45 protein-coding genes and 10 tRNA genes (1 of these 55 running past the window's edge) are annotated in these 57,671 nt (G+C 26.6%); 44 read left to right on the top strand and 11 right to left on the bottom strand.

Going from position 1 to position 57,671, the window contains the following annotated elements:
* The first annotated feature begins 215 nt into the window (after positions 1-215).
* From D3Z07_RS00005 to D3Z07_RS00070, 15 genes are all read left to right on the top strand, one after another.
* The gene (locus D3Z07_RS00005) at positions 216-473 is read left to right on the top strand and encodes a hypothetical protein (RefSeq protein WP_122892733.1); all 258 of its coding nucleotides are present in this window, start codon (positions 216-218) and stop codon (positions 471-473) included.
* A 99-nt stretch (positions 474-572) separates the two neighbouring features.
* On the top strand, positions 573-746 hold the full coding sequence (locus D3Z07_RS13810) for a hypothetical protein (protein ID WP_164707176.1): 174 nt from the start codon (positions 573-575) through the stop codon (positions 744-746).
* A complete protein-coding gene (locus tag D3Z07_RS00010; protein ID WP_122892734.1) occupies positions 721-6,744 on the top strand; it encodes an S-layer family protein in 6,024 nt (2,007 codons plus the stop codon). The genes D3Z07_RS13810 and D3Z07_RS00010 overlap by 26 nt, the downstream gene beginning before the upstream one ends.
* Before the next feature lie 119 nt (positions 6,745-6,863).
* A complete protein-coding gene (locus D3Z07_RS00015) occupies positions 6,864-8,651 on the top strand; it encodes a tetratricopeptide repeat protein (RefSeq protein WP_076087683.1) in 1,788 nt (595 codons plus the stop codon).
* A gap of 9 nt (positions 8,652-8,660) precedes the next feature.
* Positions 8,661-10,775: a type I secretion system permease/ATPase gene (locus D3Z07_RS00020; RefSeq protein ID WP_122892735.1), complete on the top strand. Its 2,115-nt coding sequence runs from the start codon at positions 8,661-8,663 to the stop codon at positions 10,773-10,775.
* A gap of 1 nt (position 10,776) precedes the next feature.
* Positions 10,777-12,054 carry an HlyD family type I secretion periplasmic adaptor subunit gene (locus D3Z07_RS00025; RefSeq protein ID WP_076087677.1) on the top strand — a complete coding sequence of 426 codons (1,278 nt, stop codon included), beginning with the start codon at positions 10,777-10,779 and terminating at the stop codon, positions 12,052-12,054.
* Positions 12,055-12,155: 101 nt separating this feature from the next.
* A complete protein-coding gene (locus D3Z07_RS00030) occupies positions 12,156-13,106 on the top strand; it encodes a hypothetical protein (RefSeq protein WP_122892736.1) in 951 nt (316 codons plus the stop codon).
* A gap of 9 nt (positions 13,107-13,115) precedes the next feature.
* Positions 13,116-14,261: a CFAP97 domain-containing protein gene (locus D3Z07_RS00035; RefSeq protein WP_122892737.1), complete on the top strand. Its 1,146-nt coding sequence runs from the start codon at positions 13,116-13,118 to the stop codon at positions 14,259-14,261.
* A gap of 3 nt (positions 14,262-14,264) precedes the next feature.
* Entirely contained in the window at positions 14,265-15,026 is a 762-nt protein-coding gene (locus tag D3Z07_RS00040) for a hypothetical protein (RefSeq protein ID WP_122892738.1), read from the top strand.
* Between the two features lie 6 nt (positions 15,027-15,032).
* Positions 15,033-19,193, top strand: a complete 4,161-nt coding sequence (locus D3Z07_RS00045) for a TolC family protein (RefSeq protein WP_122892739.1) — start codon at positions 15,033-15,035, stop codon at positions 19,191-19,193.
* Positions 19,193-21,370, top strand: coding sequence for an EAL domain-containing protein (locus tag D3Z07_RS00050; protein ID WP_122892740.1), 2,178 nt, complete (start codon positions 19,193-19,195; stop codon positions 21,368-21,370). The genes D3Z07_RS00045 and D3Z07_RS00050 overlap by 1 nt, the downstream gene beginning before the upstream one ends.
* An 11-nt stretch (positions 21,371-21,381) precedes the next feature.
* The gene (locus D3Z07_RS00055; RefSeq protein WP_122892741.1) at positions 21,382-22,299 is read left to right on the top strand and encodes a hypothetical protein; all 918 of its coding nucleotides are present in this window, start codon (positions 21,382-21,384) and stop codon (positions 22,297-22,299) included.
* A gap of 22 nt (positions 22,300-22,321) precedes the next feature.
* On the top strand, positions 22,322-23,254 hold the full coding sequence (locus tag D3Z07_RS00060) for a tetratricopeptide repeat protein (protein WP_076087663.1): 933 nt from the start codon (positions 22,322-22,324) through the stop codon (positions 23,252-23,254).
* Positions 23,255-23,261: 7 nt separating this feature from the next.
* Positions 23,262-23,834: a YigZ family protein gene (locus D3Z07_RS00065; RefSeq protein ID WP_122892742.1), complete on the top strand. Its 573-nt coding sequence runs from the start codon at positions 23,262-23,264 to the stop codon at positions 23,832-23,834.
* A gap of 54 nt (positions 23,835-23,888) precedes the next feature.
* On the top strand, positions 23,889-25,844 hold the full coding sequence (locus D3Z07_RS00070; RefSeq protein WP_206423287.1) for a secretin N-terminal domain-containing protein: 1,956 nt from the start codon (positions 23,889-23,891) through the stop codon (positions 25,842-25,844).
* A gap of 12 nt (positions 25,845-25,856) precedes the next feature.
* On the opposite strand, the gene D3Z07_RS00075 is transcribed toward D3Z07_RS00070, so the two are convergent.
* The 3 genes from D3Z07_RS00075 to murA form a co-directional block, all read right to left on the bottom strand.
* A complete protein-coding gene (locus tag D3Z07_RS00075; protein WP_122892743.1) occupies positions 25,857-26,471 on the bottom strand; it encodes an HNH endonuclease in 615 nt (204 codons plus the stop codon).
* A 10-nt stretch (positions 26,472-26,481) separates the two neighbouring features.
* On the bottom strand, positions 26,482-27,576 hold the full coding sequence (locus D3Z07_RS00080; protein ID WP_122892744.1) for a hypothetical protein: 1,095 nt from the start codon (positions 27,574-27,576) through the stop codon (positions 26,482-26,484).
* Positions 27,577-27,678: 102 nt separating this feature from the next.
* Positions 27,679-28,944: a UDP-N-acetylglucosamine 1-carboxyvinyltransferase gene (gene murA / locus D3Z07_RS00085; RefSeq protein ID WP_122892745.1), complete on the bottom strand. Its 1,266-nt coding sequence runs from the start codon at positions 28,942-28,944 to the stop codon at positions 27,679-27,681.
* 137 nt (positions 28,945-29,081) lie between these two features.
* Here murA and D3Z07_RS00090 point away from each other — a divergent pair, with 137 nt between their 5' ends.
* From D3Z07_RS00090 to pyrF, 8 genes are all read left to right on the top strand, one after another.
* The gene (locus D3Z07_RS00090) at positions 29,082-29,966 is read left to right on the top strand and encodes a DMT family transporter (RefSeq protein ID WP_076087655.1); all 885 of its coding nucleotides are present in this window, start codon (positions 29,082-29,084) and stop codon (positions 29,964-29,966) included.
* A 12-nt stretch (positions 29,967-29,978) separates the two neighbouring features.
* The gene (locus D3Z07_RS00095) at positions 29,979-31,715 is read left to right on the top strand and encodes an FMN-binding glutamate synthase family protein (RefSeq protein WP_076087653.1); all 1,737 of its coding nucleotides are present in this window, start codon (positions 29,979-29,981) and stop codon (positions 31,713-31,715) included.
* A complete protein-coding gene (locus D3Z07_RS00100; RefSeq protein WP_076087651.1) occupies positions 31,702-32,079 on the top strand; it encodes a DUF6394 family protein in 378 nt (125 codons plus the stop codon). The genes D3Z07_RS00095 and D3Z07_RS00100 overlap by 14 nt, the downstream gene beginning before the upstream one ends.
* Positions 32,080-32,092: 13 nt before the next feature.
* On the top strand, positions 32,093-33,784 hold the full coding sequence (locus tag D3Z07_RS00105; protein WP_076087649.1) for a potassium channel family protein: 1,692 nt from the start codon (positions 32,093-32,095) through the stop codon (positions 33,782-33,784).
* On the top strand, positions 33,781-34,581 hold the full coding sequence (gene kdsA / locus D3Z07_RS00110) for a 3-deoxy-8-phosphooctulonate synthase (protein ID WP_076087647.1): 801 nt from the start codon (positions 33,781-33,783) through the stop codon (positions 34,579-34,581). Before D3Z07_RS00105 ends, kdsA begins: the two co-directional genes overlap by 4 nt.
* A 152-nt stretch (positions 34,582-34,733) precedes the next feature.
* Positions 34,734-35,204 (top strand): 6,7-dimethyl-8-ribityllumazine synthase, encoded by a 471-nt coding sequence (ribH, locus tag D3Z07_RS00115; RefSeq protein WP_076087645.1) that lies wholly within the window; start codon positions 34,734-34,736, stop codon positions 35,202-35,204.
* A gap of 1 nt (position 35,205) precedes the next feature.
* Positions 35,206-35,601, top strand: coding sequence for a transcription antitermination factor NusB (gene nusB, locus D3Z07_RS00120; protein WP_076087643.1), 396 nt, complete (start codon positions 35,206-35,208; stop codon positions 35,599-35,601).
* A 2-nt stretch (positions 35,602-35,603) separates the two neighbouring features.
* Positions 35,604-36,302: an orotidine-5'-phosphate decarboxylase gene (gene pyrF, locus D3Z07_RS00125; protein WP_122892746.1), complete on the top strand. Its 699-nt coding sequence runs from the start codon at positions 35,604-35,606 to the stop codon at positions 36,300-36,302.
* A 12-nt stretch (positions 36,303-36,314) separates the two neighbouring features.
* Here pyrF and D3Z07_RS00130 read toward each other — a convergent pair whose 3' ends face one another.
* On the bottom strand, positions 36,315-37,787 hold the full coding sequence (locus D3Z07_RS00130; RefSeq protein WP_122892747.1) for a sensor domain-containing diguanylate cyclase: 1,473 nt from the start codon (positions 37,785-37,787) through the stop codon (positions 36,315-36,317).
* A 168-nt stretch (positions 37,788-37,955) separates the two neighbouring features.
* On the opposite strand from D3Z07_RS00130, the gene D3Z07_RS00135 reads away from it, so the two are divergent.
* The 14 genes from D3Z07_RS00135 (at position 37,956) to D3Z07_RS00200 (ending at position 43,067) form a co-directional block, all read left to right on the top strand.
* A tRNA-Ser gene (locus tag D3Z07_RS00135) sits at positions 37,956-38,045 on the top strand.
* A gap of 9 nt (positions 38,046-38,054) precedes the next feature.
* Positions 38,055-38,131: transfer RNA gene (locus D3Z07_RS00140), tRNA-Ile, on the top strand.
* Positions 38,132-38,144: 13 nt separating this feature from the next.
* Positions 38,145-38,221 (top strand) — tRNA-Gly (locus D3Z07_RS00145).
* Positions 38,222-38,276: 55 nt separating this feature from the next.
* Positions 38,277-38,353 (top strand) — tRNA-Gly (locus tag D3Z07_RS00150).
* Between the two features lie 17 nt (positions 38,354-38,370).
* A tRNA-Met gene (locus D3Z07_RS00155) sits at positions 38,371-38,447 on the top strand.
* 15 nt (positions 38,448-38,462) lie between these two features.
* Positions 38,463-38,539, top strand: a tRNA-Met gene (locus D3Z07_RS00160).
* A gap of 47 nt (positions 38,540-38,586) precedes the next feature.
* Positions 38,587-38,664: transfer RNA gene (locus D3Z07_RS00165), tRNA-Thr, on the top strand.
* Between the two features lie 36 nt (positions 38,665-38,700).
* Positions 38,701-38,775 (top strand) — tRNA-Gln (locus tag D3Z07_RS00170).
* Between the two features lie 72 nt (positions 38,776-38,847).
* A tRNA-Met gene (locus D3Z07_RS00175) sits at positions 38,848-38,924 on the top strand.
* Positions 38,925-39,001: 77 nt separating this feature from the next.
* Positions 39,002-39,085 (top strand) — tRNA-Leu (locus tag D3Z07_RS00180).
* A 153-nt stretch (positions 39,086-39,238) separates the two neighbouring features.
* Positions 39,239-39,982 (top strand): sulfite exporter TauE/SafE family protein, encoded by a 744-nt coding sequence (locus D3Z07_RS00185; protein WP_076087637.1) that lies wholly within the window; start codon positions 39,239-39,241, stop codon positions 39,980-39,982.
* A gap of 10 nt (positions 39,983-39,992) precedes the next feature.
* A complete protein-coding gene (locus tag D3Z07_RS00190; RefSeq protein ID WP_122892748.1) occupies positions 39,993-40,814 on the top strand; it encodes a LysR family transcriptional regulator in 822 nt (273 codons plus the stop codon).
* Between the two features lie 78 nt (positions 40,815-40,892).
* On the top strand, positions 40,893-42,104 hold the full coding sequence (locus tag D3Z07_RS00195; RefSeq protein WP_122892749.1) for a response regulator: 1,212 nt from the start codon (positions 40,893-40,895) through the stop codon (positions 42,102-42,104).
* Positions 42,105-43,067, top strand: coding sequence for a DMT family transporter (locus tag D3Z07_RS00200; RefSeq protein ID WP_122892750.1), 963 nt, complete (start codon positions 42,105-42,107; stop codon positions 43,065-43,067).
* A gap of 20 nt (positions 43,068-43,087) precedes the next feature.
* Here the strand turns inward: D3Z07_RS00200 and D3Z07_RS00205 are convergent, their stop codons facing one another.
* Both D3Z07_RS00205 and D3Z07_RS00210 read right to left on the bottom strand, forming a co-directional pair.
* Complete coding sequence (locus tag D3Z07_RS00205) at positions 43,088-44,131, bottom strand: hypothetical protein (protein ID WP_122892751.1); 1,044 nt, start codon at positions 44,129-44,131, stop codon at positions 43,088-43,090.
* A 32-nt stretch (positions 44,132-44,163) separates the two neighbouring features.
* The gene (locus D3Z07_RS00210; RefSeq protein WP_164707177.1) at positions 44,164-45,288 is read right to left on the bottom strand and encodes a GGDEF domain-containing protein; all 1,125 of its coding nucleotides are present in this window, start codon (positions 45,286-45,288) and stop codon (positions 44,164-44,166) included.
* 563 nt (positions 45,289-45,851) lie between these two features.
* On the opposite strand from D3Z07_RS00210, the gene D3Z07_RS00215 reads away from it, so the two are divergent.
* The 4 genes from D3Z07_RS00215 (at position 45,852) to D3Z07_RS00230 (ending at position 50,436) form a co-directional block, all read left to right on the top strand.
* A complete protein-coding gene (locus D3Z07_RS00215; RefSeq protein WP_122892753.1) occupies positions 45,852-48,227 on the top strand; it encodes a PAS domain S-box protein in 2,376 nt (791 codons plus the stop codon).
* Between the two features lie 22 nt (positions 48,228-48,249).
* The gene (locus D3Z07_RS00220; protein WP_076087623.1) at positions 48,250-49,119 is read left to right on the top strand and encodes an AraC family transcriptional regulator; all 870 of its coding nucleotides are present in this window, start codon (positions 48,250-48,252) and stop codon (positions 49,117-49,119) included.
* Between the two features lie 39 nt (positions 49,120-49,158).
* Positions 49,159-49,695: a hypothetical protein gene (locus tag D3Z07_RS00225; RefSeq protein ID WP_122892754.1), complete on the top strand. Its 537-nt coding sequence runs from the start codon at positions 49,159-49,161 to the stop codon at positions 49,693-49,695.
* A gap of 210 nt (positions 49,696-49,905) precedes the next feature.
* A complete protein-coding gene (locus tag D3Z07_RS00230) occupies positions 49,906-50,436 on the top strand; it encodes a hypothetical protein (RefSeq protein WP_164707178.1) in 531 nt (176 codons plus the stop codon).
* Between the two features lie 22 nt (positions 50,437-50,458).
* Here D3Z07_RS00230 and D3Z07_RS00235 read toward each other — a convergent pair whose 3' ends face one another.
* Positions 50,459-50,782 (bottom strand): hypothetical protein, encoded by a 324-nt coding sequence (locus D3Z07_RS00235; protein WP_122892756.1) that lies wholly within the window; start codon positions 50,780-50,782, stop codon positions 50,459-50,461.
* Between the two features lie 162 nt (positions 50,783-50,944).
* Here D3Z07_RS00235 and D3Z07_RS00240 point away from each other — a divergent pair, with 162 nt between their 5' ends.
* Positions 50,945-51,808, top strand: a complete 864-nt coding sequence (locus tag D3Z07_RS00240) for a radical SAM/SPASM domain-containing protein (protein WP_265936473.1) — start codon at positions 50,945-50,947, stop codon at positions 51,806-51,808.
* Complete coding sequence (locus D3Z07_RS00245) at positions 51,805-52,638, top strand: EI24 domain-containing protein (protein ID WP_122892758.1); 834 nt, start codon at positions 51,805-51,807, stop codon at positions 52,636-52,638. The genes D3Z07_RS00240 and D3Z07_RS00245 overlap by 4 nt, the downstream gene beginning before the upstream one ends.
* On the opposite strand, the gene D3Z07_RS00250 is transcribed toward D3Z07_RS00245, so the two are convergent.
* A complete protein-coding gene (locus D3Z07_RS00250; protein ID WP_076087611.1) occupies positions 52,628-53,314 on the bottom strand; it encodes a response regulator transcription factor in 687 nt (228 codons plus the stop codon). The genes D3Z07_RS00245 and D3Z07_RS00250 overlap by 11 nt on opposite strands.
* 66 nt (positions 53,315-53,380) lie before the next feature.
* Here D3Z07_RS00250 and D3Z07_RS00255 point away from each other — a divergent pair, with 66 nt between their 5' ends.
* Entirely contained in the window at positions 53,381-54,943 is a 1,563-nt protein-coding gene (locus D3Z07_RS00255) for a cache domain-containing protein (RefSeq protein ID WP_076087609.1), read from the top strand.
* A gap of 33 nt (positions 54,944-54,976) precedes the next feature.
* On the opposite strand, the gene D3Z07_RS14435 is transcribed toward D3Z07_RS00255, so the two are convergent.
* The 3 genes from D3Z07_RS14435 to D3Z07_RS00270 form a co-directional block, all read right to left on the bottom strand.
* Positions 54,977-57,040, bottom strand: coding sequence for a methyl-accepting chemotaxis protein (locus tag D3Z07_RS14435; protein ID WP_122892759.1), 2,064 nt, complete (start codon positions 57,038-57,040; stop codon positions 54,977-54,979).
* Between the two features lie 209 nt (positions 57,041-57,249).
* The gene (locus D3Z07_RS00265) at positions 57,250-57,441 is read right to left on the bottom strand and encodes a DUF6726 family protein (protein ID WP_122892760.1); all 192 of its coding nucleotides are present in this window, start codon (positions 57,439-57,441) and stop codon (positions 57,250-57,252) included.
* Positions 57,442-57,505: 64 nt separating this feature from the next.
* Positions 57,506-57,671, bottom strand: the final stretch of a protein-coding gene (locus D3Z07_RS00270) for a hypothetical protein (protein ID WP_122892761.1). The gene runs 341 nt beyond the window's last position; 166 of the gene's 507 nt are visible here — the last part of the coding sequence; the start codon falls outside the window, past its right edge — the gene reads right to left on this strand; the stop codon is at positions 57,506-57,508.

Raw genomic sequence — 57,671 nt, forward strand, 5'->3', positions numbered from 1 at the left:
ACAATCACAGCAGGAGCAGTAAAAGCAACATTAGATGCAATTACAGATGTAGATGTAGGCGTAGATGATGTAATAACATTTACAACAACAGATACAAGTGTAAATGCGAGTGATTTAGTTAATTTAAATGCAAAAGTTAATAACTTTACAGTATCAACAATTGAAGAGTAACACAAGATGATGGAACAATTACAGATGTAGTAACAGGTTTAGTATTGTTAGATGGAGATGAAGATGTAACAATAACAGGTGGAGATATTTCAGTAACAGATATAAATACAATATCTTCAACAAGTGGAGTAGTAACTGCAACAGCAAATACAGGGGTTGCTGGAACATTAACTGGATTATCAACAGATGATAATGATGACATCACAGTAAATATGGCAGCGGCAGATACATCAGCATCAGATTTAAAAACAATCGATTCAAAAACAGGAATAGCAATAAATGCAACAGTAATTACAAATTAACTGGTAATGCAACAGATGTAAAAGAATGTACTAGCAACAGATTCAAAATCACAACAGTAACAGATGGAAGTTTAGCAGTAGATGTAAGTGGAAGTGTAAGTGTTGCAGATATATACAATAAATGCAGACTCTGCAACAGGTGTAGTAACAGTAGGAACAGTAGATACAGGAAATGCAACAACGTTAGCAGGATTAACAACAAGTAATACAGATATGATTACAGTTGAATTAGAAGCAGCAAGTACAGATGCTGCAAAATATAAATATAATTAACGGTGCAACAGGTGTTGCAGTAGATGCAGGCAGTATTACTGAATTAACAGGAACAGCAACATCTATACAGACAGCACTAGCTGCAAATACAGCAGGAACAATAACAGGACTTGGAACAAAAGCAATAAATGTAGATGATACAGTAGCAGCTTCAGTAATAAATGATATAGCTGGAGATACAAGTGGAGTAGTAACAGCAACAATCACAGCAGGAGCAGTAAAAGCAACATTAGATGCAATTACAGATGTAGATGTAGGCGTAGATGATGTAATAACATTTACAACAACAGATACAAGTGTAAATGCGAGTGATTTAGTTAATTTAAATGCAAAAGTTAATAACTTTACAGTATCAACAATTGAAGAAGTAACACAAGATGATGGAACAATTACAGATGTAGTAACAGGTTTAGTATTGTTAGATGGAGATGAAGATGTAACAATAACAGGTGGAGATATTTCAGTAACAGATATAAATACAATATCTTCAACAAGTGGAGTAGTAACTGCAACAGCAAATACAGGGGTTGCTGGAACATTAACTGGATTATCAACAGATGATAATGATGACATCACAGTAAATATGGCAGCGGCAGATACATCAGCATCAGATTTAAAAACAATCGATTCAAAAACAGGAATAGCAATAAATGCAACAGTAATTACAAAATTAACTGGTAATGCAACAGATGTAAAAGATGTACTAGCAACAGATTCAACAATCACAACAGTAACAGATGGAAGTTTAGCAGTAGATGTAAGTGGAAGTGTAAGTGTTGCAGATATAAATACAATAAATGCAGACTCTGCAACAGGTGTAGTAACAGTAGGAACAGTAGATACAGGAAATGCAACAACGTTAGCAGGATTAACAACAAGTAATACAGATATGATTACAGTTGAATTAGAAGCAGCAAGTACAGATGCTGCAAATATAAATATAATTAACGGTGCAACAGGTGTTGCAGTAGATGCAGGCAGTATTACTGAATTAACAGGAACAGCAACATCTATACAGACAGCACTAGCTGCAAATACAGCAGGAACAATAACAGGACTTGGAACAAAAGCAATAAATGTAGATGATACAGTAGCAGCTTCAGTAATAAATGATATAGCTGGAGATACAAGTGGAGTAGTAACAGCAACAATCACAGCAGGAGCAGTAAAAGCAACATTAGATGCAATTACAGATGTAGATGTAGGCGTAGATGATGTAATAACATTTACAACAACAGATACAAGTGTAAATGCGAGTGATTTAGTTAATTTAAATGCAAAAGTTAATAACTTTACAGTATCAACAATTGAAGAAGTAACACAAGATGATGGAACAATTACAGATGTAGTAACAGGTTTAGTATTGTTAGATGGAGATGAAGATGTAACAATAACAGGTGGAGATATTTCAGTAACAGATATAAATACAATATCTTCAACAAGTGGAGTAGTAACTGCAACAGCAAATACAGGGGTTGCTGGAACATTAACTGGATTATCAACAGATGATAATGATGACATCACAGTAAATATGGCAGCGGCAGATACATCAGCATCAGATTTAAAAACAATCGATTCAAAAACAGGAATAGCAATAAATGCAACAGTAATTACAAAATTAACTGGTAATGCAACAGATGTAAAAGATGTACTAGCAACAGATTCAACAATCACAACAGTAACAGATGGAAGTTTAGCAGTAGATGTAAGTGGAAGTGTAAGTGTTGCAGATATAAATACAATAAATGCAGACTCTGCAACAGGTGTAGTAACAGTAGGAACAGTAGATACAGGAAATGCAACAACGTTAGCAGGATTAACAACAAGTAATACAGATATGATTACAGTTGAATTAGAAGCAGCAAGTACAGATGCTGCAAATATAAATATAATTAACGGTGCAACAGGTGTTGCAGTAGATGCAGGCAGTATTACTGAATTAACAGGAACAGCAACATCTATACAGACAGCACTAGCTGCAAATACAGCAGGAACAATAACAGGACTTGGAACAAAAGCAATAAATGTAGATGATACAGTAGCAGCTTCAGTAATAAATGATATAGCTGGAGATACAAGTGGAGTAGTAACAGCAACAATCACAGCAGGAGCAGTAAAAGCAACATTAGATGCAATTACAGATGTAGATGTAGGCGTAGATGATGTAATAACATTTACAACAACAGATACAAGTGTAAATGCGAGTGATTTAGTTAATTTAAATGCAAAAGTTAATAACTTTACAGTATCAACAATTGAAGAAGTAACACAAGATGATGGAACAATTACAGATGTAGTAACAGGTTTAGTATTGTTAGATGGAGATGAAGATGTAACAATAACAGGTGGAGATATTTCAGTAACAGATATAAATACAATATCTTCAACAAGTGGAGTAGTAACTGCAACAGCAAATACAGGGGTTGCTGGAACATTAACTGGATTATCAACAGATGATAATGATGACATCACAGTAAATATGGCAGCGGCAGATACATCAGCATCAGATTTAAAAACAATCGATTCAAAAACAGGAATAGCAATAAATGCAACAGTAATTACAAAATTAACTGGTAATGCAACAGATGTAAAAGATGTACTAGCAACAGATTCAACAATCACAACAGTAACAGATGGAAGTTTAGCAGTAGATGTAAGTGGAAGTGTAAGTGTTGCAGATATAAATACAATAAATGCAGACTCTGCAACAGGTGTAGTAACAGTAGGAACAGTAGATACAGGAAATGCAACAACGTTAGCAGGATTAACAACAAGTAATACAGATATGATTACAGTTGAATTAGAAGCAGCAAGTACAGATGCTGCAAATATAAATATAATTAACGGTGCAACAGGTGTTGCAGTAGATGCAGGCAGTATTACTGAATTAACAGGAACAGCAACATCTATACAGACAGCACTAGCTGCAAATACAGCAGGAACAATAACAGGACTTGGAACAAAAGCAATAAATGTAGATGATACAGTAGCAGCTTCAGTAATAAATGATATAGCTGGAGATACAAGTGGAGTAGTAACAGCAACAATCACAGCAGGAGCAGTAAAAGCAACATTAGATGCAATTACAGATGTAGATGTAGGCGTAGATGATGTAATAACATTTACAACAACAGATACAAGTGTAAATGCGAGTGATTTAGTTAATTTAAATGCAAAAGTTAATAACTTTACAGTATCAACAATTGAAGAAGTAACACAAGATGATGGAACAATTACAGATGTAGTAACAGGTTTAGTATTGTTAGATGGAGATGAAGATGTAACAATAACAGGTGGAGATATTTCAGTAACAGATATAAATACAATATCTTCAACAAGTGGAGTAGTAACTGCAACAGCAAATACAGGGGTTGCTGGAACATTAACTGGATTATCAACAGATGATAATGATGACATCACAGTAAATATGGCAGCGGCAGATACATCAGCATCAGATTTAAAAACAATCGATTCAAAAACAGGAATAGCAATAAATGCAACAGTAATTACAAAATTAACTGGTAATGCAACAGATGTAAAAGATGTACTAGCAACAGATTCAACAATCACAACAGTAACAGATGGAAGTTTAGCAGTAGATGTAAGTGGAAGTGTAAGTGTTGCAGATATAAATACAATAAATGCAGACTCTGCAACAGGTGTAGTAACAGTAGGAACAGTAGATACAGGAAATGCAACAACGTTAGCAGGATTAACAACAAGTAATACAGATATGATTACAGTTGAATTAGAAGCAGCAAGTACAGATGCTGCAAATATAAATATAATTAACGGTGCAACAGGTGTTGCAGTAGATGCAGGCAGTATTACTGAATTAACAGGAACAGCAACATCTATACAGACAGCACTAGCTGCAAATACAGCAGGAACAATAACAGGACTTGGAACAAAAGCAATAAATGTAGATGATACAGTAGCAGCTTCAGTAATAAATGATATAGCTGGAGATACAAGTGGAGTAGTAACAGCAACAATCACAGCAGGAGCAGTAAAAGCAACATTAGATGCAATTACAGATGTAGATGTAGGCGTAGATGATGTAATAACATTTACAACAACAGATACAAGTGTAAATGCGAGTGATTTAGTTAATTTAAATGCAAAAGTTAATAACTTTACAGTATCAACAATTGAAGAAGTAACACAAGATGATGGAACAATTACAGATGTAGTAACAGGTTTAGTATTGTTAGATGGAGATGAAGATGTAACAATAACAGGTGGAGATATTTCAGTAACAGATATAAATACAATATCTTCAACAAGTGGAGTAGTAACTGCAACAGCAAATACAGGGGTTGCTGGAACATTAACTGGATTATCAACAGATGATAATGATGACATCACAGTAAATATGGCAGCGGCAGATACATCAGCATCAGATTTAAAAACAATCGATTCAAAAACAGGAATAGCAATAAATGCAACAGTAATTACAAAATTAACTGGTAATGCAACAGATGTAAAAGATGTACTAGCAACAGATTCAACAATCACAACAGTAACAGATGGAAGTTTAGCAGTAGATGTAAGTGGAAGTGTAAGTGTTGCAGATATAAATACAATAAATGCAGACTCTGCAACAGGTGTAGTAACAGCAACTGCGACATCAAATGATGCTTCAATTTTAAATGGATTGACTACAGCTTCAACTGATGAGATTACTATAACCGTAACTGCTGGTAATCAAGATGCTGCTGATTTGGTTGCTCTAAATGGTAAAACAAACCAACAAATTGATGTAAGTGCATTAACATCTATACATACTATTAACGGTACAGCAGCAGAATTAACTAATATTTATGATACAAATGTTAGTGAATATAATGGTCTTGGAAATGAGAATATTACAATAGATGATACTGTAAGTATTTCTGAAGCTACTACAATAGCTGGTTATACAAGTGAAGATACAAATATTACACTTAGCGCAGCTTCTGTTGATGCTACAGATATAACAACATTAAATACGGCTAATGGAAACGGTACAATTGATGGCTCAAACTTAACTGCAATTAATGGAAGTGTGTCAGAAATTAATGCAGCGTTAAGTGATCTTGATACGAATCCAGCAAATTTTGATTCAACATTAAGTGCTGGAACTGAAACAGCAAATGCAATTACTACACTTAATACTACAAATGGAACAGGTACAGTAGATGCATCAGGTATTACAGGTGTTACAGGAACAAGTACTGAAATTGAAGCACTTCAGGATGCAGGTATTACTATGGATGCTGATTATAATGCAACAATTACAGGAACAGCTGCAACAAATGATGTAGAGTCTATTTTTGCAGATACAAGTGGAGTTATAGATGCAACATTTGGAATAAGCGATGATACTCTAAATATTAATTTTGATGAACTAGATAGTAGTGATATCTTAGATTTTGGTAATGGTGATGACACTTTAGCATTTGATACAGCTGTTTCTGGAGATTTAGATTTTAGCAACATTTCAAATCTTGAAAATTTAAATCTTTCAAGTGGAAATGATAATATCACGTTAAGTGGAGATGAACCTACTAATGTAAATGGTGAAGCAGGCGATGATACTTTTGCTTTAAACTTTAGTAATATTGATAACTTTAATATTGATGGTGGATCGAATACAGATAATGTTGAGTTAACAGGTAATTCTAATTCAATAAGTAGTGATACTGAATTTGGACATGCATCATCTTTTACAAATATAGAAAAACTAGATATAAGAACTTTAAACTTGGATACTGCAGATACAGGTACAGAATTTGAATTCACTGATGCATTAATTCAATCATGGACAGGAAGTTCAACTGGTAATTTAACTTTATCTTTAACATCAACACAAGCAGATTTAATTAAATTTACTGATACTTCAAGTTCAACAGAAAGAAATAGTTATAATTCTGGAAATACGAATAGTGATATAAGTGATAATACAACTTATAATTTAGGAAATACAACACTTACGATTGATTTAACTGATGTGTAAAAGAATACAAGTATTTAAGTTCTAAGTACTTGTATAAAAATTATTTTTAATAATTATTTATTAAAAACAAAAAAATTAGATATAATTCAAAAATTATATAATTAGAAGGTAGAAATAAAATGATAGAAAAACAAAAATTACTTTTTGGTGAAGCTATAGAGTTTTATAAGAAAAAAGATCTTACAAATGCTCAATTAAAATATGAAGAGATTATAAAAATAAACCCAAAGAATTCAGAAGCCTATGGAAACCTTGGTGTGATATATAAATCAAAAGGTGACGTGAATACTGCTATTAAGTGTTATCTTCAGGCTATAAAATTAAATCCAAAAAATAAATCTGTTTACAATAATATTGGAAATGCCTTTAAAGAAATTAAAAATTATAAAATGGCTATACGTGCTTACAGTGATTCTATAAAATTAAATCCAAATGATTTTAATGCTTTTAATAATCTTGGAATTATTTATGAAACAATTGGAGATAATAATAAAGCAATTGCAGCTTATAAAGAAGCAGTTAAAATTAATCCAAAACATGCAAAATCTGTAAATAATATAGGTGTTGTTTTATATAAACAAAAAGAATATAAAAAAGCAGCAGAAATTTTTGAAATTGCACTTAAAACTGATCCAAATTATAATGAGGTTTATAGTAATAAAGGTGCTGCTTATAATAAAGCTAAAGATTATGATAAAGCAATTGAGTCTTTAGAAAAAGCTATTGAAAAAATGCCAAATCATAGTGGTGCTTATACAAATCTTGGAAATGTTTACAATAAAATATTTGATTATAAGAAAGCTTCAAAGTTACATGAAAAATCAATTGAACTAGACCCTAAGGGTGAAAATGCATATAGTAATGTTGGGACTTCATATAAATATTTAGGTTTTTCTAAAAAATCAATTGAAGCTTATAAAAAAGCAATTGAATTGAATCCAAAGTTTGTAAATGCACATTTTGATTTATCAACAATGTATCTTGCTAATCAAGATTTTAAAAATGGTTGGAAAGAATATGAGTGGAGATTTAGAAAAGAGGAAATGATTCCTCATATTATAAAAAATAAAGATGTTTTTTCAAAACCATTATTCACAGGGAAAGAAGATATTAAAGGTAAAACTTTACTTCTTCATTCAGAACAAGGATATGGAGATAGTATTCAATTTATTAGGTTCTTGCCACAATTAAAAGAAAAGTATGGATGTAAAATTGCTGTTAAATGTAGAGAAGGATTAAAAGAATTATTCTCTAGAATTGAAGAAATAGATACTATTGTTGATAGAAGTGAAAAAACACCAAATTTTGACTATCAACTTTCAATAATGAGTATGCCATATATTTTAGAAATGAAAAACATTAGTGACTTACCAATTAAGAACCCATACTTAATAGTAAAAGATGATGATTCTTTTGATATTAAAAAAACAAAAGGTAAAATTAATATTGGTATTTGCTGGAGTGCATCCTTAACTGGTGAAAGTTATGATGGAAAAGTATTTGATTTAAAATATTTAGAACCATTAATTAAAAATCCAAAAATAAATGTTTATTCATTACAAGTAGGTGATGGAAGTGAAGATATTAAAAAATATGGATATGAAAAAAATATTATTGATTTAACAGACAAATTAGTTAATTTTGATAAAACAGCTTCATTAATTAATAAATTAGATTTTGTTATTTCTTCTGATACTTCAGTTGCACATTTAGCGGGAGCTATAAATAAACAAGTATTTATTCCATTACAAAAAATACCTGATTGGAGATGGACAAACAAAGGTGAAACAACAAAGTGGTATCCAAGTGCAAAACTAATTAGACAGAAAACAAATAGATCTTGGGACAGTGTTTTTCAATCACTAATTGCAAAAATCTCAAAACAATATAAAATCAAAATAAGCTAAAGGTATTTTTTGGAAAATCAAGAAAATGTAGAAATCGAAAATAGTGGTCTAAGTAGAGAAGAGTTTCCTTTACTCTTCTCTTTAAAATATTTATTAGACTTTTATTTTGGAGATATTTCTATTGAAACAATTGTTAATTTTAGTGCAAAGTCTGATAAAGGTTTTACAGAAGAATTAGCAATTGATGTAGCAAAAGAAGTTGGCTTAACTGCTGTTTCTAGAAATATGAAAGCTATTGATATTCCAAATCATTTTTTACCTTGTATTATTTTTGATAGTAAAAACAAACCTTTTATTTTACAAAAGAAAGGAAAAGAGTGCTTTCTTTTTAATCCTTTAAGTAAAGAAGAAATAAAAAAAGACCTAAGTTATTTAAAAAAATTTAAAAAAGCAATATTAGTATTTAGAGATCCTCAAAAAGAAAAAGTTCTTGATGAAGTAAAGGGAAAAGAATGGTTCTGGAATCCTGTTAAGAAATTCTGGCGTTCATATATTGAAATAGGTTTTCTAACATTTTTTATAAATATTTTTGCACTAGCTGTACCATTATTTACAATGAGTGTTTATGATAGAGTAGTACCTAATAATGCAACTGAAACACTATTTGTTTTAGCTATTGGTGTAGTTATTATTTTACTTTTTGATGTATATTTTAAAAGTGTTAGAAATCATATTATTGAAAAAGTTGGAAAAGAATTAGGTGTTTATTTAGAAGAAGAATTATTAAAAAGAGTATTAAGTTTACAAGCTCAATATGATAATATGCTAGTAGGTACAAAAGCAAATTTATTTAGAGAATTAGCCCAAATAAAAGACTTCTTTGCAACAAAATCAGTTGTCCAAGTAATTGATTTACCTTTCTTCTTTTTAGCAATTACTGTAATTTTTATCATTTCTCCGATGGTTGCTTTAGTTCCTTTTATAACTGCCATATTAATTCTTTTATTTAATATATTTATGCAAATACCTATTTCTAATTTAAGTAAAAAGAATATTGAAAATGTACAAGCAAAACATGCATACTTAGTTGAAACTATTCAAGGAAGTGAAATTATTAAACTTTCAAATGCACGTTCAACTAAACTTTTTAATTGGAGAAATATTATTGCAGTTACAGATTCAATAGCATTAAAAATTCAATCTTTAAATGTTTTTTCATTAAACCTATCACAAACTGTAATTCAGTTTGTAACAATGTTAGTTATAGTTGTAGGAGTATTTGAAATAGCAAATAAAAACCTTACAGTTGGGGGATTAATTGCTGTTACTATTCTTTCAAGTAGAGCAATGATACCAATAATTCAAACCTCAATGATGGCAATAAAATTTAAAGAAATAAAAGAATCTTTAAATAATATCAATGATTTCTGGCACCTACCTTTAGAAAATGATAAAAATATAGAAATAGGATTGGGTAAAATAAAAGGAAATATTGAATTTTCAAATGTAGATTTTTATTATAAAAATAGTAAATATCCTTCTTTAGAAAACTGTAATATTAAAATTCAAGAGGGTGAAAAAGTAGGTATTATTGGACAAACAGGAGCTGGAAAAAGTACATTTTTACGTATTTTAACGGGTTTAGATAGCCCTACAAAAGGTTCTGTTTATATAGATGGGCATGAAATATCAACAGTTCATCCTATCGAAATACGTCAAAATATTGGTGTTATGCCTCAAGAACCATTTTTATTTTCTGGAACTTTAAAAGAAAATATTGAACTTTCAACTCCTGTTAGTAAAGAAAGATTAATGCAATTAATTAAAATAACAGGATTAGAAGATTTAGTTAAAAAGTCAGGTCAAGGTGATGGATTACAAGTAGGGGAGAGAGGTTGTAATTTATCTGTTGGTCAAAGACATTTAGTTGCACTTGCAAGGGCTTTATTAAAAGACCCTTCAATTTTACTTTTAGATGAACCAACAACTGGTTTAGATGTGGGGTTAGAGAAATCATTAATCTCTCATATGAAACAAATATTACAGAAAAAAACATTGATTGTAATTACTCATAGATTTGCAGCACTAGAACTAGTTGATAGAGTTATTGTGTTAAATCAAGGAAAAGTAGTAGCAGATGGACCAAGAGATACTGTATTAAAAGCTTTACAAGAAAAGAAGTAAGATGAAAAATAATAGATTATTTGAAGAAAAAGATTGGAATTATTATACTACTGTAATTCCAATAATGTTGTTTTTTATATGTTTCCTTTCATGGGCATATTTTAGTCAAGTTGACGAAGTTGTAAGAGGTTCTGGAAAAGTAGTACCTTCAGGTCAAACTAAAATTTTACAAAACCTTGAAGGTGGAATAGTTTCAAGTATTTTATTAAAAGAGGGTGATAGTGTAAAAAAAGGTGATATTATTTATACACTTTCAAACGAGTTTTTTAAAGCAGATTCTGTATCAAAAGAGCTAGACTTATTAACATTCCAAGCTGTATTAATTAGATTAGAATCTTTAATTGATAATAAGAAAAAAATCAAATTTTCAGATGAATTAAAATCAAAAATCCCTGATATTATAAGAAATGAAACAAATATTTTTTATGAAGAATTAGAAAATAACAAAAGAAAAATTGATATTGCAAGAGATCAAGCAAGACAAAAAGAGTATAAATTAAGAGAAACAAAAATCAAATATAATAACCTAACAATAGAATTAAATTTAGCTATTGAAAACATGAAAATTTTAGATGAATTATTAAGAAAAAAAGTTACATCTAAAAAAGAATATATTTCAGAATTATCAAAAAAACAAAATATTGTTACAAAAATAGAAGAAACTAGAAATAATATTCCAATTTTACAACAAGAAATAGAAGAAGCAAATAGAAAAATAAATAGTGTTAAGTCTGAAGTTAGAAGTAAATTATTAGGAAAGTATTCTGAAGTTAAAAATGAGATTAATAAATTAATTGAAAAGAACAAAGCAAATGACGATAGAGAACTTAGAAAATCAGTTATTTCACCTGTAAATGGAATAATAAATAAACTATATTTCTATACAGAAGGTGGTATTGTAAAGCCTGGAGATAAGATGGCAGAAATTACTCCTATTGAAGATACATTGACAATTGAAGCAAAAATAAAGAGTTCAGATAGAGCCTTTATATGGGAAGGTCAAGATGTATCAGTTGAAATAACAGCTTATGATTTTTCTAAATATGGATTACTAAATGGTAAATTGATTTTAATATCTTCTGATAGTTTTGAGGATAGAACAGGAAATATTTATTATATTGCAAAAATTAGAGCTGATGTAAATCAATTTGCACCTGATCTTCCAATTCTACCTGGAATGGTTGCAAATGTAAATATTTTAACTGGTAAAAAAACAGTACTAGAATATATTTTAAAACCACTAAAAAATATTAGAAAAAATGCATTAAGTGAACAATAAATAATAATATTAAACCCTAATTAGCTCTAAAATAGGCATCTTTAATAATTAAGTAAGCAAAATATAAATATAATAGCGACTATTATACGAAAAGGATGTGGGTGTTTAGTTTTATTAAAGCGTTACAAAATTTACTTAGTGAATTAAAAAAGAAGAAAGGCCTTTGGTTTACTCTTTTAACTCTACTCGCAATAACTGGTATTTTTTTGTCAATGTATATCCTTACAAGTATGACAAAAAGCGTAGGGAATGAAGTATATTTAAATATGTCTAATGTTTACAAATCAAGTTTAGAACATAAACTAGAAGATAAACAAAAAGGTTTTAGTAAATTAGTTTTAGGACTAAAAATAAACGACACTTTTAAAAATAACCTAAATAACAAAGCTTTAATAGACCCTATAATTACAAATTACAATAATAGTTTAGTAGAAGCTGGATTTGGCTCTACTTCTTTAGTATTTTATTCTACTGTAAATCAAACTAATCAATTTAGAAATAGTATTAATACAACAATAAATAGAAAGACTGCATTATATGGTATTGAAGTACTTCCATCTGGACCAAATATAGTCTATTTAGAACCTATCTTAGATGGTGAAAACGTTTTAGGTGTTATTGAAGTTAAGGAAAGTATTCTTACACTTAAAAAAGATATAGAACGAAACAGACAAGGTATATTTCTATTTTTACTAGAAGAAAGAATGCTTGCAAATGTAAGTATTGATACGAAAAATGGAAGTTACAGAACAATTGTTAATGATTTAAAAGTTGAAGAACGAAATTATGATGGACAATTCTTCTCAAACATATTAACAGAAGGTAAAGAAGCCTTTTCTAATTTTAAAATAGATGGATATAGTGTAAATGAAGAATATTTTAAAACATATAAAGAAGTAGCCGATATTAATGGAGTAATCATTGGTTATATCATTTTAGGTGAAAAAGTTGAAGGTAGTGGAGCTTTTGTAAATATTGTTGATAATATGACAAAAACTGTTACTACAGTAGCCCTTGGTTTAGTGATATCTATATTACTATTCATGTTTTAAGGATAGATGATGAGACGTATAAAAATATTAAAAATATTTTTTGTAGTAATGCTTTTTATCGTTTTTACTATTTATGCTAACTTTTCTTTAGTATATACATTCTTTATGTCAACATTAACATTTAATGTTGCTATTACAACAATGTTCTTAATTGGTTTATTAGTTGTTTATCAATCTGCAATTAGACTTACAATGCTTGCTGGTACCTTCGGTATCTTAGCTTATAAAACAGGTAAAAGTTTAGAGTTTTACTTAGAAGGTATTACTGGGTTAATGCCTGCAACTATTGCGCATATGTTCCAAAGAAGAGCTAAGAAAGGTGTTTTATATTTTACTCAACAAGAAGCTCATGAAGTTATCGATTGGTTAGAAGGACAATTCTTCCAACAAAAAGGATATACAGCTTTCTTCGTTGGTACTTCATTAATGCTAGGACTTTTTGGTACATTTACAGGACTTCTTGTAGCAATTGATGAAATGGGAGGTATTATTTTATCTTTTGGTGGAGATAATATTGATATTGGAGAAATCATGACAGGTTTCTCTGGACCTCTTGGTGGTATGGCTATTGGGTTTGCCTCTTCTTTATTCGGTGTTGCTTCTGCAATTATTCTAAATGTAATGCAATATATTTTAACTAGAAATCAGTCTGCGTTTGTCGAAGATGTACAAGATTGGATGAAAGGTAAAATTGTTGAATCAAATAATACAAGTATTGATTCACTGTCTAGCACAGATGATATTGGAAATATTAATTTAGTTTCTAATTCAGATAATTCATCTCCTATGAGTGCTGGATTTATTGATATTTTTGTTGACACAATGGGAGATTTTACAGATAAAATGGAAAGATCAAATCAAGTGTCTCAAGAGATGTTTATGAAAATTGCTGATAAGCTAGACCATAATATCCATAAAACAGATAACGAATCTATATTATTGAAAAACATGATAGAAATTATGAAAGAATCTAATGTAAATCAATACTCAAATTCAAAACTTATTGAAGAGTCATTACAAGAGATATCAAGTGTAATTTTATCAGAACATAAGACAATCAAAAAAAGTTTACAGTTACAAGAAGAAAATAATAAATTACTTGTGCAGTTAGTGGAATCTTTACAAAATAAAAACAATCAAGAGAATAAAAGATAGTATATGGCGTCTAGATGTGAAGATGAGTTCAACCCTTGGCCATCATTTGTTGATATTTTTTCTTCAGTAATTTTAGTATTACTATTATTCTTATTAGTAGTTTTTGTAAATCTAGGTTATTACGCACAATTTAAATATAAAGTTTCTTATACAGGCTCAATTTCCAATGATGATATTATTTTAAATAATAATAGGTCAAGTGAGGAAAATGAACTTAATACAAAAAAAGTTACAGACCCTAGTGCTGGATCAAATTCAAATTCAGATATTAATATTAAAATTATTAACGAACAAAAGCAAAGAATTTTAACTTTACAAAATCAAATTGAAGTAAATGAAAATCAAAATAGTGCTGAAAAAAGTAATAAAATTGAATCAGCAGGTATTGATATAGCAGATAAAAACGAAACAAATGATGAAAATCAAAAAATTATTGAAAATAAAGATTACTTAATCGTTACATATAAAAGTAATGAGATATTTGTAGATGATGGAATTACAAGAAAAATAAAACAGTTTTTAAGTTCGGCAAAAGAAAGAAGTGGAAAACATGAAATTCATATATATACTAAAGATATGAAAAAACAGTTAAGTGCAACTATTTCAAAACAGATATCACTTGCAAGAACAATAAGTACAAGAAATTTAATAAGAAAGTTTGGTTATGAAAAGAAAGACGTTAAAATTGATTTAACAAAAGAACCAAATATAAAAGAAAAAATTGATGATACTAATGGATATTTAGTAATCACAATTAAAAAGTAGAGATAAATGAAGAAACAATTGCTATCTTTAATAATCTTATCATTATGTGCAAATGCGGATAATGATAAATTAATTAATAAAGATGATAAAAATTTTATTATTGAAGAGAAAGAAGATAAATTAAATGAATTGTCTCTTTTTTTAGGTGAAAAAGAAATTCAAAAAAAGATGAACCCTTCATATCCTTCATTAAACTCTTATTCAAAAATATCTGATATTGATGTTGATAATTATAAAAGAGTTTCTCTTATGGATGTTGTTTTAGAAACAGTATCTACTAGTGATTTATTGAAAGCTTCTAGAGAAAAAGTTATTCAAAATGAAATTAAATTAAAAGATGCAATTGCAGGTTACTATCCTACTTTAAATTTCGAATATGAAATAGGAAAAACAAGAGCTACTAATACTGCTGATGATAGAACAAATGCATTTAGATATTATGATGATAGAAATTATAAATTTGTTTTAAATCAAAACTTATATGCAGGTGGAGCAACAACTAATGATGTTGAAAACCTAAAGAAAAAATTAGATTTAGCTAAAAATCAATATTACTTAGTTTTATCAGAAGAAGTAACTAAAGCTATCAAAGCATATTTTGATGTTGTTTTCTCATATAAAACTGTTTTAACTAGTGATTCTAATATGAAGAAATTAAATAAAATATTAGATATTGTTAGTATAAAATACGAAAATGGAGCAGCTTCTATTGGTGATTTAACAGCAATTAAAGCAAATGTTTCTAATGCTAAAACACAACAAATTAAAGTTAAATCTAAGTTTATTGAATCCTTACGATATTATGAATACATCGTTGGTGAAGTTTATTTAGAAACTTTACCTTATGAAAAAAACTTTAATATTAATGTTACTACTTTTGACTTATTATATGAAAGAGCATTAAAAAGAAATAAAGAATTAAGAAACTACTATAACTCAATTGAAGCAGAAAAGTTCAATTTAAAATCAAAAGAATCAAATTTTTTACCAAAAGTTGATTTAGAGTTTTCAGTTGATAATGTTATGGATCAAGATGGTTCAGAAACAAGAGAAGAGGCTGTCAATGGTTTAGTTAAGCTTTCATATAATTTATATAACGGTGGAAGAGATAAAAATAAAGTTTTAAACTCTTATAGTTCAATTAGAGAATTAAATTTTAAATTAGATGAAGAAAAAAGAAAATTAAAATGGAATGTATCTAAGTTATTTACTGCAATAAATTCTACTAATGAATCATTAAAAAGTAATATATCAGAAGTTATAGCTTTAAGAAAAATGGTTGAAGCTTATTGGGAAGAGTTCAAATTAGGTGACCAAGACTTACAAGTTTTACTTCAAGGACAAAAGTCATTAAATTCAGCAGAAGTAAAATTGATTTCTTATGAAAAAAACAATATTACAGATTTCTTTACTTTATTAAAATACACAGGAGATATTTTAGCATTCTTTGACATTGATCCTGAACATCCAAGATTTATTGATTTCTCAAAAAGCGGATATACACAAGATGTTTATATTGATGATAAGTTTTTAGATGAAAAAGAAAGAATTGAAAGACAAGAAGAATTAGAAGAACAAGAAAAAATTAAAGAAACACTAATCTCTAAAGCTTTAAAAGATGAAAATATAATAAGATTTATGAGTAAGTTTTTATCTGCTAATAATGAATACTATACAATAGATATTGGTTTATTTGATAATATACTAAAAGCAAATAATTTTATTAAAATAAATGACTTTGATAAAGAAGCCTTTTCTTATGATGTAGTAGATGATTTAAATATAAATACAAAAGTAACTTTTGGTATTTATAAAAATGAAGAAGAAGCTTTAAAACAATTAGAAAAAATGAAAAATAAAGATCTTGGAAAAGAATTAAGTCTTAAAAAAATAGGAGATGTAAAAAAACTTTACAATGATTATTTAAAAGGTTTAGAAGTTAAGATTAAGCCTGTACCTCCTGAGATTAAAATAGTAGAAAAAACAAATACTATTGAGAAAATCAAACAAATTAAAAAAGAAGATAAACTTGTTTTAAATAAAGAGTTTGAAACTAAGTTTTTAAATGCTAATCCTGAATTCTATACAATTAATATAACTTCATTCAATGAAATGAAAGAATTAGAAGATATTTTGATTGAAAAAATAAATTTATATGATAATTCATTTGCTTATACTTATGTTGATTCTAAAAAACTATTTAGATGGGTATATGGTATTTATGAAAATTATGATGAAGCTCAATTAGCGATTAATGATTTAGGTGATATTAAAAATAATTTCTATCCAGTAATTCAAAAAATCTCTAAAGAACAAGCTTTATATAATGCAAATATTGATTTAAATACTGAAGTTAAAGAAAAAGAACCTGAATATGAATATATAAAAGTTTCTTCAAATACGGTGTATAAAGATCCAGTTTCATTAAAGAATGTAGATATTTCAAATGATAAAAATTTAAAAGGCTTAGTAGATAGCTTATTTTCAAAAGTAAGTAATTTATTTACTAGTAAAGAAAAAGAAGAAAAAAATACAGAAAAAGAGATTGAAAAATTAACATTAGAAGAAGAAACTAAAAATTTAATTCCTCAATTGGCAAAACAGCCTGAAATTGAAATAGTACCAGAAGTAGAAATAGAAACTAAAAACCTTTCTTCTATTGAAACATTAACAGAAATCGAAGAAGTAAAAGAAGAAGCAAACCTATTTACAACAGTAAGTAATTTCTTTGCTAATAGTAATACACAAAATAATGAAGTTATAGAAGATACAGTAAAAAAAGAAAGCGAAGAAATAATAGAAGTTCCAACTTTAATAGAAGAGCCTAAAATTGAAGTAGCTGCATTAGTTGAAACAAATACAAATGAACTTTTAGAAGTAGAAAAGAAAGAAGAAGTTGTAGAAGATAAAATTCAAGAAACTGTTGAAAATAAAGTTGAAGAAGTAAAAGAAGAAGCAAACCTATTTACAACAGTAAGTAATTTCTTTGCTAATAGCAATACACAAAATAATGAAGTTATAGAAGATACAGTAAAAAAAGAAAGCGAAGAAATAATTGAAGTTCCAACTTTAATAGAAGAGCCTAAAATTGAAGTAGCTGTATTAGTTGAAACAAATACAAATGAACTTTTAGAAGTAGAAAAGAAAGAAGAAGTTGTAGAAGATAAAATTCAAGAAACTGTTGAAAATAAAGTTGAAGAAGTAAAAGAAGAAGCAAACCTATTTACAACAGTAAGTAATTTCTTTGCTAATAGTAATACTAAAATTGAAGAAACTACTCTAAGTGAAGAAAATACAGAAAATGATGAAGTTATAGAAATTCCAACTTTAATACAAGTGCCAAAAGTTGAACATGTTCCATTACAAGAAGCTCAAAATAATATAGATAACGAAATTCTTAATACTAAAAAGACTAAAGCATTTATATCAGAAAATAAAGACTTATATACAATTAATATAATTACTTTTTCAGACACAAAAGATGATGTTATAAATAGTTTTTTAAATCAATATGATTTAAAATATAATATCAAAGTTTTTACTTTCAATTCTCAATTAACTAAAACAAAAAACAAAAATATTGTTTATGGTTTATATGAAACAAAAGAAGAAGCAGAAAAAAATCTAAAAAAAATCAATCCTTTACTATTAAAAGATTTTAATTGCTCAGTTGAAAAAATCGGTATTAAATCTTTACAAGTAATTGATGACAAAATTATAGAGAATAAAATAGAGGAAAATATAGAAGATTCTAAAAATAAAGATGAGTTAAAAAAAATAAATCAATCTAAAGAATATTTAGAATTTATTGCTATTGATAAGTATAATGATCAAGATTTCAAATTTGAATTTTTAAATTCTCCAAAAGAATATTATTCAATACTATTAGCAAGTGTAAATAATGAAACTGAATTAAAATATTTTCTTAATATTTATGACTTAAAAGAAGATATATTTGTTGTAAGACTTTTAAACAATAAAAATAAAATAAAAATAATGTATAAAATCTTTGAAAATGAAGCAGAAGCTAATAATATACTTCTTGAATTACCTGAAGATATATTAAAAATAAATCTAGCTAGAACTGAAAAAATATATAGAAAACAAGATGCATACAAAGAAAACTATACATATTTTGATCTAGCACAAAGTAATGAGATTAAATAATGTTAAAAAAAAATAAAAAAGACATAATTAAAAATGTATTACTTTTAACATTCATCTTTTCTTTAATACTGTTTTTTACAATCTGGTCTTTTTTTATTGATTATAAAAATAAAAGTATTGAATATTCAAATGTAAATTATGAATTAAGTATTGAGAAGTTCAATAATCAAATTAAAGAGAAAGTACTTTTATTTGATAAAAATTCAATTCAATTTATTAATCAAAATATTAAAAAAGATAAGTATATAAAAGAAATAAAGATTACACAAAATAGATATCTTTTTAATAAAGATACCTTACTATTCCAAACAAAAAGTTTTAATGATAGTTCATGGAATCTTACAAATGTAACAGTAGATTATAAATATGGAGAAATTCAGAAATTAGCAGGTAACTCTTTTTATGAGTTTATTCCCTCAGCAACTTTTGATAAAAATGAAAAAGTTGTAATACGATATCAATTATTCAAAAATGAAGAGATTAAAAACTTTTTAATTTTTGTAGATATCAATCTTTTTGATATTTACAAAGATAGTACTGAAAAACAGAAAAAAGAAAGTTTTATTGATTCGTTTGCAAAAATTGATCCTCAAGATGCGATTAAAAAAGATTTAATTATTAAAAATATTGTTTTCGCAAATATTGAATATAAGAAAAACAATACTTTTATTGAACAAGACATAGTCTCTTTTCTAAAAAAACTACTTATATATTCTACAGTTATTTGTATATTGATGTTTTTATTAGTGTGGTTGTATCAAAAATATTTAAAAAGAAAATATTTATTAAAACCTCTTAGATATTTAGATGCAGTAGTACTTAATATGCTAAACTCAAAATTTACAAATATAAATACTAATAAATTCTCTAAAATTAAAGATTACAATAAAGTACTTACTAATCTTTCTAAACTATCTAGTAATATTGCTTCTTTAAAAAATGAATTAAATATTAATAAAGAGACTTTAGAAAGAAACCTATTAACTGATAACTTAACAGGTTTACCTGACAAAAAAATGTTTGATATTGATATGAAGAGTATGTTTGTTTACTCAGGTGAAGGATATTTATTCTCATTAAAGATTGCTAAATTAGATGAGATAGTTAAATTAAATGGGTCTTTAAATACTGATAACTTTATTTTATCTTTTACAAATATCATAAATAATATTATTTCTGATTATAAAGAAAAAAACATAAATTTTTATAGGTTCTATGGGTCTGAGTTTATTATAATTGCAAGAGAAATTAATTATGAACAAGCATTAGCATTTTCAAATAAAATTATAGATAGTCTATTAATTCAAATTACAAAAAGTTATAAACTACCTGAAAATATTTTCCATATAGGTGGAACACCTTTTGATGCTTATGGTACAACTAACTCTATTATGAAATCTGTTGAAGAAGCTTATAATAGTGCTATGTTAAATAATATTAATTGTAGTGTAATCATAAAAGAATCTCAAATTCAAAAAAATGTTTTAGCTTTAGAAGATAAAGTTAAATCAATTATTTCTAATAGTAATTTTACAATTGATTTTATTTTTGATACATATTCATTAGAAAATAAATTACTTATGAAAGAATTAAAACCAATTCTTAAAGATAATGAAGGAAAGATACTTCCAATAGGTTCTTTTATTGCTATAAGTGAGAAACTCAGATTAAATGAAGATTTTGATAAAGAAGTTATATTAAAGACAATTAATTTTATTGAAGCAAATAAAATTGATTATAAATTAGCTATTAATTTATCAATTAAAACTATTTCTAGTATTAGTTTTATAGAGTTTATTACTACTTTATCAAAACAAAAAGCTGATACTTTATCACATATTTTATTTAGTATTACATCATACTCTGCTTCTGCATATAAAGTAGAATTTAGTGAATTTGTTAAACTAATGAATGATTTAAATATCCAGATTTTAATCAAAAGGTTTAAAACAAAAGAGTTCCCATTAGAAGAATTGGCATCAATTAAGATTGATTATATAAAAATGGATAGAGACCTTACTCAAAATGTTCACAATGATTTAATTAAGAAACATAGAGTAAAAAATATAGTTATTTTTGGTGAATTAAATGATGTTAAAATTTTAGCAGAAAATGTAGAATCAGATAATGATTATAGATATTTAAGTAAATTAGATATATACGCAATAAATAGATAAGGTTGTATTAAATGAATAAATATATATTATTAATAGTCTTGCTAATTTCAACAGGTACCGCCTTTGCAAAAGGTTCTGTTATTACAAAAAAGACATATCCTAATATTTCAAAAGATGCAATTTTTCATGCTAGTAAAATACTTTTTTCTCTTTCAAATAAAGAAAATAAAAATAATGATTTTATTATAAATTCTTATAGAGACAATATAATAGTTGAAAAAGTTGTTTTTCAAAATAGTATTATAAGAGTAGATTTAATGTTAGATACTTGGATTTTAGAAGTACATGAATTTGAAAATGAATCAAGAGCTATTTTAAGTATTAAAAGAACTGATGCAGTTGACTTTGATGATAAAAAAGAAATCAATAATAATGTTTATAAGTTATTTTGGGATAGGTTAGATTACTTATTAGGAGTAAATACTACATGGAAATCTTGTTCTAGCTATTTTTCTTCTGATTTTAATAGTTTAAATTGTTATAACTATTTATTAACTAATAAACCAGATGATAATAAAATTATAAAAAATATTTTAATTTCGGAAAAAAGAAATAATGCTAATACTATTGATAATATAAAAGCAGATATCTTTCTTGATACAGATCTAAAAATAAATAAAAGCAATAATATTCTTGATGTTAATGAAGATATTTTAAATAGTAATATTTTAAATCCAATTATGGAAAATACTATTTTAGAAACTAAAGCAATAAAAATTGTTAAAAAGAAAGAAGAAAAAGAAACTGTTGAAAACAGTAATGTAAAAGAAGAAATTCAAAATAGTGATGAATCAATTGATGAATTTAAAGATAATATGAAAGATATTGTAAATATGAAAAGTTCTTTAAATGATAAAGAAATAGATAAAATTATCACTGAAAGTAATAATTTAAAAGAGAATAGTGAATTCTCTTTGGAAACTAACTAACAATTAACTAAGGAAATCTAATATGAAGTTTTTTATATTTATATCTATCTTTTTTATAAACTCATTTGCACTCACATTTGATGAAGCAACTCAAAATTTCAAAGATAAAAAATATATAATTGCATATGAGCAATTTAGTGAACTTGCTCTAAATGATGATGCTAATGCCCAATATAATGTAGCACTTATGAATTATAAAGGTATTGGAGTTAATAGTAATAAAGAATTAGCATTCTTCTGGTACGAAAAAGCTGCTTTAAATGGTAACTTAGTCGCACAAAATAATTTAGCTCATATGTATTATTTAGGTGATGTTGTTAAAAAAGATTTAAAAGAAGCTCAAAAATGGTATGAAAAAGCTGCACTTGCAGGTTACGGTTTAGCACAATTAAATCTTGCAATGTTATTTGATCTTAGTACAAATGAAGATAAAGTTAATCAAGCTTTTGAATGGTATGAAAAAGCAGCTAAACAAGGTGTTATTATTGCACAAAATAATCTTGGAAAAATGTATTATACAGGTAGAGGTGTTAAAACAGATAAAAAGAAGGCTTTTTATTGGTTTAAAGAAGCTTCAGATGCTTCAAATGCAATAGCACAAGCAAACCTTGCTATGATGTATTTAACAGCTGATGGGATCCCTGAAGATATTGATAAAGCAGTTGATTTATTAACTAAATCTTCAAAGCAAAATAATTTGCCAGCTATGATAAAACTAGCTAATATTTATGGTTCAGGTAAAGTTGTATCACAAGATTATAAAAAAGCTTTCTACTGGTATAGTAAAGCAAAACAAAGAAATAGTTTAACTGCGCTATTTCATGTAGGTTTATATTATTATCATGGTTATGGGGTACCTAGAAATGTTGATAAAGGTATAGATTTAATTAGAGAAGCCAAAGATAAAGGCTATAAAAGAGCAGAAAGTTTTTTCAAGATAAACAATATTAAATAGGAATAATTTGAAATATATAAAAGAATTATTCCAAAATACTTATGAAGAAAAAAAATCAAAATTTGTTGCATATCTTATGCCTTATGATAATTTTGATAAAACCATGCAAGAATTAAGACAAGAACATCCAAAAGCTCGTCATTTTGTATATGCTTATAGACACTTAAATGAGTTTGAGCAAATTGTAGAAAATTGTAGTGATGATGGAGAACCAAAAGGTACATCAGGAAAACCCTCTCTTACTGTATTAGCAGGAAATGATTTAATCAATACAGCTGTAATAATAGTTCGTTATTTTGGTGGTGTTAAGCTAGGAACAGGTGGTTTAGTTCGCGCTTATTCTGCTAGTATTAATGATGTTATAAATATTAGTGAACTTTTTGAATATAAAAAACTTGAACAAGCAAGATTAAAATGTGAATACTCTGAACTATCAAAACTAGAATATCTCTTAAAACAAGAAAATATCACTATAGTAAAAAAAGACTTTTCAAATGAAATAATTGTAAATATAGAATTAAGCCAAGAAGAATTAGAGCAATTAAGAATACAACTTCCTCGAAATATAATACTTTTATAATACATTAAATTATTTAATTGTATACTTGATTCCCTTTTGAATGGAGTCAAAACAATGAGCTTACTTAAAATCACTTTTCTAATATTTATATTTAATACAATATCTTTTAGCAATGAAAAGATAGATATAAATTTTAAAGAATTAAAAATAATGGAATTAGTTAAAATTACCTCTAAACTAATTAATAAAAATATACTAGTAACACAAGATATAAAAGGAACCGTTGATTTTATTTCTACTAAAGCTTTAAGTAAAAAAGAGTTAGTAAAAATATTAAACTACTCTTTACAATCAAAAGGTTTTACTCTTGTTCATGATGAAAATATTTTAAGAGTTATAAAAATTTCTGAAGGTACAAAAAATAATGTACCTATAATAAATGGAAATAAAAAAACACTTTATTATCAAATGCTTACAGAAATATTCACAGTACATAATGCAAATGTTGATTATATAGCTTCTAAAATAAATCATTTACTTTCAAAAAATGCAAAACTTGTAACAAATAAAGAGTCAAATACTTTAATAATTACTGACTTTAAAGACAATATTAATACTATTAAAAAAGTTGTTAATATCATGACTTTAGGTGCAAAAAAGAGCGTTGAAATTATTGAGTTAAAAAATATAAATGTATTAGATGCTATTAAAAATTTAGATGCAGTAATCAAATCAGTTTTTAATGAAAACATAGAAACCCAAAAAGTATCCGTAGTTCCTAATATTAATAATAACTCTTTATCTATTGTAGGAAGTAAGAAAAATATCAAATATATAAAAAATTATATTAAAGATATTGATAAAAAAGATTTATATATAAAAAAAGTTGTAGAAGTAGTATCTTTAAAAAATGTTGAAGCAAAAAGTGTTATAAAAATAATTGATGCAATAATAGAAAAGAAAAAATATGAAGATATAAAATTAAAACCCATTTCATCTCTTGATGAAGAATCAAATTCAATTGTTTTAGTTGGTAGTATTGATGAAATTGATTCTTTAAATCTAATTATAAAACAACTTGATAAAGAAAAAGCTCAAGTTTATGTGCAAGCTAGAATTATAGAAGTTACTAATTCTCTTGTTGATGAAGTAGGAATAAAATATGGAATATCAGGTGGTAGTTCTAAAAGTAAAGGTTTAAGTACTTTTGCTTCAAATTTAAATGGTGGTAATGCACTTGCCTTTGCTCCATCAAGTATTGGCTTATCAATACCTACAATAAGTGCAGGGTTAGCACTGGGTGCTTCTATTAGTTTGTTAGATCAAGACGGAGCTTTAGATATTGTCTCAGAGCCTTCAATTTTAGCTATAAACAATAAAGAAAGTTCTATTTATGTGGGTGAAACAATTTCAGTAAAAACTTCATCAAGTTTGAGCGATGGAGGCACAAAGAATGAAAACTTTAAAAGAGAAGATATTGGTTTAACATTAAAAGTAAAACCAAGAATTTCAAATGATAATAAAGTAACTTTAGAAATTAATACAATACTAGAAGATGTAAAAACAACTGTAACTAATAGTGGAAATGCAGACACTACAAAAAAAGAAGTTAAAACTACAGCTATTGTTAAAAATGGAGAATCAGTTATTTTAGGTGGTTTAATTGAAGATAAAGAAGAGTCAATACGAAGTAAAGTACCAGGAGTTAGTGAAGTACCGGTTTTGGGAAAATTGTTTACTCATAAAAAGAGTGATATAAGAAAAAGAAGTTTAGTAATTATTGTAACTCCTTATATTATTCCAAAATCAAAAGATTTAACCTATGTTCGAAATGAATTAGCACAGTTAAAACAATTAGAAGATAAATATTTAGAAGAAACATTAATAAAACTAAAAGAAAAACAAATTGAGGAAGTAGTTAGTAAAAAAAAGAATAAAAACAAATTACTTGAATTAGAAAAGAAATATCAAAAAGTTAAAAATGAAGAAGTTCAATTAATAAGTCAAAATGAAGAAATAAATAGAAGAATTGAACATGAAAAAAGAGTTGCAGAAATATTAGGAAATTAACTGCTTTCTATTTTATCCTCTTACAAGTTTCATTAAATCATCATTTAAATTTAATGACGCTATTGTATTTTTAGGATTCTTTGCATTTAAAATTTTATTACAATCTGAACATAAAATTATAATATTCTCAAAGTTATAACCACCACCTTTTGATATATCTTTTGCAAAAGTAGTAAATACATCTTCTAATTTTATTTTTGTTCCACATCTGTTACATTTATTTTTATCTCTTTGCCATGCAAGTTCACGTCTTTCTTGCCAATCATTAGGAGTTTTTGGATTTGAAAATGATTTTTCTTCATATCCTTTCCAAAGTTTATCTCTTGATATACCATTTTGTGTATTTTTTTGATATTCAAAATAATAGAATTGATTAATAATATCTTCAACTATTAATGTTTCTCTTATTCTTATATCTTTTTCATCTTTTGTTTTTTTAATTATTGAATAATCAAAATTTATTTTTGGATGATTATCATTCATATGAATTTTCAAATCTTTTATAAATATTTCTAAACTTCCTGTTTTATAGACAAAAGGAAAAACCTTTTTTCTATAAATAAAAAGAGGAATTAAACAAGCAATAAGTAAACTTGAAGAAATTACAAAAGTTGAATCTAATATCACTAAGTATTCCTTATATTATTTCAGGATTAATTTGATGCTTTGTAAGTGTTTCATTTGCAATCTTATGTTCACCACTTGCTAATTTTTGTAACTCATTTACATGAATTACAGGTAAAATAACATCTCTACCTGAGAATTTCTCAAAAGCTTTTCTATTATAATCAAAGATATAAAAATCATCATCATTGTCAACTAATAAAAAATCTGCATTATTATCAAAAGCATCTAAAAGAATTGTAGTTGCAACACAATATGTAATTTCTTGATTTTTGTTAAATGTATTTTTTGCTAAGTCTAAATTTAAAGTATCAAGACTTAAAAATTTTGCACTTAAATTATTTAATAAAGAATCTATTTTCTCACATTCTTTTGAAGGATAATAAGCAATATTAAAGTCTTTAAAATCATGTTTTATTTCATTTGAATCTTCAAAGTTTTTAAAGTCGATAATAAGTGTATTATTAATTCTAAAGTTTTTATCTTCATCATTATGTATTAAATCTAGCTTCTTTTGAATACTTACAATTTTATCTTTAATACTAGTGTCAAAATTAAATATTCTATTTTTTAAATTTGTATGATAAGAAGCTCCAATTTCTTGCTCTTTTAGTACTTTTAAAATAGCTACTTCATTTGTTTTATCAGCTTGGATTAAATCGTAAGCTAAAATTAAAACAGCATCACCAATATATTCACTTTTGTAATCTAAAGTATTTGAGGCATAATAGTATTGTTTTAATTTTGAATAAGCTTTTTTATCTTCTTGATTGATAAAATCATCTAAGATTAAAAGTTTTTTATTAAAGTCGTCGTCATTGATAATTAAATCATTTCCTGCTCTTCTAACTGAAATAGGATCAATTGTTAAGTCTTTCCCAAACTTTTTAACTAATTCTTCAATTGTTGTAGAGGCTTTTAAATATAAGCCATTTACTACTAAATCAAAGTTTTCATCATTTTCATAACCAAATGTACTTTCATCATTTATTGTGTTTAAAATATCTAATAGTGTTTTTTCTGATTTAATTTTTAAAAAATGTTTAGTGTAGAATGGAAGATAATCAGAGTTCTTGTCAAATTTGAATAAAGAGATTTCTAGTTTCATATTATTAGTTTCACCTTTTGTGTAATTGAAATAATTCTATTTAATTTATACTTAAAAAAATGATAAGTCAAGAGATTTTGACTCATCATTATTAAAGGTGTTCTATTCTGTAAACCTTTTTACATTTGCACCAATTTTTGCAAACTTTCCTTCAAGGTCTTCATATCCTCTATCAAGGTGATAAATTCTGTGAATATTAGTTTCACCTTTTGCTACAAGTGCTGCTAAAACTAAAGCAGATGAGGCTCTTAAATCTGTAGCCATTACATCTGTACCATTTAATGTTCCACTTTTACCGTTAATTGTAGCTGTGTTTCCATTCAAGTGAATATCAGCCCCCAGTCTTAAAAGCTCACTAACATGCATAAATCTATTTTCAAACAATCTCTCATCAATAGTAGAAGTACCATTTGCTTGAGTTGCTAGTGCCATAAATTGAGCCTGCATATCTGTAGGAAAACCTGGATATTCAGTTGTAATGATATTTACAGGTTTAATTTCCTTTGTAGGAAGAATAGTTACACTTGTTTTATCTTGTAATACTTCAAAATTCATTTCTTCAAGTTTTGAAGTAATTGCATCTAAATGTAAAGGAATTACATTGTTTATTTTTACTTTTTCATTTCTAATTGCTGCTGCACACATATATGTTCCAGCTTCAATTCTATCAGGAATTACATCGAAATCTTTGATGTCTAACAGTTCTTTATTTGTTCCTGTGATTTTTAGTGTTGAAGTACCAATACCTTCTATTTTAACACCAGCACTTACAATTACTTCACAAAGTTGAACAATTTCTGGTTCTTTTGCAGCATTAATAATTGTAGTCTCACCATGGGCTAAAGCTGCTGCCATAACAGTATTTTCAGTTCCCCCAACTGTTACTTTATCAAATACAATTTTTGCACCTTTTAAGCCTTTTGGAGCTCGAGCTTCAATGTATCCATGGTTAATAATAATTTCTGCACCCATTGCTTCTAAAGCTTTAAGGTGTAAATCAACAGGTCTTTGGCCTATTGCACAACCACCTGGAAGTGAAACTTCACAATGTCCAAATCTAGCAAGAATTGGCCCTAAAACTAAAATTGATGCTCTCATTGTTTTTACAATATCGTATGTTGCAGTTGTTTTATCTATACTTGCAGTTGATATTTTTGCACTATGACCATCTTTAGTATATGTACCACCTAGTTTATCAATAAGTTTTAAAAAAGTATTGATATCAACTACATTTGGTAAATTTCCCATTGTAATCTCATTTTTTGCCAAAATTGTACATGCAATTAAAGGCAATGCTGCATTTTTAGCTCCAGAAATACAAACTTCACCTGATAGTTTGTTTTCTCCAAGAATTTTTAAATATTCCATATTATTCCTACTATAAATATATTGTTATTGTATATAAAGTAGATATTTTATCTAAAGTATGCTTTAAATAATGAAACTAATAACCTTTCTTTAATATATTAAGGACTACAATTTCGCTTTAAAAATTAGGAATTATAATGGAAGATCAAGTACTAAAAGGTGCTAAATATATGTTATTTGCTTCATTGTTATTTGCTTTTATGGGAGCAGTTGCAAAAGAGTTAAGTAACTCAATGAGTTCAATTGAAGTAGTTTTTTTTAGAAACGTATTTGGAGTTGTTTTAATATTAATATCAATTTATAGAAAACCACTATCACAAGTTGGTGGAAAAATGTGGCTTTTAATTTTTAGAGGAATGGCTGGTTTTATTGCTTTATTATTCTTTTTCTATAATATTGCTCAAATACCACTTGCTGAAGCTATGACTTTTTCTAAAACATCTACAATATTTTCTGCAATATTTGCTTATTTATTTGTTCAAGAAAAACTTGGATTTAGAGGTTGGTTAGGTGTATTTGTTGGTTTTATTGGGATCTTATTTATGACAGGTTTTAATCCAGATAATTTAGAAAAAACAGACTATTTAGGAATTTTATGTGGAGTTGGTGCAGGTTTAGCATATACATCAATAAGAGAACTTCGTAAGTTTTATGATTCAAGAGCTATTGTTTTATCGTTTATGACAATAGGAACAATTGGACCTTTAATACTCTTACTTATTGGTTCTTTTTATACTAATCCTGATTTAGATTTCTTATTTGCTTCATTTGTAGTACCAAAAGCAAATGATTGGTATTTTATTGTTTTATTAGGAATTACTGCAACATTTGCACAAATTTATATGACTAAAGCATATTCTTGTGCAAAAGCTGGGATTATTGGAACGATATCTTATTCTAATATTGCATTTTCAATTATTTTAGGAATCTTTTTAGGAGATGCATTTCCTGATATTTGGATTTCTTTTGGTATACTTCTTATAGTTTTAAGTGGACTTTTAGTCTCTAGCAAAAAAAGCTAGAAAAGGAATATTATGGATTTAGAGTTAAGCACGTATGAGTGGATATTATTTGCTGTTGTAATGATAGCTTGGTATATACATGATAAATATGTTCAAAGAGATCATCAGTTATTGGTAAACTATCCAATTATCGGAAGACTTAGATATGTATTAGAAGAAGCAAGAGAACCTTTTAGACAATATTTTGGAGATGAAAAGTTTTATGAATCAAAAGATAAATTAGATTGGGTTTATAAAGCTGCAAATGATGTTCCAAATTATGCTTCTTTTTCTCCTTCGCAACCTCTACCAAAGCCAAAATTTATGATTCGTCATGCAAATATAGTATTAAATGATGATGAAGTTGATCAAGATTTTGAAGTTACATTTGGTGCAAATAGAAAAAAACCTTATACTGCAAAATCAATAATCGCAAGATCAGCTATGAGTGATGGTTCAATTTCTCCTGAAGGAACAAGAGCCTTTGTTCGAGGAGCTTTTATGGGAGGTTTTCCTATAAATTCAGGTGAGGGTGGAGTTACATCAAACTTCTTTATTACTCATCAAAAATATAATCCTGAATATATGAAAATAGTTCATGGAAGTACTTTTGCTAAAAAAGCAAAAGATATAGTAGACTTTTTCTTTAATGGTGCAATGGCTGCAGATGTATATAGAAATCTTGTTTTTGGAAAAGACAAAGAAGCAGAGACTTATGTATTTGATTTAAAATCGCAATTATTTCACAGAATAAATTGGGATGCTCCTTTAGAGAAATTTCCAAAAGAAGTGCCTGAAGATATGGCTGATATCATTTTACAATTAAGTTCAGGGCTTTATGGTGCAAGAGATAAGCAAGGTAATTTTGACCCAGATAGATATCAAAAAACAATGCGTTTTTGTAAAATGACTGAGATTAAAATAGCTCAAGGTGCAAAACAAACTGGTGGAAAATTAGCAGCTCATAAAGTAACACCTGCAATTGCATATTATAGAAATGTAGAAGCATATAAAGATGTATTTTCACCAAATAGATTTCCTTATGCAAATACTATTGAAGAATTATTTGATTTTATTGGTACTTTACAAGAGTTATCAGATAAACCAGTAGGTATAAAAATAGTAATTTCAGATGTTGAAAATATTGAACCATATGCAGCTGAGATTAAAAGAAGAATTGATATAGCAGATAGCAGATATCCTGATTTTATTTCACTTGATGGAGGATCTGGAGGAAGTGCCACTGCTCCTATTGAAATGATGGAAAGAGTTGGGTTAAATATTAGAGATTCAATTTATTTAGCTGATAGTGTTTTAAAAGAATATGGTATAAGAGAAAAAGTTAAAATAATTGCCAGTGGAAAAGTTTTAACGCCTGATGATATTATTATAAATATGGCAATTGGTGCAGATTTTATCCAAATAGCTCGTGGATTTATGATGAGTGCTGGTTGTATACGTGCACGATATTGTTCTGGTACAACAGGGCATGTTTGTCCAGTTGGATTAGCAACACAAGATAAAAGTAAAAGAAAAAAATATTTTGTATATAAACAAGCTAAAAAAGTACGAAATTATCATAATAATTTATTAAAAAGTGTTAAGGGAATGCTTGCAATTATGGGATTAAAAAATATTAATCAATTAAATAAACATAGAATTTTATTCTTAGATAAAGATTCAAGAGTTCATGATAATATTGATAAAGTATTTGCAAGAAGATTAGATATCGGAAAAGATTTGGAGGATGAGTACCATGAACTTAGATAAGGTAATATCAGGTTTTTTTATTATATTAGCAATGACTATAAATTTTGGTTTCTTTTATGGAGATATGCATTCATTAGAAGCACATAGTAAATATGAACTTTTTGCTGCAATTGTTATTAATATTATTGCAACAACATTAAAACTTGGTGATAAAACACAAATGGGTTCTGTTTTACTTGCAACTTCACTAGTTGCAGATATACAGTTAATTGTTGCAGCTATTATTTGGACAGTTGCAGCTTATGTATATGTTGTAGATGCTGAAATAATTGGTATTATTGTTTCTTTATCAGGTGGTGCTTTATTAGCAAACATTGTATCTGTATCTTTATATGTTGGAGATACACTTAAATCAAAACGATAAATTAGGTAAGAATTTGAAAAGCAGTTCTTTATTTATAATATTACAAAGAATGCGTACGCCATTTCTTGTAATTATTATAACTTACACTATTTCAATTGTTGGACTAATATTAATAGAAGGTATTGATAAGAATGGTAATCCTCATCAGATGGGAATTTTTGATGCTTTTTATTTTGTATCTTATATGGCTACAACTATTGGTTTTGGTGAAGCGCCATATGAGTTTACTTATTCTCAAAGAATTTGGGTTACTTTTTCTATTTATTTGACTGTTCTTGGATGGTTTTATGGAATAGGTTCTTTAGTTTCACTGCTTCAAGACAAACTTTTTTTACAAGAACTTGAACGTGCAAAGTTTGGAAGACAAGTAAAAAACTTAAAAGACAAGTTTATTATTATTCTAGGATACAATCAAATCACAAGTGAAATTATTAAAAAAACACTTGAAAATGGTGTTAGAACTGTTGTTATAGAAAAAGATAGGAATAAAATTAATCACTTGATTTTAGAAAGTTTTACTCCCACTGTTCCTGTTTTATACTCTGAAAATTATAATCTTGACGCATTAGAATTTGCGGGAATTAAAAAGTATAATTGTAAGGCAATTGTTTCTTTATTTGAAGATGATGCTTTAAATTTAAAAATTGCATTAACATCAAAACTTCTTAATAAACACGTAAGAATTGCAGCGAAATCAACAACGATTAATCACACTGAAAATTTAAAAGATTTAGATGTAGAGATTATCGCAAATCCTTTTTCAATTATTTCTTCTGAAGTAAATATGGCTTTAAGTGCACCAAATTTATTTAAACTAGAAAAGTGGCTATATAAAATTGATAATTTGAGTGCAAATCTTCCAACTTTTCCACAAGGAAAATATATTATTTGTGGATATGGAAGAATGGGTAGAAAAATATATCGAAAATTAAAAGCAAATAATATTGAAGCAGAATTAGTTGAAATTAATAAAAATGATATAAATAATTACTCACAAGAAGAAATGTCTCATATAACTTTTGGAAATGCAGATGATAAACAAATGCTTTCAGACGTTGGAATATTAGATGCTGTTGCAATTATTGCTGCTACAAATGACGATACAACAAATCTTTCAGTTTTAGCAACTGCAAAAAAACTAAATCCTAATATTATGACAATTGTTAGAGAAAATGAAATGGAAGATTACTCTATTTTTGAAAGTGCAAATATAAATCATATTTTCATGCCTTCAAAAATATTAATCAATAAAACTGCGAATGCATTAATTAACCCCTTAGCCGATAAGTTTTTACGTATGATTATCAAAAAAGATGAAGATTGGGCGGCTAAAGTAGTTAGAAAACTAGTTGAAGATATTAATGATGATCCTTTAGTAATGGAAGTATATATTAATTCAAAATATACACCAGAATTAACTAAACATTTAGAAAATAAAAATACCTTATCTTTGGATATCTTAGCTACTTCTTTACATAATAAAGAACAGAGAAATAATGTGGTACCATTACTTTTACAAAGAGAAGAAGAAATACTTCTTCTACCTATTTTTGAACATAATTTAAAAATAGGGGATAAAATTTTATTAGCATGTGATGAACATGCAAAAAGCGATATAGAATATATTTGTCAAAATGCAAATGAGTTTCATTATGCATTAACAGGTGAAGAAAAACGAACATTTTTTAAAGGAAAAAACAAATGAAAATATTAACAGGACCATGTGTTTTAGAAGATAGAGATACAGTAATGAGAATTGCTGAAAAATTAATACCACTAAGTGAAAACAAAAGAGTAGAGTTTTATTTTAAAGCCTCTTTTGATAAAGCAAATAGAACAAGCCTAGACTCATATAGAGGTCCAGGATTAGAAAAAGGTTTAAAACTTTTTGAAGAAATAAAAAAACAATTTGGATACAAACTTGTAACTGATATTCATGAATCATATCAAGCTAAACCTGCTGGTGAAGTATTAGATATTTTACAAATACCAGCATTTCTATGTAGACAAACTGATTTATTAGTTGAAGCTGCAAAAACAAACTGTACAGTAAATATCAAAAAAGGTCAGTTCTTAGCAGCAGGAAGTATGAAGCATCCAGTTGAGAAAATACTAAAGACTAGAGGTATAGATGAAGTTAATTATGAAACTTCTGATAAAAATGGTGTTTGGCTTTGTGAAAGAGGAAATGTATTTGGATATGGAGCATTAGTAGTTGATATGAAAAATCTTATTGCTATGAGAGAATATGCACCAGTTATTTTTGATGCAACTCACGCAGCGCAAGTTCCAAGTACTGGAGGAACAACTGGAGGTAATTCAGCTGTTGTTCCTTCTTTAGCAAAAGCAGCAGCAGCTGTTGGTGTTGATGGTTTCTTCTTCGAAACTCACACAGATCCTAGTGTTGCACTAAGTGATGGACCAAATATGGTTCAAGTAGATGAATTATACAAAGTAATTGATGATTTATTTGCTATTCAAGATGTATTAAACTACAAATAACATACAAACAATATAGAAGGACTTACAGTCCTTTTATAAACTACAAAAAAACTCTTTTCTTTAAACTAATCAAAATTTAGATATAATCGCAAAATATAAAATAAATATAATTGAGTAATTTTATAAAATTACTAATTTTTTTGGAGAAATAAATGAATATTATTGAAGGTAATTTAAGATTAACTGGTAATGAAAAAATAGCAGTAATTAATGGTAGATTTAATCACATTATAACTGATAGATTAGTTGAAGGTGCAGAAGATGCATTTAAAAGACATGGTGGAAATGAAGATAATTTAGATTTAATTTTAGTACCAGGTGCATTTGAAATTCCTTTTGCTTTAGAAAAAGCATTAGCAAGTGGTAAATATGATGCTGTTTGTTGTGTTGGTGCGGTAATTAGAGGAGCAACTCCTCATTTTGATTACATTTCAGCAGAAGCTACAAAAGGTATTGCAACAGCAGCTATGAACCATGGTTTACCAGTATCAAATGGAGTTTTAACTACAGATACAATTGAGCAAGCAATCGAAAGAGCTGGATCAAAAGTTGGTAACAAAGGTGCAGAAGCTATGATTACAATTATTGAAATGTTAGATTTATATAAAGCGATGGATAAATAAATTGGCAACAAGAACACAAGCAAGAGAATCTGTAATTGGTCTTTTATACGCTTATGATTTAGGTAATGAAGGTATTGTAAAATATGTTGATGATATTTTAGAAGACAAAAAGATTAGAAACAAGCAAAAAGAGTTTGCTTTAAATCTTTTTAATGGAGTTGTTGAAAACTTAAGCAAAATCGATGAGGAAATAATTTCTCATTTAAATCAAGGAACTTTAGCTGATATTGGTTCAGTTGAAAAATCGATTTTAAGACTTGCAGTTTATGAAATTCAATTTGCTGAACTTGAAAAAGCAATTATTATCAACGAAGCAATTGAATTATCTAAAAAACTTGCAAGTGATGGAGCTCCAAAGTTTATGAATGGACTTTTAGATAAAGTTTCTAAGGCATAAAGATGAGTAAAGCTATAAAACTTTGTGTATCTTTAGATTTGCCAAGTGCAAAAGAAAATCTAGCATTAGTAGAACAAATCAAAGATTTTGATGTTTGGTTAAAAGTTGGATTTAGATCTTATATTAGAGATGGTAAAAAGTTTCTAGAAGATATAAAAGCTATTAATCCTAGTTTTAAAATATTTTTAGATTTAAAGCTTTATGATATTCCAAATACAATGGCAGATGCAGCAGAAGAAATTGCTAATTTTGGTTTAGTTGATATGTGTAATGTTCATGCAAGTGCTGGTAAACGAGCTATGAGTGAAGTTATGAATAGAATTAAAGATATTCCTAATAAACCTTTAGTAATAGCTGTAACTGCTCTTACTTCTTTTGATAATGATGAATTTAAAGCTATTTATAATGAAGATATAAATACTAAAGCTACAAAGCTTGCAGTTGATACTTATGAGTCTGGAGTTGATGGAGTTGTTTGTTCTGCTTTTGAAAGCTTAGATATTAAAAAGAATACTTCAGATAACTTTATTACTTTATGTCCTGGAATTAGACCTTTTGGTGAAGACTCAGGGGATCAAAAAAGAGTAGCTGATATTTCTTTCTCAAAAGAAAATCTAGTAGATTTTATAGTAGTAGGTCGTCCTATTTATAAAGCCAAGAATCCTAAAGCTGTAGTAGAAAAAATACTAGCTAATATATAAAAAATACAGAAACTAAGCTTTTATAGTTTGGTTTCTTCCTTTTTCTTTTGCTTTATAGAGTAAACAATCTGCTCGATTTATAAAGCTATCTATAGATTCATCTTTTATATATTCAGTGCATCCAATACTAATAGTCAAAGAAGAATTTATACCTTTAATTTTTAAATTTAAAATTTCTTTTCTTATTCTCTCTGCTAATAAATATGCAGAATCAACATCTGTATTATAAAGTAAAATTAAAAATTCTTCTCCTCCATATCTTGAAACTAAATCTGACTCTCTTGTATTTTTAGCAAGAATTTTAGAAATCTCTTGTATTACTAAATCTCCTGCTTGATGTCCATATGTATCATTTACTTTTTTAAAGAAGTCAATATCTAGTAATAGTAATGACATTTTTAAATTATATCTATTTGCAATCTCTAGTTGTTTTATTGTTTCTCGCATCATTGCACGTCTGTTTAAAAGAGAAGTTAAAAAATCTTTATTTGCTATTATTTTAATTTTTTTTATTAATAAAACCTGATGCATTAATATATAAACAATAATTAAACTAAATAGTAAAAGTATAACAATAGGTAAAATATTTAATAAAATAGTGAAGATTTTATTTTTTTTATTTTCAATATAAACTAGTTTTAATTTGTTATCAAATAAATCAAGTGAAAATGTAATATGTTTTTTATCTAAATATTCATCTAATTTAAATACTTGATTAGATGAAATTATTAAATCATCTTCATTTGTTAAATATATTTTTCCTGGAAGTTTAATATTATTAATCATTTTATTTAAAGTTTTTAGTGCTATATCAATTGATAGGATACCTCTAAATTCTGAATCAAAAAATATTGGCAAAGATAAAGTAGTCATATAACCTTTTCCCGCACCATCATCGTAGATTTTTGTAAGTATTAATTCTCCACTAGGGTTATTAGAAGGAATAGCTTCTATCCAAAACTCTTTTGTATATAGATATTTTAGAAACTTTTTATCCCATACTTCATTTGTTGGTGCTATATAGATAAATTCTTTTTTAGATGAGTAATAAACCCATTGTATGTCATGTTCAGAATTTAGAATAGTTTTAAACAAAGGATTAAGATATAAAATAGAATTTATTTCTTGTATTGTATCAATATCAATATTTGCTAAAGAGCCTACCCCATTGAGTGTTGATTTTATATCATTAACATTACATAATATGTTATAAGTATCTTTTTTTTCTTTATTTTTTATTTTTTCAAAAGCAGGGTGTACTAAATTATCAATATTTAAATTACCAAGTAGACTATTTTTTAATGATAAAATAAAAGCTTTATTAATTAAGAAGTATTCATTAATGTATTTTGATTGTGTTTGAATTTTATTTAAAGTATTTATTTTAAGTTGATTTTCTTCTTTTTCATAAATAAATGATAGTCCTATAAAAAAGATTATTAATAAAAAAATAAAGATGTTGTAAAGTTTAAATACTTTTTTCATAAGTTTACCTTTAACTTAATATATTATACTACTTTTTTTATTTAATAATAGAGTTTATTATTGCTTTTTATTTATTTATATTAAAAGAAATATTTTAAGTATGTTTTAAGTGATATATGATTATAATTCCCATCCAAATTTCGTGATAAACGAGACTTGTGAAACAACGGACAGTTGGGTGAGTGGCTGAAACCACATCCCTGCTAAGGATGCATACTGGCAACGGTATCGAGGGTTCAAATCCCTCACTGTCCGCCACTTTAACCAGGGTCTATAGCTCAGCTGGTTAGAGCACTCGGCTCATAACCGAGTGGTCGAAGGTTCGAGTCCTTCTAGACCCACCATTGTATAATGTATGCGGGAATAGCTCAGTTGGCTAGAGCCTCTGCCTTCCAAGCAGATTGTCGCGAGTTCGAGTCTCGTTTCCCGCTCCATTATCTAAATAGAAGTAGTAATACTATTTAGGTTCATTTTTATTACTATTAGTGTGCGGGAATAGCTCAGTTGGCTAGAGCCTCTGCCTTCCAAGCAGATTGTCGCGAGTTCGAGTCTCGTTTCCCGCTCCACTTAAATATTTTGTTAACGCGGAATAGAGCAGCACGGTAGCTCGTCGGGCTCATAACCCGAAGGTCACTGGTTCAAATCCAGTTTCCGCAACCAATTTTATTAGCCAATGTCAAGGTAGCTCAGCTGGCTAGAGCGCTGGTCTCATAAGCCGGAGGTCGAGAGTTCAAGTCTCTCTCTTGACACCATTAAAAAGAATACAATCGGTATTGCTTTTTAGAAATATTTTATTGTTGCTGGTGTAGCTCAGCTTGGCTAGAGCAGCTGATTTGTAATCAGCAGGTCGGGGGTTCAAGTCCCTTCACCAGCTCCATTAAATTTTGTTGTGAATGCACAAAATCTTTATTCTTGGGGTATCGCCAAGTGGTAAGGCAACGGCTTTTGGTGCCGTCATTCGAAGGTTCGAATCCTTCTACCCCATCCACTTTTTAAACTTTAAGCAAGAAGTTTTTTAATGATGATATAATTCCTAATAAATACTTTAAGTATTTCAAACCGCGGAATAGAGCAGCACGGTAGCTCGTCGGGCTCATAACCCGAAGGTCACTGGTTCAAATCCAGTTTCCGCAACCAATTTAAGCTTTTAGCTATTTGAACTTTTTTAGTTCTTTTAGCTAGAAGCTTTTTTTTTAGCTACAATTTATTATTGTGCCAGTGTGATGGAATGGTAGACTTGAGAGATTCAAAATCTTTTGCCCTAGGGCGTACCGGTTCGAGCCCGGTCACTGGTACCATTTGTACTTTTATAATATTCCTTATCAATCAAAATTTAACTTTTTTAATAATACTAAATACTCATTTATAAAATTTTTATTCTTTTTAGCTATAATTATTAGTAATATCATTTGGTATTACTAATAATTATATGTAATATTAAGGATACTCATATGGAAATAGATTTTATAATTGCTTTGGCTTTTATTCTTTTTTGGGCTTCAGTTGTTCACGGAAGTATTGGTTTTGGCTTTGGAATGATATCAACTGCTTTAGTTGCATTATTTACAGATATTCAAACTACAATACTTTTTATGTTAATACCTACTATGCTTGCAAATATAATGAGTATTTTAAGTGAAGGAAATTTTCTTGAAGCTTTAAAAAAGTTTTGGGTAATTATTCTTTTAATGATAATAGGAAGTACTTTAGGAACTATTCTTTTAGTTTATGTAAATTCCGAATATTTTAAACTGCTTTTAGCTTTTATTATTTTACTTTATCTTTTACAATCTTTGATAAAAATCAATGCTTCATTTGTTACTACTCATCCAAAATCATCTACTTACGGTTTAGGTATATTTGGAGGAATAATCTCAGGCCTTACAAATGTAGTAGCACCCTTGATGATTATGTATACTCTAGAGCTGAAGTATAGTAAAAAAGACACTATACAGTTATCAAATTTGTGTTTTTTATTTACAAAAATTGGACAAATATCAGTATTTGTATATTTTGGGACATTTACTGGTGAAGCTTTTAGTATTTCTATGATGACTTTAGTTGTAGTATTCTTTGGAATGTATCTTGGATCAAAAGTTAAAAGATTTATTGATGCAAAGTTTTATGTAAAGATTTTAAAAGTAGTACTATTTTTTACTGCTTTAACATTGATTATTCAAACACTAAATTCTTAAAAGGTTAAGTATGGATTCAAATTTATTAAAAGTATTTTTAGCAGTTGTAGATACAAAAAGTATTTCATTAGGTGCAAAGCAATTAAACTTTACTCAATCAAACGTAACATTAAGGATTAAGCAACTTGAAAAAAGTTTAGGTTATGAACTTTTTCATAGAACAAATCGTGGTGTAGTTCTAACATTAGGAGGAGAAAAACTTTTCCCCTTTGCAGTTGATATTGTAAAAAAAGTTGAAGAAGCTAGATTAAAAATGCAAAATATCAACTATCAAGAACGTTTAAAAATTGGTTCAACTCAATCAAATGCAAGTATTAGATTAACAAAATTTATAGAAAAAATAAACAATGATTTTGAAAATATGAAGCTAGAGTTTAAAGTAGATAGCAGTACTAATCTTATTGATGAATTACTTGATTATAAGCTTGATATTGCTTTTGTGAATGGAAATCCAAATCATAAAGATATTGAGGTTTTAAATATATTTAAAGAAGATTTTGTTTTGGTTCAGTCAAAAGATAAGGTTCCTGAAAAAACTATATTAGCGTATAAAAATGGATATTTGAATCGTATTTTTTTAGAACAATATTTAAGTAAAGAAGAAAAACGAATCTATAAAAGAATAAATTTGGAAAATTATGAATTGATTCTAGCTTGCGTAAATGCAGGCTATGGTGTAGCTTTATTTGCAAGAGAAATTGTTGAAAAATATGGATATTTAGATAAATTAAAAATTATAGAAATGGATTTTGATTTAGATACATATTTAATTTGTAGAAAAGATTATACACCAATGATTGAAAATTATCTAAAAGATTTAAAATTAATTTAATAAATATAATATACTTAGACTAAACAAATGACTATTTATAGTATAATTGCCAATACGGTTTATAAATAAGGGACTTAAATGAGTGGAAGTTTTGAAGATATAGTTATTCTTATTGCAGAAAGTGATGAAGATGATAGGAAGAAGTTATTTAATATTTTATCAAAATATCTTAATGTAATACTTGAAGCAAATGATGGAAAAGAGGCTTATGAATTATATAAAAAGAATAAAATTGATATTATTATTTCAAGTGATGAGTTACCTGCTATAAGTGGTGTAGACTTATTAAAATTGATTAGACTTTCAGATACAAATATTGGCTTTATTATAATAAGTAAAGAAGTTGAAGCCTCAGTCCTTTTAGAATTAATAGATTTAAATGTTAATGCATTTTTATCTAAACCTATAAGTCAAGGAAAATTACTTGAAAAAATTGATTTATTATCAGAAAGAATTTTATTAAAGAAAAAATTACTTATAAAAGATAATGAAGTAGAAAACTATATTTCAGCTGTTGATAAAGTAGCATTAATTTATAAAATGAAAGCTAATGGGGCAATTACTTATATGAATGAAAGTATGCTACTAATGTCTGGATATGGAAAAGACGAGATAAGAAATTTAAATTTTAAAGATATTATACATCCTGAAATACCATCAAAGTATATTAAAGAAACTTGGGATTACTTAAAAGATGGAAAACTCTGGAAAGGTAATACTAAGTTTTTATCAAAAAATAAAGAAGTATTTTATTTAAATAATTCTATTTTTAAAATTGAAAATAATAATGATGAAGAATTTATAACAATATCTTTTTTAACTACTAAAGAAAATTTAGAAAAAAGAGATTTTCAGAAAAAAGTAATTTTGAATATTAAAGAAGCTAATAAAAAAGAACAATTATTACATAAAGATATATCAAAACTAAAAGAAGAATTATTGTATTCAAAAAAAATTATAAATAACTTCAATCAAGTTACCGTTGATGAACTAAATGCAAAGATTCTTAGACAAGATAATCAATTAAGAAAATATGAAAAAGATATTGCTACTTTTGATGAGAAATATTCAACTATGTTGATGAATAAGAAAAGTGAAATCGAAATGCATGTTAATGCCCTTCAATTACATAAGGTTAAAATAGATAAGCAAGTAGAAGATATCATTACTCTTACTAAAGAAGTTGACACTTCGCATGAAAAAATAAAATCTTTTATTAAAGATGCTGAAATTAAAAATAAAAAGATTATTGACTTGATGTTTATTATTGATGAAAATAATATTAAATAAATGAGTTTAAAAAATACTATAAAGAAGTATGAATCTAATTCTTCTTTTTTACTAATAATTGGTTTAATATCAGCCCTATTTTTTTCTGCAACATTTTTAATAAATAGAGCTATATCTCTTGATGGCGGGCATTGGTATTTTTCTGCATCACTTAGATTTTTATACACTCTTGCTTTTCTCTGTCTTGGACTTATTTTTTTTAAAGGAATTTCATATTTTAAATTAGTATTGAAAGAGTACTATGAAAACTTTAGATTTTGGAGTATTGCTGGGACTATTGGATTTGGCTTCTTTTATGCACTTATTTGTTTTGTGGCCGACTTTTCTCCTGGTTGGGTAGTTGCTACTACATGGCAAATGACAATACTTGCTTCCTTATTTGTATTATCTTTTTTTGGTCAAAAGCTATCAAAAAAAATTTGGTTTTTTACTGTTATTATTTTCTTAGGAATTACTCTTGTAAATATTAGTCATTTTGATTTTGATAATTTAGATGCATTGTTTTTAGGCTTCTTTCCTGTTTTACTTGCCGCTTTTTGTTATCCTATTGGAAATCAACTTGTATGGGAAGAGAAGAGAAAAAGAAAAGAAAAATTAATAGATAATACTATAATTAATAATGCTTTTGTAAAAGTATTTCTTTTAACACTTGGAAGTTTTCCTCTTTGGATTGTTTTATACTTTTTTACAGATGCAAGTGTTCCTTCAAAGGGTCAATTAATTAGTGTTGCTTTTATAGCAATACTTTCAGGGGTAATTGCTACATCATTATTTTTATATGCAAGGTCTCATGCTAATACACCTTCAAAACTTGTTGCTGTTGATGCTTCACAATCAGGTGAAGTGTTTTTTGCATTAGCTGGAGAAATGATTTTTTTAAATGCAGTTTTTCCAAATGAAATTGGAGTACTAGGAATTATAATTACAGTATTAGGATTAATAGCACTTACCAAATTTAAGTAAGAGATTAATCTTAATATTTATTATTTACTTTTTTTATACTTATAGTAAGGAGTAATAATATTATGGAAATTAGAATTCTTTTCAAAGTCTTCTTTTTTTGAAAGCTTTAAATATATTTTTTCTATATTATTCATTTTTTCTTCATCCATTTCTTCTTCGAGTTTAGCATATTTCTCTATTAGTTTATCAAAAACATAATGATAGTGAAAAGCGAGTGTTCCTTTATCATTTAATAGTTTTTTAATAGTTATCCATCTATCGTAAATGATACTCCAAGCTTTTTTTTGTTCTGTCGTTTGACACTGTTTATTTATAATCTCTTTCCACTTAAATAAAGAAAAATAAGCTTGATGACTAACCCAAAGTTCTCGTACCCACCAGTCTTGATATTTAGGCCATGTTGAAAATTTCTTTTTTTCGAAGTTTTCAATTTTTCCTTCTTTTAGTAGTTCTTGATTATGTAGATTTTTATCATGAATACTTTGACTAATATTATCTCTTAAAATTTTAAAATGTAAAATCACAATAGGAATTAGATAATCAAGTGTTGCTATTTGTTTAATATCTTCTTCTTTATTTTTTTCTAATTGTGAATTAAATTCAATTCTAATAGTGTCTAGAAGTTTTGATAACTCATTTAATTCTGGAAGAGTTAGATGTGCAGATTTAACTGCTATTTCAAAAAGATCTTCATCATCAAGTTCGATTTCTTGCGGTAGTTCTCCTAAAATTCTAATTGCTGCAAGTTTTATATCACTAGAATGCTCTTTATTAGCTTTTATTCTTGAGTCTTGTGTATCGAAGTATCTTTTTCTTTTTGATGCGATTCTTAAACGATACTCTTCATTTAATTTTTTACCATCTTCACCTAAAAGACGTTTTAATATTTTATTATATTTATCTAATTTTTTTGTAGCAACTTCAAGTGTATTTTCTGTTGATGCAAGAATTAATGATGAAAGTTTGCCTTCCCCACTGTAATGTCTTTTTAACTGTAAATTTTGTAAATCAATTTGTTTTTGTGTTTGATTAATTAGTTCTTCTATTGCAATTATACTTTCCATATCTAATCCTTGTTTAGATATGATAGTATAAATTAGTTTATTATTTGATTTCTACCCTGTTCTTTTGCAAGATATAATTTTTTGTCTACACTTTTCATAATAGAATCTATATTATCCTTTGTACTAGGAATTAAAGAAACAATACCTATGGAAATAGTCATATAATTAGAAATATCACTATTTTTATTCGCTATTTCTAACTTTTTAAGTTTTTCTTGTAGTTTATTTGAAAGTTTAATTGCGGATTCATCTTTACTATCTGTAATAATTATTGCAAACTCTTCACCACCAATTCTAAACGCAAAATCTCCGAATCTTTTACATATTTCATTTAAGCATTTACCAATAGAAATTAAAGCTGCATCTCCACTTTGATGTCCGTAGGTGTCATTTAATTGTTTAAAGTAATCTATATCAATTGATAGAATACTAAATAATGACTTTGCTCTTGTTGCTCTTTTTAATTCATAAGAAAAAACATTTTCAAAATGTCTACGATTATATACTTTTGTTAATTGATCAGTAATAGCTAATTCTTCTAGTTTCTTATTGGCTCTTTTTAGTTCTTTTTCTGCTTTGATTCTTGCATTTGATTCTCTCATTAGCAAAATAGCTCTAGATGATAAACCTTCATACATAGTTAAGATTGTTTCAATTAATACTTTGTTTGTACCATCCATTTCTTCTTGAGAAATCACTTTTGCTTCTTCTAAGGTATATCCTTTTTTTAAAGCATAAATTATTAAGCATAAACCTTTATCTTCTTCAATTATATGAAAGGTAATCCAACGTATTAAAAATGTAATTATTGCTTCAACCGTAATATATAAAGGTTTATTTTTATGCTCTTCTTGAATTTTATAAACTTCTGGTAGAAATGATTCATGAGTTTGTTTATGTTTATGTATTAAAGTCTCATCTTTTATATGTAATGCCCAAAACTTTTGTTCTGATTCAAAATGATAATTTGAATACTCTGTGAGTTTTTTTAAAATATTTGTAATATCATTTTCTTCTGGATGAGTTAAAGTTGTTGCTAATATATTTAAAAGTTTAACGATTTGCTTGTGCTCTGAATCAATTCTTTTAATTCCCAGTTCAAAATTTTTATTCCAAGGGAATACTTCAAATAAGTGAAGATTTTTATTTTCATTCATGTATAAATTAACCTTTAAAATTTGCGTAATATACATAGATAAGAATTACAAACAACTTAAATTCATTTTTTTATAAACTTCTTATAAACTCCTATAAATAGGCATCTTTATAGATAAAATATCTTATTTTGTTAAGTATAATAAATGATTTTTTATTATAATTAAAAAGATTAAGGTGACTAGAAGATTATTTTTATTTACTTATTATTAATAGTATAAAAAGATAATAGATGTATTTATTATTTTTTTACTGATTATATTACTTGTGTGGAAAGTATTAATAGCTAATTGAAAGAATACTAAAATTAAAGCTGTATAAATAAATAATATTAGAAAAAAATTATACTTAAAGTATTTAGCTGGTTATTTATTATGATTTATTGACTTTTCTAAAATCTCAAAAAATTATATTTTAAAAAAAATTATCTTAAAATATTTTTTAATAAAAATAAAAAATAAAACTTGTAATTATTATTAAAAGTGTAAAGAAATGTATATAATGCTTCTTATAAAGTTATATATACTATAATAGTAAAATTATTGATATTTATAAGGTCTTGTTGATGTTTAAAATCTTTTTATTAACTTTTACAATATTTTTTGCAAATTTATTTGCTACAAATAAAACTGATATACTGACACAAGAAGAATACTCATATTTAAAAGAAAAAAAGCAAATTAAAATGTGTGTTTTACCCAATTGGCTTCCTTTTGAACAAATTGATAAAAACGGAAATCACAAAGGTATTGCAAAAGATATTATAGATTTAATCTCAAAGCAAATCAATACGCCAATTATATTGATTCATACAAAGCAATGGACACAATCTTTAGAAAATATAAAAAATAGAAAATGTGACATCCTTCCTGTTGCGATGAATACAAAAAGTCGTAGAAATAGCATGAACTTTACAAATGCATATACTAGTGAACCCTTTGTTATTGCTACTAAATTAGATCAACTTTTTATAAAAGATAGTAAAGCTATAGGAAATAGAAAAATTGGAATTGTAAAAGGTTATGCTTTTATTGAAGTATTAAAAAACAACAATCCAAAAGTTCAAATAGTTGAAGTGCAAAATGTAGAAGAAGGTTTACAAAAAGTAAGAAAGGGAGAACTTTTTGGTTATATAGATATTATGGCAGCTATTGGCTATAACATGCAAAAGCATAGAATCGTTGATTTAAAGATTGCAGGGAAATTAGAATTTAACGTAGATTTGAGTATTGCTTCGAGAAATGATGAACCTTTATTAAACACTATTATGCAAAAATCATTAAATCAAATTTCGGAAGAACAGTTAAATACTATTGTAAATAGATGGATTGAAATAAAAGTTGATCAAGGTATTGATTTTGCAAGAATTGCATATGCTCTTGCTTTTTTTATCATTGTTTTTATGCTTATTCTTTATAAAAATCGATCAATACAAATTATGAATAAAAAACTTATTCAAGCTAATAAAGACGTAATTAATCAGCAAGAAATGGTAAATAAATATGTTTTAATATTAACTACAGATCTAAATGGAATTATTACACATGCAAATGAAGCTTATTGTAAAACATTGGGTTTTAGTGAAAGTGAATTAATAGGTAAAACACATTCAATAATGAAACATTCTAGTACTACTAGTGAATATATTGCAAAAATGTGGGAAGTAATTAGTAATGACTTTATGTGGGAGGGTCAGATTACTAATTTTTCTAAAGACAAGAAAATAAAACATTTTAATATATATATCGAATCATTATTTCATAATGGTAAAAAAATAGGATATCGTTCTATTTCAGAAGATATAACTGCAAAATACTTATCCGAAGAATTAAATAAATATCAAAAAGGTTTATTATCTTTATTTGATAAAGGAGATGTTGTTCTTTTTAAATGGAAGAATAATAAAAATAAAGATGTTGAATATGCATCTGAAAGTATTTATAAATTAACAGGATATAAGAATAGTGAATTTACATCAGGAGAAGTAGATTTTACATCTTTAGTAAATAAAAAATATCTTGAAGAAATTAGAAATAAGTCTCAAGAAGCTTTAAGCAATAAATCAAAATATTTTAAACGTGAGCCTTATGTAATTAAAACTAAAGATGAAAGAGAAAAATGGATTTTGGAAAATGTAGTAACATTGAATAATTCAGAAGGTGAAATAACAGAGTTTATAGCTTATTTAACTGATATAACAGAACACGTAATTCAGCAAAGAATGATGTTCCAACAATCAAGAACCGCTGCAGTGGGAGAGATGATTGGAAATATTGCTCATCAATGGAGACAGCCTTTATCTGTGATTTCAACTGCATCAACAGGATTAAAACTTTCATTAGAGTTTGATGAAGAAATTAATAAAGAACAAATGAAAGAAACTCTTAGTAAAATTAATCATCATACTCAACATCTATCAAAAACAATTGATGACTTTAGAGGTTTTTTTAAGGATGACGTATCCTCTTCTAAGAATACAAATTTAAAAGATACTCTAAAAAAAGTTAGAGAGCTTAGTATTGATAGTTTTAATAGTAATTTTATTCAATATGAAGAGAAATGTGAAGATATATATTTTGATTATAATGAAAATATTTTAATTCAAGCCTTACTTAATATTTATAATAATGCAAAAGATGCATTCTCAACAGTTCAACATGAAAAATATTTTTACGTTTCAATAAAAAAGGAAGAAAAAGCTATTATTCTTAAATTTAGAGATAATGCTGGTGGAATAAAAGATAATGCAATAGAACATATCTTCGACCCATATTTTACTACAAAACATGAATCTATTGGAACAGGTATTGGTTTATATATGACTAATCAAATTATTACAAAACAAATACATGGTTTTATTTCTGTTAAAAATGTAGATACTTCATATAATAATGAAACAAATAAAGGTGCACAGTTTACTATAAAAATTCCTATAGTTTAATATTTTCGTGATATAATTTTTTATGAAAAAAGACACAAAACATCTAAGAGCTGATATTGTAAATAAATCTCTTAACTATATTTATAAGTATATTGATACAAATATTACTTTGGATGAACTAGCAAAATTAAATAGTGTAAGTAAGTACCATTTTTTGAGAATTTTCAAAGAAGAAGTAGGGGAGAATTTATTTGAAAGAATTACCTCTATAAGATTACAAAAAGCTGCAAATTTACTTATTACAAATACTTACTCAACAATTAGTGAAATAAGTCAATTATGCGGTTACTCTTCTCATACATCTTTTATAAAAGCCTTTAAAAAAAGATTTGAATACACACCTTCAAAATGGAGACAAGGTGCTTATAAAAACTTTTCACATGATTCATTAAATTTAGAAGAAGATTTTTATTTAAATTTTAAAAATATTGATGTAAAAATCAAAGTAGTTCCTTCAAAAACTTGTGCATATTTAAGACTTAAAGGATATGATTTAGAAGGCTTATCAAAAACATGGGAAAGATTACTTGCCTTTGCATATGAGAAAAATATACTTAACAATACTCAAATAGGTCTTTATCATGATAATCCTGTTATTACAGATTATAAAGATTGTAATTATGTAGCAGCAATTGAAGTAGATGATGATTTTGAAGCAACAAATTCAATTAGTAAGTTAGAGGTTATTGAGTCTTTATATGCGATATTCTCTTATGAAGGTGTATACGGTGATGTTGCTAAACTTATGACTTATATATATCATTATTGGATGCCCCAAAGTGGTTATGAAGCTAAAACACTTCCTTCTTATGCAATATATTATCAAAATCATTATTTAGAAGATAATGATACTTTTAAGTTAGATTTTTACGTACCTATTAAAGTAGTGTAATAATTTGATATAATTAGACAAATTTTAATAAGGTATTATATGAGCGATAGATTACACGAAATAATTTCCCAAATAGGTGTTATTCACAAAGAATTAATAAATAATAAAAAAATAGATGATGCAAATGAAGTATTTGAATATATAGAAGATTTAGACTCAGATGTGAAAGAGCATTATTTAAACTTACTATTACAATACTACTTTCAACAAAATGATTTAAAAAATTTAAAAGAGTTATTATTAGTTGGTGCAAAATTTGATATGAGATTTGAAGATGTTAAACATGCTTTTTTAAATATAAAGCAAAGTGGTGAGAATGTAATTGAATTTATGGAAGAATCAATTGTATTTTTAAAAGATAATGATCTAGAAGAAAATTTAAATGAAATGTATTTATACTATACAAATAATGAAGCTTTTCAAGTTAATTTAGAACAAGCCTTAGAATTAATCAAAAGAAATAGATATGTTTGTGCAAATTGTTATAAAAATGATGATAAAGCCTATTGTAAACTTTTTTTAAATGAAAACTTATTAGAGAGTTTAAAACGAGATTTACCATATCTTTTAAGTTAATATATGCCTCCTTTAGAGTTAGTAGTACCTGAAAGTTTTTTATTTATACCAGCTAATTTATCATATATTTCTTTTTGTTTTTTTATTAGTTTTTTAATTTATAGATTATCAAGAAGTTTTATTGTTTTTTTTATTGCATTATTTGCGTTTTTAAGTTTGATGTATTCAGATTTAATATTTAAGCACGTGATTAAAAACTATTATGAAATAGTGCAAAAAAATAGGACAATTTATTCATATCCTATAAAAAATGATGAGGGAAAAATCGATAGTTTATCGACGGTCAGGGTTTATAACTATCCTTTATATAAATCAACGCTAAGTCAAAGTGAAAAAGATAATATTGTAAGATTACATGAATCTTATATAAATAAATTTATTGACATTACAACTGTAAGATATAGATTTAATAAATATATTTATAATGAGAAAAGAGTGTTTTTAAATGTTTATAAATATGATAATTCATTTTTAGAAAATGAAAACCAAAAAGCTAGATATACAATTACTAAAGTAAAAAAAGAAAGCTATTTTAAAGAACTTTATAAAGTGTTTGAATATAGATTTATAGATACTAGTTCTAATACAATACTTGCAAGTGCATACAGTATAAAGTTTTTAAATAGTACTAATAAATTAAGAAATAGGTTTTTATATTGGAGTAAAGAAAAAGAAGAAGAGTTTAATCTAAACAGTATTCAAAATTTTGATACGGTTTATAAGAAGCTATTTATTGATTAACTTCTTTAAAGAAGAAATGGGTTTAAAATATATTTCCCATTTCATCATTTAAATAACCATCAATCTTTTTACTAAAATCATCAAAAGATTTACTTCCTTGTTTATTAAAAATTACAATTTCTTCACCAAAGTCATCTTGAATAAAATGCTCTTGCTTTAAAATTTTTTTATAAAGTTCTTGTAAATCATCATCGCTTTCTTGCTTGTTAAATAAAAACCAATTTGCAGTGCTGTCTTCAATTCTAATTAATCCATAAGTTTTATTTTCATCTATATAGTCTTGTATTGTTCCATTTTCAAATGACGCACCTACAACTAAGTCATTTTCATTTAAAATCATTTCCATTTATTACCCTTATTTTACATTTGTTAAAGCTTTTTATTAAAGCGCATTATAATAAAAGCTTGGTTACTTCTTGATTAGGTCTTTATTAATGATTCGATACAATCACAAGAAATAATCACTAAGGCTGATACTATTAAAAAATTTAGAAAAGTTCATATAGAAATTACAAATATATGTAACTTAAAATGTACATTTTGTCCTCCTAAAGTACTTCCAAATGGAATTATGTCACTTGAAAAATTTGATGATATTAATAAGCAATTAAAACCTTATACAAAAGAGTTAGCTTATCATATGGTTGGTGACCCATTAGTTCTATCAAATCTAAATGAATACTTAGATATTAGTTTAAAAAATGATTTAAAAGTGAATATAACTACAACTGCTAATAAAATAAATCCAAAAGATTACGAAGCTTTAATGAATAAAACAATTAAGCAAATAAACTTTTCAATAAATTCATATAATGCAAACTCTCATAAAAAATCACTTGATGAGTATTTAAATCCTATTTTAGATTTTGTAAAATATGCTCAAGAAAAACAGCATGAATACTTTATAAATTTTAGAATCTGGAATTTAGATGAATCAAAAAGTGCAAAAGAGTTTAATACTCAAGTTTTTAAAAGAGTGAACGAATATTTTAATACTAATATTGATATTGAAGATGTATATAAACAAAGACCAAAAAATATAAGAATAGCAAAAAAAGTATTTTTTAATTTTGATGAATATTTTAACTGGCCTAGCTTAGAAAATGATTTTGTGTCAGACAAAGGTTTTTGTTATGGTTTAGATTCTCATTTTGGTATTTTAACTTCAGGAGATGTAGTTCCATGTTGTTTAGATCAAAATGCATGTATTAATCTTGGAAATACAAATGATACACAATTAAAAGATATCTTATCTTCACCTAGAGTTAAAAATATTCAAAATGGTTTTAAAAAAGGTGAAGTGATAGAAGAACTTTGTCAAAAATGTGAATATAGAACTAGGTTTGATAAAAATGAAAAGGAAATAGTTTGAGTGAAGTAGATATTTTTTCAAGAAGTGTAAAAGACTTCTTAACATCAGAAATGTTAAAAATTGCATTAATACCATTGATTGTAACAATGATATTTTTATATATATTATTTTTCACTGCTGCTGATTTTGGAATAAGTGCTTTACAAGAAATTGCACAAGCCTCACAAAATGGTGAAGAAATAATAGTTGATGAAAGCGCACCTTTTTATTTTGTTTGGGCTACTTATCTAATTGTATTTTTATTTAAGTACTCATTTACTTCATATATAGCAGGATTTTTACTATATACAGTTGGAACAATTGTTGTACTAAATATATCTGTGATTTTAACTATTGTTGTAATAGGTTTTTTAACTCCAACTATTTTAAAAAAAGTACACAAAAAGCATTATTCTCATCTAAGTTTGCATGGCTTTGGAACACTTCTTTCTCCTTTGTGGGTATTATTTAAAAGTTTATTAATGATGATGTTATTATTTATATTGTTTATTCCTTTATATTTTGTACCCTTGATTAATATAATTGCTTTTTCTTTACCTTTGTATTACTTTTTCCATAAGCTATTAAATTATGATGTATCATCTACAATATTAAGCCAAGAAGAGTTTAAAGTTATATATAAAAAAGAAGCAAATACAGTAAGACTTAGAACACTACTATTGTATTTTGTATCAATGATTCCATTTATTACACTTTTTACTGCTGTTTTTTATATTATTTATTTAGGTAATGGTTATTTTGTTAAGCTTGAAGAAATGTATAAGTTAGATATTCCAGATTCAAAGATAGATGAGAAAGAAGAAAAAGAAAAAATAGCTCTTATTCCCTAGTTAATCTATATCCTGTTCCTTGAATATTTTTTAATGATTTAAGGGGCAGTTTTTTTCTAAAGTTTTTAATAAATAATCTCATTGCATTTGCTGTCATGACTGAATCTTCATCCCAAATAAGATTTTCCATTTCTTCATAAGTAATTATTCTATTCTTTGTAATAAGCTGTTTTAAAAATAAACTCTCTTTTTTAGTTAAGTTAAATTCTTCTTCATTATTTGTAACAACAGATTTACTAAAATCGAATATCCATTTTTCATTTAAACTATATATTTTACTTTCATCATAGCTTTTAATGAATGCTTCTAATGCAGTCATTAATTTATCATGAGTTATAGGTTTTATTATATATTTAATTAAGTGTAACTCAGTAGCTTGTAACATATAATCTAAATCAGTATGAGCTGAGGTAATAATTATTCTAGTTTTAGAATCAGATTCTCTAATTTTTCTAATTAAATCAAGACCATTTTCTCCGTTCATTTGAATATCTGTAATAATTAAATCAGGTTTATTCTGAACATATTTTATATATGCATCACTTGCATTTTTTGCAGTATAAGATTCTTTGAAATAATGCTCTAATATTTCATTGATATTTTCTCTAATACCTTTCTCATCTTCAACATATAATACTCTAAAAGCATTTAGTTTATTAATCAATATTTCTTGCATATATTAAAAATCCTTGTTAGAAAATTTATGATATCATAGCATAATTAAGGTTAACCAAGGAAAAGCTTGAAACTAATAACAGAAAAGAACTTATCAAGAATTACTATTTATATTTTTATAATTATTATGTCTTCAATGATTTTCATGATTACTTATTTTTATGTAAAAAATACTTATGAAGATTTTGAATCGGAGATGAAAGTATTTAAAGAAGAGTATTATGAAATAAAGAAAAAAACACTAAAAAAAGAAGTTGACACAGTACTTGATATTTTAAACTATAATATTATAAAAACAGATATAAGTTTAAAAGAACAAAAAGCAGATGCGATACGATTACTTAATAATATTAGATTTGAGAAAAATAAAAGTAACTACTTTTTTGTATATGAGATAAATAATATTCAAGGTGGAGATGAGTTTGCAAAACTTCTTGTAAATCCAAACAGACCAGACATTGTAGGACGTTTAATTTCTACTAATTTTAAAGATTCAAATGGAATAAAGTTTAGAGAAAACTTCTTAAAAGATATTCGAGAAAAGAATGAATCATATACTCAGTATACATATAAAAAACCAGGAAGTGTAGAAGTACAGCAGAAACTTTCTTATTTTAAATATTATAAACAATGGAACTGGGTATTAGCTGTTGGAGTTTATATTGATGATATAGATAAAGAAATTTCTTTAAAAAGAAAACATTTAGAATCACGTATTAAAAGGCAAGTAGGGCAAAATGTAGTTTTATTTATTATGTTTTTATCACTTGGTATTTTAATATCAATTTTAGTTTCACAAAAGATTGAAGAAGTATTAAAAGAGTATGAAAACAAAGTAAAAGCAAAAACACAAGAGCTTGAAAATCTAAATAAAACTTTAGAAAATAAAGTCAAAGATGAAATCGAAAAAAATAGAGAAAAAGAACAGCTTTTAGTGCAAAAATCGAAATTCATAGCCCTTGGTGAAATGATATCAAATATTGCCCATCAGTGGAGACAGCCTTTATCTGAGTTATCTTCAATTCTTATGTTTATAAAATTTAAACATAGTATAAACGCTCTTGATAATGAAACAATGCAGAAAAAAGCAAATGAAGCAGATGTAGTATTAGATTATATGTCTCATACAATCGATGACTTTAGAAATTTTTTCATGCCAAAAAAAGAAAAAGAAGAGTTTTACTTATCAAAAGTTATAGACTCTGTTATGACTATTGTTTCTAGTTCATTAGAAAGTGATAAAATTAATGTTGATATTAATATTGATAAAAATATTAAATTAAGAACTTATATAAATGAATATGAACAAGTTATTTTAAATATATTAAAAAATGCAAAAGATGCATTAATAGAAAAAAATATTGATAATCCGGAAATAAAAATCTCTGCATATGAAGAGGATGAATATGTTGTTTTATTTATAGAAGATAATGCAGGTGGAATTACAGTTGAACCAAAAGGAAAAATATTTGAGCCATACTTTACAACTAAAGATGATAGTAATGGTACAGGAATTGGTTTATATATGTCAAAGATTATTGTAGATAAAAATATGAAAGGTAAATTAAGAGTTCGTAATACTGAATTTGGAGCAAAGTTTGGAATTCATACTCCTAAAGATTTAAAATAGAAAAGAAGATAAATCTTTTCTATTTCTTATATATTAAAAGCTTTCCCATTCATCTTCATCTTTTGATGAAGTAACAACTTTTGTTGGTTTTATAACATTTTCTTTTATACTCTTAGTTTCACTTTTAATACTTTTTTTAACTACTGGTATATTTATTTCTTGTTTTTTTGTATTTAATTCTTTACTTTTTATTGAACTTTTACCCTCAAACTCTTTATTATCAGTGTTTTTAACAATATCATTTGCAATAACAAGTGTATTTCTTGCAATATCATTTGTTTGAGTAGCAACAGATGCATTTGCTTGTGTTTGCTGATCTAAAGAATTAATTGCATCATTTATTTGTAAAATTGCAGATTGTTGTTCTTTTGAAGAAGTTGCAATATCATCAATTAAGTGAATTGTTTCATCAATATTTTTATTTAATCCTCCATAACCTTTAATCATCTCATCAGAGATTTGTTTACCTTCATTAGCTTTAATATTTGCATCTTCTACTAAGTGTTTAATTTCTTTTGCAGCTTCAGCACTTCTACTTGCAAGGTTTCTTACTTCTTGTGCAACAACTGCAAAACCTTTTCCTGCTTCTCCTGCAGTTGCTGCTTCTACTGCTGCATTTAGTGAAAGAATATTTGTTTGGAATGCAATTTGGTCGATTACTGTAATCGCATCACTAATTGCACTTACTTTTTCATTTATTTGATCCATTGCATTTGTAGTTTTACTAGCAAGATTTTCACCCTGTGTTGCAGAAGATGTAACACTGTTTGATATGTTTGACATTTGAGCAATTTTTTCTGTTGAGCTATTAATATTTCCAGTTATCTCTTCAAGAGCAGCAGCGGTTTCTTCTAATTTTACAGCAGCATCATTTGAAGAAGAGTTTAATTGTTCTACATTAGTAAGTAAAACTTGTGCTGAACTATCAAGTGTTAAACCATTTTCTCTATTCTCACGTAACATTGTATTTATTGCATCTCTTAATTTATTAATATCATTAATCAAAAGTTCAAAAACACCACCTTTTTCTATACCTTGAAGTTCAACCTTTCTAGTATAATTATAATTTGAATACTCTTCTAATGTTAAATTAATATTGGAAATATGATCTTTAGTTGAATGTATCATATCATTAATCCCATCTTTTAAAATTATAAGTGTTTCATTAGATGTTGAAGCTTCTATATGCTCTGAATACCAACCATTTTTTACTTTATTAATAACAGTTAATGTATCATCTATTAATTCCTTATCTTCATGAAGGTTTTGTTTAATTGCTTCTATATTACTATTTACAATATCTGCCATTTGTGCAAATTCATCTTTTGTTTTTATTTTAATAAGTTCAGAATTATTTGTTTTTTTATTTAAGAAATCAAAGAATGATACTAATCCTTTAGAAAACTCTTTTAATGATGTAGTTATATTTTTAGTCAAGAACAATAAATATGATATTATTAGAACTAATAGAACTAATGCTTCAATAAATATAAATGTAAGCAAGTCAGCTAATTCATCTTGTATCTTAATCGTATTTCTTTTAAGACCGTCATCTTTTGTTTTAACAATTTTTGAAAAAGCAGTTCTTGAAGCATTTGCTAAGGGAGTTGCGTCTTTTTTATAACTTTGGTAGGTCTTAGCTAAAATATTAGGAGTTCTTTCAATATTAGCTAAGGCTTTCATTTTATTGAATCCATCATCAATAAATGCTAAAGTTTTTTCTTTAGATTGTTCTATTCCTTCAAGTTTTTGTTTCTCGTTTGGAGTTCCTTGAACTGTAGTTTTTAATCCCTCAAAAGATTTAATAATATTATCTTTACTTTTTTGAATTTTTGCTATATTTTTTTCGTATGTATTTCCTAGCATTATATCTCTTGTGCAACGACTTATATAATTTAAATCTTTCCCAATTTGTAATGCTAATACTTTACCTGTTACAGCTTTTTGTGAATATCTTTGAAAATCTTCTTGAGTATTTTTAATAATGTTAAATTTAATGAGAGTAATTATAAAAATAACTGTAAAAATGACTATTCCAAAAATAGTCAATTTTTTACCAATAGATAAACCTTTTAACTTGTTCACTTGATTAGACATAACTTTTCCTTGCTAGTAATATTTATCTTATTCTAACAAAATAATAATTAAATATCATACTAAGAAGAAAATTTATATTAATAAAACTTATATATCTTCTTGATCTTTATTATTATATTTTTTTTCTAGTTTGGATGTAAAAAAGGCTAGCATAATTACAACAATTGCAACTATACAAAAACCTATTATTTCAGATTGAAAATCATTCATTAGAAGGGTATTACAGCATCAATAACCTCACCAGTACCAGATATTGTATCTCCAACAATATCTGGTGTAACAGTATTTACTACTGCTCCTGCTATTTTAAAAGGAGCAGAAACAACAGTTCCTACTATACATCCTTGAAATGTTATTACTAAAAAAGAAATTAATAATATTTGTACTAGCTTAGTTTTCATTAGTTACCTTGAAATTTTTTTGATAGTATATCCAAATGTTATTAATAATAAATAATAAAAATTTTTAGAATATACCTAATGTTAAACTAGTTGCATCTAATATTTTATCTTTACTCATAGCTTTAATTACAACACTATAAGTATTCCCTTTTCCCCCAGAACAAGGTGCTAAATATGCTCCAGGAGTTTTTTTGTATTTCTCTCCTCTATGTTTAACTACGCTTGTAAAT

It is taken from the genome of Arcobacter peruensis (genome assembly GCF_003711085.1).
GTDB classification, from domain to species: domain Bacteria; phylum Campylobacterota; class Campylobacteria; order Campylobacterales; family Arcobacteraceae; genus Poseidonibacter; species Poseidonibacter parvus.

Bases quoted from the DNA above. Each gene is read 5' to 3' on its own strand.
- D3Z07_RS00010 (WP_122892734.1), top strand. From the start codon at position 721: ATGCTGCAAAATATAAATATAATTAACGGTGCAACAGGTGTTGCAGTA.
- D3Z07_RS00015 (WP_076087683.1), top strand. From the start codon at position 6,864: ATGATAGAAAAACAAAAATTACTTTTTGGTGAAGCTATAGAGTTTTAT.
- D3Z07_RS00025 (WP_076087677.1), top strand. From the start codon at position 10,777: ATGAAAAATAATAGATTATTTGAAGAAAAAGATTGGAATTATTATACT.
- D3Z07_RS00035 (WP_122892737.1), top strand. From the start codon at position 13,116: ATGAGACGTATAAAAATATTAAAAATATTTTTTGTAGTAATGCTTTTT.
- D3Z07_RS00040 (WP_122892738.1), top strand. From the start codon at position 14,265: ATGGCGTCTAGATGTGAAGATGAGTTCAACCCTTGGCCATCATTTGTT.
- D3Z07_RS00045 (WP_122892739.1), top strand. From the start codon at position 15,033: ATGAAGAAACAATTGCTATCTTTAATAATCTTATCATTATGTGCAAAT.
- D3Z07_RS00050 (WP_122892740.1), top strand. From the start codon at position 19,193: ATGTTAAAAAAAAATAAAAAAGACATAATTAAAAATGTATTACTTTTA.
- D3Z07_RS00055 (WP_122892741.1), top strand. From the start codon at position 21,382: ATGAATAAATATATATTATTAATAGTCTTGCTAATTTCAACAGGTACC.
- D3Z07_RS00060 (WP_076087663.1), top strand. From the start codon at position 22,322: ATGAAGTTTTTTATATTTATATCTATCTTTTTTATAAACTCATTTGCA.
- D3Z07_RS00070 (WP_206423287.1), top strand. From the start codon at position 23,889: ATGAGCTTACTTAAAATCACTTTTCTAATATTTATATTTAATACAATA.
- D3Z07_RS00080 (WP_122892744.1), bottom strand. From the start codon at position 27,576: ATGAAACTAGAAATCTCTTTATTCAAATTTGACAAGAACTCTGATTAT.
- murA (WP_122892745.1), bottom strand. From the start codon at position 28,944: ATGGAATATTTAAAAATTCTTGGAGAAAACAAACTATCAGGTGAAGTT.
- D3Z07_RS00090 (WP_076087655.1), top strand. From the start codon at position 29,082: ATGGAAGATCAAGTACTAAAAGGTGCTAAATATATGTTATTTGCTTCA.
- D3Z07_RS00095 (WP_076087653.1), top strand. From the start codon at position 29,979: ATGGATTTAGAGTTAAGCACGTATGAGTGGATATTATTTGCTGTTGTA.
- D3Z07_RS00100 (WP_076087651.1), top strand. From the start codon at position 31,702: ATGAACTTAGATAAGGTAATATCAGGTTTTTTTATTATATTAGCAATG.
- kdsA (WP_076087647.1), top strand. From the start codon at position 33,781: ATGAAAATATTAACAGGACCATGTGTTTTAGAAGATAGAGATACAGTA.
- ribH (WP_076087645.1), top strand. From the start codon at position 34,734: ATGAATATTATTGAAGGTAATTTAAGATTAACTGGTAATGAAAAAATA.
- pyrF (WP_122892746.1), top strand. From the start codon at position 35,604: ATGAGTAAAGCTATAAAACTTTGTGTATCTTTAGATTTGCCAAGTGCA.
- D3Z07_RS00130 (WP_122892747.1), bottom strand. From the start codon at position 37,787: ATGAAAAAAGTATTTAAACTTTACAACATCTTTATTTTTTTATTAATA.
- D3Z07_RS00185 (WP_076087637.1), top strand. From the start codon at position 39,239: ATGGAAATAGATTTTATAATTGCTTTGGCTTTTATTCTTTTTTGGGCT.
- D3Z07_RS00190 (WP_122892748.1), top strand. From the start codon at position 39,993: ATGGATTCAAATTTATTAAAAGTATTTTTAGCAGTTGTAGATACAAAA.
- D3Z07_RS00195 (WP_122892749.1), top strand. From the start codon at position 40,893: ATGAGTGGAAGTTTTGAAGATATAGTTATTCTTATTGCAGAAAGTGAT.
- D3Z07_RS00200 (WP_122892750.1), top strand. From the start codon at position 42,105: ATGAGTTTAAAAAATACTATAAAGAAGTATGAATCTAATTCTTCTTTT.
- D3Z07_RS00205 (WP_122892751.1), bottom strand. From the start codon at position 44,131: ATGGAAAGTATAATTGCAATAGAAGAACTAATTAATCAAACACAAAAA.
- D3Z07_RS00210 (WP_164707177.1), bottom strand. From the start codon at position 45,288: ATGAATGAAAATAAAAATCTTCACTTATTTGAAGTATTCCCTTGGAAT.
- D3Z07_RS00215 (WP_122892753.1), top strand. From the start codon at position 45,852: ATGTTTAAAATCTTTTTATTAACTTTTACAATATTTTTTGCAAATTTA.
- D3Z07_RS00220 (WP_076087623.1), top strand. From the start codon at position 48,250: ATGAAAAAAGACACAAAACATCTAAGAGCTGATATTGTAAATAAATCT.
- D3Z07_RS00225 (WP_122892754.1), top strand. From the start codon at position 49,159: ATGAGCGATAGATTACACGAAATAATTTCCCAAATAGGTGTTATTCAC.
- D3Z07_RS00235 (WP_122892756.1), bottom strand. From the start codon at position 50,782: ATGGAAATGATTTTAAATGAAAATGACTTAGTTGTAGGTGCGTCATTT.
- D3Z07_RS00250 (WP_076087611.1), bottom strand. From the start codon at position 53,314: ATGCAAGAAATATTGATTAATAAACTAAATGCTTTTAGAGTATTATAT.
- D3Z07_RS14435 (WP_122892759.1), bottom strand. From the start codon at position 57,040: ATGTCTAATCAAGTGAACAAGTTAAAAGGTTTATCTATTGGTAAAAAA.
- D3Z07_RS00265 (WP_122892760.1), bottom strand. From the start codon at position 57,441: ATGAAAACTAAGCTAGTACAAATATTATTAATTTCTTTTTTAGTAATA.